40 protein-coding genes, 1 pseudogene and 1 riboswitch (1 of these 42 only partly in view) are annotated in these 43,337 nt (G+C 73.3%); of the genes and pseudogenes, 16 read left to right on the top strand and 25 right to left on the bottom strand.

Annotated elements, in window-relative coordinates; genetic code table 11:
- The 5 genes and pseudogenes from ACIP5W_RS30885 to ACIP5W_RS30905 all read left to right on the top strand — a co-directional run.
- On the top strand, positions 1 to 858 hold the 3' portion of the coding sequence (locus ACIP5W_RS30885) for a pectinesterase family protein (protein WP_401480528.1). 270 nt of this gene lie to the left of the window's left edge; 858 of the gene's 1,128 nt are visible here — the last part of the coding sequence; its start codon lies off the left edge, out of view; the stop codon is at positions 856 to 858.
- A 1-nt stretch (position 859) separates the two neighbouring features.
- Positions 860 to 1,057 (top strand): hypothetical protein, encoded by a 198-nt coding sequence (locus ACIP5W_RS30890; RefSeq protein WP_401480530.1) that lies wholly within the window; start codon positions 860 to 862, stop codon positions 1,055 to 1,057.
- Positions 1,044 to 2,201: a dienelactone hydrolase family protein gene (locus tag ACIP5W_RS30895; protein WP_401480532.1), complete on the top strand. Its 1,158-nt coding sequence runs from the start codon at positions 1,044 to 1,046 to the stop codon at positions 2,199 to 2,201. Before ACIP5W_RS30890 ends, ACIP5W_RS30895 begins: the two co-directional genes overlap by 14 nt.
- Before the next feature lie 13 nt (positions 2,202 to 2,214).
- Positions 2,215 to 2,571, top strand: a pseudogene (locus ACIP5W_RS30900) (pectate lyase); the annotation flags it as partial.
- Positions 2,572 to 2,711: 140 nt separating this feature from the next.
- Positions 2,712 to 3,866 carry a right-handed parallel beta-helix repeat-containing protein gene (locus tag ACIP5W_RS30905; RefSeq protein ID WP_401480534.1) on the top strand — a complete coding sequence of 385 codons (1,155 nt, stop codon included), beginning with the start codon at positions 2,712 to 2,714 and terminating at the stop codon, positions 3,864 to 3,866.
- Positions 3,867 to 3,956: 90 nt separating this feature from the next.
- Here the strand turns inward: ACIP5W_RS30905 and ACIP5W_RS30910 are convergent, their stop codons facing one another.
- The 3 genes from ACIP5W_RS30910 to ACIP5W_RS30920 all read right to left on the bottom strand — a co-directional run bounded on the left by ACIP5W_RS30910 (position 3,957) and on the right by ACIP5W_RS30920 (position 6,330).
- Positions 3,957 to 4,787: a pectate lyase gene (locus ACIP5W_RS30910; RefSeq protein ID WP_401480536.1), complete on the bottom strand. Its 831-nt coding sequence runs from the start codon at positions 4,785 to 4,787 to the stop codon at positions 3,957 to 3,959.
- A gap of 107 nt (positions 4,788 to 4,894) precedes the next feature.
- A complete protein-coding gene (locus ACIP5W_RS30915) occupies positions 4,895 to 5,764 on the bottom strand; it encodes a hypothetical protein (RefSeq protein ID WP_401480538.1) in 870 nt (289 codons plus the stop codon).
- Entirely contained in the window at positions 5,761 to 6,330 is a 570-nt protein-coding gene (locus tag ACIP5W_RS30920; RefSeq protein WP_401480540.1) for a SigE family RNA polymerase sigma factor, read from the bottom strand. Before ACIP5W_RS30920 ends, ACIP5W_RS30915 begins: the two co-directional genes overlap by 4 nt.
- Before the next feature lie 273 nt (positions 6,331 to 6,603).
- Here ACIP5W_RS30920 and ACIP5W_RS30925 point away from each other — a divergent pair, with 273 nt between their 5' ends.
- Entirely contained in the window at positions 6,604 to 8,055 is a 1,452-nt protein-coding gene (locus ACIP5W_RS30925; protein WP_401480542.1) for an NCS2 family permease, read from the top strand.
- 88 nt (positions 8,056 to 8,143) lie between these two features.
- Here the strand turns inward: ACIP5W_RS30925 and ACIP5W_RS30930 are convergent, their stop codons facing one another.
- Both ACIP5W_RS30930 and ACIP5W_RS30935 read right to left on the bottom strand, forming a co-directional pair.
- Complete coding sequence (locus ACIP5W_RS30930) at positions 8,144 to 8,614, bottom strand: GNAT family N-acetyltransferase (protein ID WP_401480544.1); 471 nt, start codon at positions 8,612 to 8,614, stop codon at positions 8,144 to 8,146.
- Positions 8,615 to 8,617: 3 nt separating this feature from the next.
- Complete coding sequence (locus ACIP5W_RS30935) at positions 8,618 to 9,391, bottom strand: IclR family transcriptional regulator (RefSeq protein ID WP_094103353.1); 774 nt, start codon at positions 9,389 to 9,391, stop codon at positions 8,618 to 8,620.
- A 144-nt stretch (positions 9,392 to 9,535) separates the two neighbouring features.
- On the opposite strand from ACIP5W_RS30935, the gene ACIP5W_RS30940 reads away from it, so the two are divergent.
- The 4 genes from ACIP5W_RS30940 to ACIP5W_RS30955 all read left to right on the top strand — a co-directional run bounded on the left by ACIP5W_RS30940 (position 9,536) and on the right by ACIP5W_RS30955 (position 13,808).
- Positions 9,536 to 11,065, top strand: a complete 1,530-nt coding sequence (locus ACIP5W_RS30940) for an aldehyde dehydrogenase (NADP(+)) (protein ID WP_401480547.1) — start codon at positions 9,536 to 9,538, stop codon at positions 11,063 to 11,065.
- 51 nt (positions 11,066 to 11,116) lie between these two features.
- Complete coding sequence (locus ACIP5W_RS30945) at positions 11,117 to 11,725, top strand: DUF1349 domain-containing protein (protein WP_401480549.1); 609 nt, start codon at positions 11,117 to 11,119, stop codon at positions 11,723 to 11,725.
- A gap of 186 nt (positions 11,726 to 11,911) precedes the next feature.
- A complete protein-coding gene (locus ACIP5W_RS30950; protein ID WP_401480551.1) occupies positions 11,912 to 12,628 on the top strand; it encodes a DsbA family oxidoreductase in 717 nt (238 codons plus the stop codon).
- A gap of 127 nt (positions 12,629 to 12,755) precedes the next feature.
- The gene (locus ACIP5W_RS30955) at positions 12,756 to 13,808 is read left to right on the top strand and encodes an aminotransferase class V-fold PLP-dependent enzyme (protein ID WP_401480605.1); all 1,053 of its coding nucleotides are present in this window, start codon (positions 12,756 to 12,758) and stop codon (positions 13,806 to 13,808) included.
- 71 nt (positions 13,809 to 13,879) lie between these two features.
- On the opposite strand, the gene thpD is transcribed toward ACIP5W_RS30955, so the two are convergent.
- The 6 genes from thpD to ACIP5W_RS30985 form a co-directional block, all read right to left on the bottom strand.
- Entirely contained in the window at positions 13,880 to 14,782 is a 903-nt protein-coding gene (thpD, locus tag ACIP5W_RS30960) for an ectoine hydroxylase (RefSeq protein ID WP_401480553.1), read from the bottom strand.
- 7 nt (positions 14,783 to 14,789) lie between these two features.
- Positions 14,790 to 15,194: an ectoine synthase gene (locus tag ACIP5W_RS30965; RefSeq protein WP_401480555.1), complete on the bottom strand. Its 405-nt coding sequence runs from the start codon at positions 15,192 to 15,194 to the stop codon at positions 14,790 to 14,792.
- Between the two features lie 42 nt (positions 15,195 to 15,236).
- Complete coding sequence (gene ectB / locus ACIP5W_RS30970; protein WP_401480557.1) at positions 15,237 to 16,508, bottom strand: diaminobutyrate--2-oxoglutarate transaminase; 1,272 nt, start codon at positions 16,506 to 16,508, stop codon at positions 15,237 to 15,239.
- A gap of 110 nt (positions 16,509 to 16,618) precedes the next feature.
- On the bottom strand, positions 16,619 to 17,128 hold the full coding sequence (gene ectA / locus ACIP5W_RS30975; RefSeq protein ID WP_401480559.1) for a diaminobutyrate acetyltransferase: 510 nt from the start codon (positions 17,126 to 17,128) through the stop codon (positions 16,619 to 16,621).
- Between the two features lie 281 nt (positions 17,129 to 17,409).
- Positions 17,410 to 17,922: a DinB family protein gene (locus ACIP5W_RS30980; RefSeq protein WP_401480561.1), complete on the bottom strand. Its 513-nt coding sequence runs from the start codon at positions 17,920 to 17,922 to the stop codon at positions 17,410 to 17,412.
- A gap of 112 nt (positions 17,923 to 18,034) precedes the next feature.
- Positions 18,035 to 19,135 (bottom strand): pyridoxal-phosphate-dependent aminotransferase family protein, encoded by a 1,101-nt coding sequence (locus ACIP5W_RS30985; RefSeq protein WP_401480607.1) that lies wholly within the window; start codon positions 19,133 to 19,135, stop codon positions 18,035 to 18,037.
- A 174-nt stretch (positions 19,136 to 19,309) separates the two neighbouring features.
- Here ACIP5W_RS30985 and ACIP5W_RS30990 point away from each other — a divergent pair, with 174 nt between their 5' ends.
- The 5 genes from ACIP5W_RS30990 (at position 19,310) to ACIP5W_RS31010 (ending at position 23,992) form a co-directional block, all read left to right on the top strand.
- Positions 19,310 to 20,161: a transporter substrate-binding domain-containing protein gene (locus tag ACIP5W_RS30990; RefSeq protein WP_401480563.1), complete on the top strand. Its 852-nt coding sequence runs from the start codon at positions 19,310 to 19,312 to the stop codon at positions 20,159 to 20,161.
- The gene (locus tag ACIP5W_RS30995) at positions 20,158 to 20,994 is read left to right on the top strand and encodes an amino acid ABC transporter permease (protein WP_401480565.1); all 837 of its coding nucleotides are present in this window, start codon (positions 20,158 to 20,160) and stop codon (positions 20,992 to 20,994) included. Before ACIP5W_RS30990 ends, ACIP5W_RS30995 begins: the two co-directional genes overlap by 4 nt.
- Positions 20,991 to 21,782 carry an amino acid ABC transporter ATP-binding protein gene (locus tag ACIP5W_RS31000; RefSeq protein WP_401480567.1) on the top strand — a complete coding sequence of 264 codons (792 nt, stop codon included), beginning with the start codon at positions 20,991 to 20,993 and terminating at the stop codon, positions 21,780 to 21,782. The genes ACIP5W_RS30995 and ACIP5W_RS31000 overlap by 4 nt, the downstream gene beginning before the upstream one ends.
- Positions 21,783 to 21,797: 15 nt before the next feature.
- Complete coding sequence (locus ACIP5W_RS31005; RefSeq protein WP_401480569.1) at positions 21,798 to 22,895, top strand: amidohydrolase family protein; 1,098 nt, start codon at positions 21,798 to 21,800, stop codon at positions 22,893 to 22,895.
- A 122-nt stretch (positions 22,896 to 23,017) separates the two neighbouring features.
- Entirely contained in the window at positions 23,018 to 23,992 is a 975-nt protein-coding gene (locus ACIP5W_RS31010; RefSeq protein WP_401480571.1) for an SCO1860 family LAETG-anchored protein, read from the top strand.
- A gap of 269 nt (positions 23,993 to 24,261) precedes the next feature.
- On the opposite strand, the gene cobC is transcribed toward ACIP5W_RS31010, so the two are convergent.
- The 6 genes from cobC to cobM are packed head-to-tail and all read right to left on the bottom strand — an operon-like array spanning position 24,262 to position 30,615.
- A complete protein-coding gene (gene cobC / locus ACIP5W_RS31015; protein WP_401480573.1) occupies positions 24,262 to 25,317 on the bottom strand; it encodes an Rv2231c family pyridoxal phosphate-dependent protein CobC in 1,056 nt (351 codons plus the stop codon).
- The gene (locus tag ACIP5W_RS31020; RefSeq protein WP_401480575.1) at positions 25,307 to 26,251 is read right to left on the bottom strand and encodes a sirohydrochlorin chelatase; all 945 of its coding nucleotides are present in this window, start codon (positions 26,249 to 26,251) and stop codon (positions 25,307 to 25,309) included. Before ACIP5W_RS31020 ends, cobC begins: the two co-directional genes overlap by 11 nt.
- Positions 26,248 to 26,838 (bottom strand): precorrin-8X methylmutase, encoded by a 591-nt coding sequence (locus ACIP5W_RS31025; RefSeq protein ID WP_401480577.1) that lies wholly within the window; start codon positions 26,836 to 26,838, stop codon positions 26,248 to 26,250. The genes ACIP5W_RS31020 and ACIP5W_RS31025 overlap by 4 nt, the downstream gene beginning before the upstream one ends.
- Positions 26,835 to 28,517, bottom strand: a complete 1,683-nt coding sequence (gene cobJ, locus ACIP5W_RS31030) for a precorrin-3B C(17)-methyltransferase (protein WP_401480579.1) — start codon at positions 28,515 to 28,517, stop codon at positions 26,835 to 26,837. The genes ACIP5W_RS31025 and cobJ overlap by 4 nt, the downstream gene beginning before the upstream one ends.
- Positions 28,514 to 29,800 (bottom strand): precorrin-6y C5,15-methyltransferase (decarboxylating) subunit CbiE, encoded by a 1,287-nt coding sequence (gene cbiE / locus ACIP5W_RS31035; RefSeq protein ID WP_401480581.1) that lies wholly within the window; start codon positions 29,798 to 29,800, stop codon positions 28,514 to 28,516. Before cbiE ends, cobJ begins: the two co-directional genes overlap by 4 nt.
- Positions 29,797 to 30,615, bottom strand: a complete 819-nt coding sequence (gene cobM / locus ACIP5W_RS31040) for a precorrin-4 C(11)-methyltransferase (RefSeq protein ID WP_401480583.1) — start codon at positions 30,613 to 30,615, stop codon at positions 29,797 to 29,799. The genes cbiE and cobM overlap by 4 nt, the downstream gene beginning before the upstream one ends.
- 95 nt (positions 30,616 to 30,710) lie before the next feature.
- Here cobM and ACIP5W_RS31045 point away from each other — a divergent pair, with 95 nt between their 5' ends.
- Positions 30,711 to 31,439 carry a ZIP family metal transporter gene (locus ACIP5W_RS31045; protein WP_401480585.1) on the top strand — a complete coding sequence of 243 codons (729 nt, stop codon included), beginning with the start codon at positions 30,711 to 30,713 and terminating at the stop codon, positions 31,437 to 31,439.
- An 89-nt stretch (positions 31,440 to 31,528) separates the two neighbouring features.
- Here ACIP5W_RS31045 and cobI read toward each other — a convergent pair whose 3' ends face one another.
- From cobI to ACIP5W_RS31085, 8 genes are all read right to left on the bottom strand, one after another.
- Positions 31,529 to 32,278 carry a precorrin-2 C(20)-methyltransferase gene (cobI, locus tag ACIP5W_RS31050; protein WP_401480587.1) on the bottom strand — a complete coding sequence of 250 codons (750 nt, stop codon included), beginning with the start codon at positions 32,276 to 32,278 and terminating at the stop codon, positions 31,529 to 31,531.
- Positions 32,275 to 33,732 carry a cobyrinate a,c-diamide synthase gene (locus ACIP5W_RS31055; RefSeq protein WP_401480609.1) on the bottom strand — a complete coding sequence of 486 codons (1,458 nt, stop codon included), beginning with the start codon at positions 33,730 to 33,732 and terminating at the stop codon, positions 32,275 to 32,277. Before ACIP5W_RS31055 ends, cobI begins: the two co-directional genes overlap by 4 nt.
- Positions 33,729 to 34,328, bottom strand: a complete 600-nt coding sequence (cobO, locus tag ACIP5W_RS31060) for a cob(I)yrinic acid a,c-diamide adenosyltransferase (RefSeq protein WP_401480589.1) — start codon at positions 34,326 to 34,328, stop codon at positions 33,729 to 33,731. The genes ACIP5W_RS31055 and cobO overlap by 4 nt, the downstream gene beginning before the upstream one ends.
- Positions 34,328 to 36,346, bottom strand: coding sequence for a putative cobaltochelatase (locus tag ACIP5W_RS31065; RefSeq protein ID WP_401480591.1), 2,019 nt, complete (start codon positions 36,344 to 36,346; stop codon positions 34,328 to 34,330). The genes cobO and ACIP5W_RS31065 overlap by 1 nt, the downstream gene beginning before the upstream one ends.
- The gene (gene cobN, locus ACIP5W_RS31070; RefSeq protein WP_401480593.1) at positions 36,343 to 39,999 is read right to left on the bottom strand and encodes a cobaltochelatase subunit CobN; all 3,657 of its coding nucleotides are present in this window, start codon (positions 39,997 to 39,999) and stop codon (positions 36,343 to 36,345) included. Before cobN ends, ACIP5W_RS31065 begins: the two co-directional genes overlap by 4 nt.
- Positions 39,996 to 41,576: a cobyric acid synthase gene (locus ACIP5W_RS31075; protein WP_401480595.1), complete on the bottom strand. Its 1,581-nt coding sequence runs from the start codon at positions 41,574 to 41,576 to the stop codon at positions 39,996 to 39,998. Before ACIP5W_RS31075 ends, cobN begins: the two co-directional genes overlap by 4 nt.
- Positions 41,573 to 42,541 (bottom strand): cobalamin biosynthesis protein, encoded by a 969-nt coding sequence (locus ACIP5W_RS31080; RefSeq protein ID WP_401480597.1) that lies wholly within the window; start codon positions 42,539 to 42,541, stop codon positions 41,573 to 41,575. Before ACIP5W_RS31080 ends, ACIP5W_RS31075 begins: the two co-directional genes overlap by 4 nt.
- A 99-nt stretch (positions 42,542 to 42,640) precedes the next feature.
- Positions 42,641 to 42,761: riboswitch (cobalamin riboswitch) on the bottom strand.
- A 159-nt stretch (positions 42,762 to 42,920) separates the two neighbouring features.
- On the bottom strand, positions 42,921 to 43,142 hold the full coding sequence (locus tag ACIP5W_RS31085) for a hypothetical protein (protein WP_366060508.1): 222 nt from the start codon (positions 43,140 to 43,142) through the stop codon (positions 42,921 to 42,923).
- Between the last annotated feature and the right edge of the window lie 195 nt (positions 43,143 to 43,337).

The following is a 43,337-nucleotide window of genomic DNA, read 5'->3' on the forward strand; positions in this document are numbered from 1 at the left end:
CGGGAGACCCTCGCGGTCGACGTCACCCGCACCGAGGCGACCTGGATCGGCGCCTCGGAGAACCCCCGCGACGTCGTGATCGTGTACGACAACGCGGCCGGCACCCCGAAGCCCGGCGGCGGCACCCACGGCACCACCGGCTCGGCCACCACGACCGTGCAGGCCGACGGCTTCACCGCCCGCTGGATCACCTTCGCCAACGACTGGCTGCGCGCCGACCACCCCGGCGTCACCGGCACCCAGGCCGTCGCGATCAAGGTCCAGGGCGACCGCTCCGCCTTCCACCACTGCCGCTTCCTCGGCCACCAGGACACCCTCTACGCCGACTCGACCGCCCTGGGCACCTTCGCCCGGCAGTACTTCTCCCACTGCTACGCCGAGGGGGACGTCGACTTCGTCTTCGGCCGGGCCACCGCCGTCTTCGAGCACTGCCACTTCCGCACCCTGAACCGCACGGACCTCGCCGCCGCCCCCTACGGCTTCGTCTTCGCGCCCTCCACGGCCGGCGCCAACCCGCGCGGCTACCTGGTGACCGGCAGCCGGGTCACGAGCGAGGCCCCGGACGCCTTCTACAAGCTGGCCCGCCCCTGGGTGCCCAGCTCCGACACCACCGCCCGCCCCATGCTCACCGTCCGCGACACCCACCTCGGCCCCGGCATCGACGCGGTCGCGCCCTACACGAACATGTCGGCCTCCTTCCCCTGGCAGGATCAGCGGTTCGCCGAGTACCGCAACTCCGGACCCGGCGCGGTCGTCACCGTCCCCGAGAACCGGCCCCAGCTCACCCCGGAACAGGCCGCGTCGGCGACCCGGTCGGCCCACCTCGGGGACTGGACGCCCTGGAAGGAGACCTGCTGACATGCGCAGGCGCACCCTGCCGGCCGGCCTCACCGCCGGTCTGGCCGCCACCGCCACCCCCGCCCTCGCGGCCGGCACGGGCGCAGGGGGCCGCCGGGTCCTGCACGTCCGCCCCGGCGACTCCGTCCAGGCCGCGGTGGACGCCGTCCACACCCGGCGCACCTGTCTCGGGGACCGGCGGCCGTATGCGCGGCCCTGAACCGGTGGGCCGGCGGGCGTTCGTGGTCGGGACGGGGGCGGCCCTGCTGGCCGGGGGAACCGCCGGCGGGGCGCGGGCGGCGGTCGTCGACGGTCCGCTGCCCGACTTCCATCCCGCCCTCAAGGAGGCCCTCACCTTCCCGCTGGCCTGGGGGAACTCGCCGATCCGCGACTTCTGCGCCTGGCGCCGGGCCGCCCGCGCCAAGGTCGAGGAGACGCTGCTCGTCGACCGCGAGGACGGCACGCCGTACGCCCCCGAATTCCACCGGCGGGCCGAACAGGACGGCTACACGGCTGAGTTGGTGACGCTCTCCCTCACCCGCCACGAACGCGTCCGGGCCGCCCTGCTCACCCCGCACGGGCCCGGCCCCTTCCCGGCCGTGCTCCTGCTGCACGACCACGGGGCGAAATTCGACATCGGCAAGGAGAAGCTGGTCCGGCCCTGGTACGACGCCGGCCGGCTCGCCTCCGCGCAGGCCTGGACCCAGAAGTACTTCAGCGGCCGCTTCGTCGGCGACGAACTGGCCCGGCGCGGATACGTCGTGCTGGCCGCCGACGCGCTCGGCTGGGGCGACCGCGGCCCCCTCGCCTACGACCAGCAGCAGGCCCTGGCGAGCACCTTCTACCACCTGGGGTCCTCCCTGGCCGGGCTCATGGCCCGCGAGGACGCCCGCGCCGCCGGCTTCCTCGCCCGGCTGGAGCGCGTGGACCGGCGGCGGATCGCGGCCGTCGGCTTCTCCATGGGCGCCTTCCGCGCCTGGCAGGCCGCGGCGCTCACCGACGACCTCGCCGCCGCGGCCGCCGTCTGCTGGATGACCGGACTCAAGGAGATGATGGTCCCCGGCAACAACACCCTGCGCGGGCAGTCCTCCTACTGCATGCTCCACCCCGGACTGCCCCGCCACCTCGACTTCCCCGACGTGGCGAGCATCGCCGCACCCAGGCCGATGCTCTTCTTCGACGGCGGCCTCGACCCGCTGTTCCCCGCCGACGGCGTCCGCACGGCCCACGAGAAGCTGCGCGCCGTCTGGCGGTCCCGCCACGCCGAGGAGCGGTTGCACCTGCGGACCTGGCCCGACCTCGGCCACGTCTTCGTCGACCGCATGCAGGACGAGGTCTTCACCTGGCTGGACCGCGTCCTCTGATCCCCACCCCCGCGCCGGCAGCGGCTTCACCGAGAACTCCGACACCGGTGCCGTCGTCGTCAACCGCACCACCGCCCGCACCACCTCCCACGCCGACGCCGACGCCCAAGCCGACGCCGAGCGGGGCCACCGCTTCGCGACCGGTTCCGCGAAGCCCGGCAAGAACCTCGCGGTGGGCAACGGCGGCGGCCAGGCCGGCAGGAGTTCCGAGGTCACCTCGGCCGGCGACGACTGGGACTCCGGCATCGCCACCCCCGCCTTCCGCTCCACGGACGCGTCCAGCACGTACGACGCCCGTCGGTCCGGCGGCGCGCTGCTTGTGACCACCTTCCTGACCACGGGCAGCACCACCATCGGGGCGACCGTGGACCGACCGCGGCGAAGGTTCCGGCATCTTTCGCACGGTCCGGCAACCCTTTCCGGCCACGGTGGCGACTGGTGTGGGGAAACGGGCCGGGGCGGCCCCTCCGGCCCGTTTCCTCTCCCTCCCCCTCAGGAAAGGAACGCCCCGTGCGTTTGAGCACCGGACGCCACCGCAGGACGCGCACCCTCTCGATCGCCGCCGCGGTGGCCGTCGCCTCGGGGGCGGGCGGCGTCTGCCTCGGCCTGACGAACGACGGCGCCCGGGCCGCGACGACCACGGTCACCGTGTCGACCACCGCGCAACTGGAGTCGGCCGTGAAGAACGCCGCCGCCGGCGCCGTCATCCAGGTCCGCGGCGGCACCTACCACCCGACGGCCACCCTGAGGTCCACGGCGAGCGGCACCCCGTCGAACCGGATCACCCTCCAGGCGTACGGTGGCGAGAAGGTGAGGATCGACGGCTCGAAGCTCCCGGCCGGCTCCTGGCTCGCCGGGATCCACGGCAGCTACTGGACCGTGCAGAACCTGACCTTCCGGAAATCCCCGGCGCAGGGCTTCGTCGTGACCTCCTCCACCGGAGGCGTCTTCAGGAACCTGGTCACCGCCGGCAACGGCGACACCGGCTTCACCCTGCGCGGCGACGACACCGTCGACAACCTCGTGCAGAACCTCGACAGCCACGGCAACTACGACCCCGCCGGACACGGCCGGAACGCGGACGGCATCGCCGTGAAGTTCGGCTCCGGCAGCGGCAACCGGATCACCGGGGCCCGTCTCCACAACAACTCCGACGACGGCCTCGACCTCTGGCAGTTCTCCACGCCGGTCACCGTCGAGCACTCCTGGGCCTTCGGCAACGGCAGGAACCGGTGGGGCGACGCCGCCTTCGAGGGCAACGGCAACGGGTTCAAGCTGGGCGGCGGAGGCGTCGTCGTGGCGCACGTCGTGAACGACAACGCGGCCTGGGACAACACGCTGAACGGGTTCACCGAGAACTCCAACCCCGGCGCGATCGTCCTGAACCGCAACACCGCGTACGCCAACGCGCAGACCGGCTTCTGCTTCGCGACCGGCAGGGCCCGGCTGGCCCGCAACCTCGCCGTGGGCGACAAGGGCGGCCCGGCCGAGCTGGGCTCCGCCACGGTGACCGCCGCGAACAACTGGGACGGCGGCGTCGGCACCCCGGCGTTCAGGTCGACGGACGCGACGACGGCGTACGGCGCCCGCACGGCGGACGGGTCGCTGCCGGCGACGACGTTCCTGACCACCGGGTCCACCACGATCGGCGCCACCATGGACTGAACCGGACAGCCGAACGCCCCCGCCGGTGACCGCCGGCGGGGGCGTTCCCGCGCCGGCCCGAGAGGGGCTCGGGCCGGCGGGGCCGCACGCCTACTCGTAGGTGATGTCGGACGACGAGAACTTGCAGGTCTTGCCGTCGGCGCCGGTGCCCAGCTCGGTGGGCTCCTTGCCGGTGCTGTTGCCCGTGAAGCGGACGCAGGTCTTCGTCTTCTTCTTGGTGTCGCCCTGGATGCGGATCTTCGACAGGGTCGCGGTGTCGCCGTAGTTGGCGTTGACGCCGACGATGGCCTTCAGGGGCGCCACGACGTCGATGTCGCTCAGCACGATCGTGCGCTTGTACTGCGTCTTGCAGTTGCCGCACGAGCGCACCAGCTTGCCGGAGTTCTCCACCCGGAAGCCGGACACGGTCAGCGTGCCGGCACCGTTGAACTGGAGGACCTTGTCGGCGCCGTTCTTCGCGCCGCCGCCGATGACCTTGTACGCCGACGAGGCGGACTTGCCCTTGAAGCTGGCGGCGTCCTCGCCGACGTCCAGCCACCACACGTTCTGGAGCGTGCAGGAGCCCTTGCAGTGGACACCGTCGGCGGCCGGGGTGCCGATGATCACGTTCTTCAGGACGGCGCCGTCGGCGAGCTCGAAGATCGGGTCCTGGCCCTCGTCCTGGCCGCTGCCTCCCAGATCGCCGGAGCCGACGAACTTCGTCAGCTTGCCGTCGTAGGTCCCCGACACCTTGATCGTCGACGAGACGGACTTGCTGCCGGTGGCGGTCGGCCAGGCCGTCGCCGCGCCCGCGGACGAGAGCATCGTCGTGGTGACGATCGCCGCGCCCGAGATCGCGAAGGCGGCGGAGCCGGCGATCAGCGCCCGCCGCTTGGTGACCTTGCGGCGGTGCCGGACGCGCGGTTGTGCTGGTGCAGTCATGTACCGGTTCCTCAGGTGGGTGGTGACTCTTGCGCCTTGTGGTCGTCACCGGTGAGGAAAGGGTTGCCGCTTCGCCGAAAGTTTTTTCTCCGGGATCCCCGCGTCCGCTACGAGTCGCCCTCGTCGGCGTCGTGGGCGGCGAAGTCCCCGCCCACGGAGGCCTTCCCGCCGTCGGCCGTGCCGACCACCACGTAGCTGTCGTCCTTGGCGTCCCGGCCGCCGCGGTCGTGGTCGTACTGCCCGGCGAACACCCACTCGCCCTTGGGGACCGTACGCCCCTCCTTGAGCACCCAGGTGTAGACGAGGAAGCCGTCCCTCTCCTCGGCCGTGAACGTGAAGTCGCCCTCGGGCAGCGAGCGCCAGGCACCCGCGGAGGACACCCCGCCGGTCTGCGCGACCTTCAGCTGCACGGTCAGCGCGGTGAGCTGCTCGGAGGTCTTGAACGTCACGTTGCTCTGCGCCCAGAAGTCGTTGCTGTGCGGGTCCACCGAGCCGTCCGACCACAGCGGGCCGTCCTCGGTGTCGTCGACGGCCGGCAGCAGGTCCGCAGCGGACGCGGACGGCGTCGCCTGCGGCGACTCCGTCGGTGAGGCGCTCGGCTCGGCCTCGCCCTGCCCGCCGCCGCCCTGACCGGGCGTCGGCTCCGGCGGGGCCGGCGGGCGGCTCGTCGCGTCCGGGGACTCCACCGGCGGCGGCGAGACGGCGACCGTCTGCCGCTGCGGCGGGTCGTCCTTCACCGCCGACGCCACCGCGTAGCCGCCGACCGCGAGCATGCCCGCGACCGCGGCCGTGGCGCTGACGATCCGTGCCCAGCCCCACAGGGCCGGCCGGGTCGCCCGGTGACCGCCGGGCCGTGCCTGCTCCACCATGCCGCGCTCGATCCGGGCGAGGATCCGCTCGCGGTTCGGCTCGTACGCCCCGGCCGCCTCGTGCAGCCGGGCGCGCAGCTCGCCGTGCCCGTCCCGCTGCATCGTCATCGGTTTCTTCCTCCGGCCTCACCCGTGCGCGCCGCCATCACGGCGTGCACCTTCCGCGGATCCGCTGTGGCGCCGAGCAGCTTCTGCAACTCGGCCATTCCCTTCGAGGTCTGGCTCTTCACCGTACCCACCGAGACGCCCAGGGCGAGCGCGGTGTCCTTCTCCGAGAGGTCGAAGGCGTGCCGGAGCACCACGCAGGCCCGTTTGCGGAACGGGAGTCTACGCAGCGCCGACTGGACGTCCACCACGCCCGCGACGTCCGGATTCTCCGTCTTCTCCTCGCGCTGCGACCAGAACAGGGCGATCCGGCGGCGTTCGCGGACCGCGCTGCGGATCCGGGTGCGGGCCAGATTGGCCACGACACCACGCGCGTACGCCACCGGGTGGTCGGCCGCGCGGACCCGGTCCCAGCGGTGCCAGAGCGCGAGCAGCGCGTCCGCCGCCAGATCGTCGGCCGCGTCCGCCTCGCCGGTCAGCAGATGGGCGAGCCGGGCCAGTTCGGCATGGTGGCGTTCGAAGAAGGCATGGAACTCCACGGAGGCGGCGTCGTCGACGACTGTGCCCACGAGTGACCTCTTCTCGGTGCGGAATCTGCACCCCGGCGGGGGTGGCTGTTGTGCGTGTCATGTGAATGACATGGGGATGCCCCGAGGAGGTGGCCGGGGCGAGATCCGGAAGCGTAGCAGTGGCCAACCGCCTGGTAGGTACAGGGGTTCGAACGCCGTGTGGCCGACCGAACCCCGATTCCGTAACACGTCGAAAACCTGAACGGGGTTCAACGAGGGAACAATCCAGCCAGCATCCGCACGCAGATCGCCAGGTCACGAGGAGTGCCCGTCATGTCCGAAACGCAGCAGGCGGCCGACCGGCCGACGCTCCCGCCCCCGGCGGTGAACGGGGTCGACCGGTTCTTCAAGATCTCCGAACGGGGGTCGACCCTCGGCCGGGAGATACGCGGCGGCTTCGCCACGTTCTTCACGATGGCCTACATCCTCGTCCTGAACCCCCTCATCCTGGGCAGCGCCGAGGACAAGTTCGGGCACCGGCTCGACACCGTCCAACTCACCACCGCCACCGCCCTGGTGGCCGCCGTCATGACCGTCGTCATGGGCATCGGCGGCAACCTCCCGCTCGCCCTCGCCGCCGGCCTCGGCCTCAACGCCGTCGTCGCCTTCCAGATCGCCCCGCTGATGAGCTGGGACGACGCGATGGGCCTGATCGTCCTCGAGGGCCTGCTGATCTGCGTGCTGGTGGTCACCGGCCTGCGCGAGGCCGTCATGCACGCCATCCCGCAACCGCTGAAACAGGCGATCAGCGTCGGCATCGGCCTGTTCATCGCCTTCATCGGCTTCGTCGACGCCGGTTTCGTCAGCCGCATCCCCGACGCCGGGGGCACCACCGTGCCGGTTCAGCTCGGCGCCACCGGCACCCTCGGCGGGTGGCCGGTCCTCGTCTTCTGCCTCGGCGTGCTGCTGACCGTCGGACTGCTCGCCCGCAAGGTCAAGGGCGCCATCCTCATCAGCATCGTGACGATGACCCTCGTCGCGATCGTCATCGACTCCCTCGCCGACATCAAGTCCTGGGGCCTGACCACACCGGCGTGGCCCGACAAGCTCGTCGACACCCCCGACTTCGGACTCCTCGGGCACTTCAGCCTGTTCGGCGCGTTCGGCGAGACCACCGCCGTCACGGTCGTCCTGCTCGTCTTCACCCTGGTCCTGTCCGACTTCTTCGACACCATGGGCACGGTCGTCGGCATCAGCGCCGAGGCGAACCTCCTCGACGACGAGGGCAAGGTGCCGCACCTCGGCCGCGTGCTGCTCATCGACGGCGCGGCGGCGGTCGCGGGCGGCGCGGCCTCCTCGTCCTCCGCCACCTCCTACATCGAATCGGCGGCCGGCGTCGGCGAGGGCTCGCGCACCGGCTTCTCCAACCTGGTCACCGGCGGCCTGTTCGCCCTCGCCCTGTTCCTCACCCCGCTGCTCACCATCGTCCCGCTCCAGGCGGCGGCACCGGCGCTGGTCGCGGTCGGCTTCCTGATGATGACCCAGGTCAAGTCCATCGACTGGGACAGGTACGAGATCGCCGTCCCCGCCTTCCTGACCATCGCCGTGATGCCGTTCACCTACTCGATCACCAACGGCATCGGCGCCGGATTCATCGCGTTCGTCCTGATCAAGACGGTGCTGGGCAAGGCGCGGGAGGTGCACTGGCTCATGTGGGGGGCCTCGGCCCTGTTCGTCGTGTACTTCGCGATCGACCCCGTCGAGCAGGCGCTGGGCGTCGGGTGACGTGAGGCGCGCGGGCGCCCCCGCGGGGGGCGCCCGCCCCGGCCCGACGACGCCCGCCCCTCGTGGGCCGGGCCGTCGTCCGCGGAGGTCAGCCCTCCAGCACCAGGACGACCTCGTCGATCTCCGCACCGCGCGCGTGGGCGTACCCCGTGGCCCGCGCGGTCACCCGGAAGCCGCACTTCTCCAGGACGCGCCGGGAGCCGGCGTTGTCGTCGGCCGCGCGCGCGTACAGCGGGCGTTCGGGGACCTCGGCCAGGAGTGCCCGCAGTGCGGCCGTGGCGATGCCGCGCCCCCAGTGGGAGCGGTCCACCCAGTACGTGACCTCGCGCTCGCCCGGTTCGCCGTAGACCGCCACGCTGCCCACCACGTCGCCGTCGGCCAGGATCGCGCGCACCACGTCGCCGGAGGCGCGGATCCGTCTCCAGCGGGCGTCGAAGGCGTCCCGGTCGGCCGGGTCCTCGGGAGTGAACGCGGCCATCCGCAGGGACTCGGGGTCGTTCGTCTGCCGGTAGAACACCGGCAGATCGCTGTCGTGGACCGGGCGCAGGGCGATCTGCATGCCTCAGAGCCTACGGGTCGCCAGTGTCAGCCGGTCGCGCGCGTCGAACAGCGCGTCCTTCACCATCTGCTCGTGCGCGGGCGTCAGCCGGGCCACCGGCACCGAGCAGCTGATCGCGTCGCGCGCCGGGGTGCGGTACGGGATCGCGACGCCGAAGCAGCGCAGCCCCAGCGTGTTCTCCTCCCGGTCCACGGCGAAGCCCTGCTCACGGACCTGGTGCAGCTCCTCGATGAGCTTCTCGCGGTCGGTGATGGTGTGCTCGGTCAGCGCGGGCAGGGTCTCCGGGAGCAGCTTGCGCACCTGCTCGTCGCTGTAGGTGCTCAGCAGCGCCTTGCCGAGGGAGGTGGAGTGGGCGGGCAGCCGGCGCCCGACCCGGGTGAAGGGGCGCAGGTAGTGCTGCGACTGGCGGGTGGCGAGGTACACCACGTTGGTGCCGTCCAGCCGTGCCAGGTGGATCGTCTCGGTGGTGTCGTCCGAGAGCCGGTCCAGCGTGGGGCGGGCGGCCGCGACCACCTCGTCGCCGTCGATGTAGGAGGTGCCGACCAGCAGCGCCCGTACGCCGATGCCGTACCGGGTGCCCGTCGCGTCCGTCTCCACCCAGCCCAGCTCCACCAGCGTGCGGAGCAGCATGTAGAGGCTGGACTTGGGATAGCCGACGGCCTCCTGGACCGATGCGAGGGAGTGCATTCCGGGGCGGCCGGCGAAGTACTCGAGCAGTTCAACCGTCCGCACCGCGGACTTGACCTGCGCCCCGCCCCCCGTCTCGCCAGCCGACATCGCCCTTGACCCCTTCGTTCGACGGGAAATAGTCTCCGACAGCATATTCATCATCAGAGACAGCGTTCAGTATATCGAACATCCCTGGTGGTGAGGTAAGGACAGCGGCATTGCGATGCGGCGACGAACGTGGAGGGACCCGCGGTGGCAGCAGCACCAGTCTGGAGTGTCGACCCCCGAACCGGGAAGCAGCGTGAACAGGTTGCGGTGGAGGCCACGGCCCAGGAGGTGGACTCCACCGTCCGCGCCGCGCACGGCACGCGCGCGGCCCTCGCCGACCGCACCGTCCGCACGGCCTTCCTGCGCACCGCCGCGGACCGGCTCGAGGCGGCCAGGGACCAGCTCGTCGAGGTGGCCGACGCCGAGACCGCCCTCGGCCCGGTCCGGCTGACCGGCGAACTCGCCCGCACCTGCTACCAGCTGCGCGCCTTCGCCGACATCGTCGAGGAGGGCGCCTTCCTCGACGTCGTCATCAACCACCCCGACGACACCGCGACCCCGCCCGTGCCCGACCTGCGCCGCTACAAGGTGCCGCTGGGCGTCGTCGCCGTGTACTCGGCGTCCAACTTCCCCTTCGCGTTCTCCGTCGCCGGCGGCGACACCGCGAGCGCGCTGGCCGCGGGCAACCCGGTCGTCGTCAAGTCCCACCCCGACCACCCGGGCCTTTCCGAGCTGGTCGCCAAGGTGGTCCGCCGGGCCGCCGCCGAGCACGGCATCCCCGGCGACGTGCTCGGCCTCGTGCACGGCTTCGAGGCGGGCATCGAGCTGATCAAGCACCCGCTGATCGCCGCCGCCGGCTTCACCGGGTCGATCCGGGGCGGCCGCGCGCTGTTCGACGCGGCGGCCGCACGGCCCGTCCCGATCCCCTTCCACGGCGAGCTGGGCTCGCTCAACCCGGTCGTCGTGACCGAGGCCGCCGCCGCCGAGCGCGCGGAGGCCATCGGGACCGGCCTCGCCGGTTCCATGACGCTGGGCGTCGGACAGTTCTGCGTGAAGCCGGGCCTGGTCCTCGTGCCGTCCGGCGCGGCCGGTGACGGCCTCGTCAAGTCGCTGACCGACGCGGTCAGCGACACCGACGCGGGCGTCCTGCTCGACCACCGCATGCGCGACAACTTCCTCGCCGGCGTCACCGAGCGGGCGCAGCTGCCCGCGGTCGAGACGCCGGTCACCCCCGGAGCGGGCGGCGAGCACACCGTGAGCGCGGGCTTCCTGACGGTCCCGGCCGGGAAGCTCACCGAGGAGGGGGCGTACGACCTGCTCCTGGAGGAGTGCTTCGGCCCGGTGACCGTGGTGGCGCGCTACGACGACGACGACCAGGCGCGGTCCGTCCTCTCGCGCCTCCCCGGCAACCTCACCGCCACCGTGCACCTGTCGACGCAGGAGGCCGCCGGCGAGGGCCGCGGCGCCGAGATCCTCGCCGAACTCACCCCGCTCGCGGGCCGCGTGCTCGTGAACGGCTGGCCGACCGGTGTCGCCGTGGCCCCCGCGCAGCACCACGGCGGCCCCTACCCGGCGACCACCTCCACCTCCACCTCCGTGGGCGGCACGGCCATCGAGCGCTGGCTGCGCCCGGTCGCCTACCAGAACACCCCCGAGGCCCTGCTGCCGCCCGAGCTGCGCGACGACAACCCGCTCGGACTGCCGCGGCGCTTCAACAACCACCTCGAACGCTGACCGCCACCGGGTGAGAGCCCGGTCGACAGAAGGATCTGGGAAACTCCCCGCATGGACCTCGAACTCCCCGAACTGCCCTTCCCCCTGCGCACCTACGGGCCCGACGGGCACTGGAGCCACGAGGACGGGGTCCTCACCGCATGGGCCGGTCCCCGCCAGGACCGGTTCGTGCCGCCCACCGCGGAGGCGCTGGACCCGGCTGGCGACGCACCCCGGCTGCTGGGGGCGCCCGAGGGCGACTTCCAGCTCATCGCCCGGGTGACCGTCGGCTTCAACGGCGCCTTCGACGCCGGGGTGCTGTACGTCCACGTCGGTGAACGGGCCTGGGCCAAGCTCTGCCTGGAGTACTCCCCGGACGTGCCCACCGTCTGCACGGTGGTCACCCGCGGCCACTCCGACGACGCCAACTCCTTCACCGTGGACGGCAGCTCGGTCTGGCTCCGGGTGAGCAGGACCGGCCGGGCCTTCGCCTTCCACGCCTCCCGCGACGGCAAGCAATGGATCTTCGTCCGGCTGTTCACGCTGGGCGACGAGACGGAGACGGGCGCGGCCCTCGTCGGCTTCATGGCGCAGGCGCCGATGGGGGAGGGGTGCGTCGTCACCTACGACCACCTGGAGTTCCGGCCGAAGTGGCCGGACGACCTCCGCGACGGCAGCTGACCGGGGCCGTCGCGGCAGCGCCGGGCGGGGCGGGACGGGTGAGGCAGGGCGGGACGGGCGAGGCAGGGCGGGACGGGCGAGGCAGGGCGGGACGGGGCGGGACGGGGAATGAGCCGGACCGATTGAACGTTCACACAGTCGCCGGAGGGAGTCTCCGTACCCGCACGACCTGGAGAGAGCCGAGACATGCGCGTCGAGATCTGGAGCGACATCGCCTGCCCGTGGTGCTACGTGGGCAAGGCCCGCTTCGAGAAGGCGCTCGACGCCTTCCCGCACCGTGACCAGGTCGAGGTCGTGCACCGCTCCTTCGAGCTGGACCCCGGCCGCGCGAAGGGCGACATCCAGCCCGTGCCGGCCATGCTCGCCAAGAAGTACGGCATGAGCGAGGCCCAGGCCCAGGCCGGCGAGGACAACCTCGGCGCCCAGGCCGCCGCCGAGGGCCTCGACTACCGCACCCGCGGGCGCGACCACGGCAACACCTTCGACATGCACCGGCTGCTGCACCTCGCCAAGGAGCGGGGCCGCCAGGACGAGCTGATCCAGCTCCTGTACCGGGCCAACTTCGCCGAGGAGCGGTCCCTGTTCGCCGAGGGCGACGAACGGCTCGTGGAACTGGCCGTCGAGGCCGGCCTCGACGCCGGCGAGGCGCGCGCGGTCCTCGCCGACCCGGCCGCCTACGCCGACGAGGTCCGCGCCGACGAACGCGAGGCCGCCCAGCTCGGCGCGAACGGCGTGCCCTTCTTCGTCCTCGACCGCAAGTACGGCGTCTCCGGCGCCCAGCCCGCCGAGGTCTTCACCCAGGCCCTCACCCGGGCCTGGGGCGAGCGCCCCCCGCTCCGGTTCGTCGACCAGGGCGAAGCCGAGGCCTGCGGCCCGGACGGATGCGCGGTGCCGCAGCACTGAGACGGGCGGTGTCCGGGCGCGGCCGGGACCGGAAGCGCGGCTGACGGCCGGCGTATAAGCGTTCCTTGGGGAAACCGTGCAGAAATTCGCAATGGACTTCGACTTCGCGGCACCGCAGAGTGGAGTCATGGAGACCTTCGAGACCCTCGTCCGCACCGAGTTCGCCCCGAAGAACACCTACCTCAACACCGCGAGCAACGGCCTGCTGCCCGCCCGTACCGTCACCGCCCTGCACGAGGCGGCGCTGCTGCGGGCCGAGGGCAGGCCGCTGACCCCGCTCCACGAGGACGTGGAGGCCAGCCGCGCGGCATACGCCCGGCTGGCCGGCGTCCCCGTGGGCCGGGTCGCGACCGGGGCCTCGGTGGCCGCGCACACCGGCGTGATCGCCGCCTCACTGCCGGCCGGCGCCGAGGTCCTCACCGCGGAGGACGACTTCACCTCGGTGCTGAACCCGTTCCACGTCCGCGGCGACCTCAAGGTCCGCACGGTGCCGCTGGAGCGGCTCGCCGAGGCCGTCCGCCCCGGCACCGCGCTCGTCGCGGTCAGCGCCGCCCAGTCCGCCGACGGACGGATCGCGGACCTGCCCGCCCTGCGCGAGGCGGCCCGCACCCACGGGGCGCGCACCTACGTCGACTTCTCCCAGTCCGCCGGCTGGCTGCCGATGGACGCCGGCGCGTACGACTACTCCGTCTCCGTCTCCTTCAAGTGGCTGCTCGGCCCGCACGGGGCCGCCTTCCTCGTGGTCCCGGAGGACTTCGGCGGACTCACACCGATGCTGGCCGGCTGGGTCGCCGCCGAGGCGCCGTGGGACAGCTGCTACGGCCCGGTCGCCGAACTCGCCCACTCGGCAAGGCGGTTCGACCTCAGCCACGCCCTGTTCACCTACGCGGGGCTGCGCCGGTCCCTCGAGCTGATCGAGGAACTCGGCGTCGCCGCCGTACAGGCCCACGACCTGGCCCTCGCCGACCGGTTCCGGGCCGGGCTCGCGGCACTCGGCCACGAGCCCGTGCCCGCGCCCGGCTCGGCGATCGTCTCGGTGCCCGGCCTCGGCGTCCGGCAGCCGGAGCTGAGCCGCGCGGGCATCGAGGTCTCCGACCGGGCGGGCAACCTGCGCGCGGCCTTCCACCTGTTCAACACGGTGGCGGACGTGGACCGGCTGCTGGACGTGCTGTCGGGCTGAGCCCGCCCGGACGCCCCGGCGGACGCGGGCGGACGCGTTCGGCGCGCGGTGTGTTCGGCGCACCGGCATGGTCAGCGCACCGGCGTGAAGTCGCGGGCGCCGATGAACTCGGGCCGCCGCACCGGCGCCGCGAACGGCTCCACGGCGGTGTTCTCCACGCTGTTGAACACGATGAAGACGTTGCTGCGCGGGAACGGCGTGATGTTGTCGCCGGACCCGTGCATGCAGTTGCAGTCGAACCAGGTCGCCGAACCGGCGCGCCCCGTGAACAGCTTGATGCCGTACGCGGACGCCATCTCGGTCAGTGCCTCGTCGGAGGGCGTGCCCGCGTCCTGCATCCGGAGCGACTGCTTGTAGTTGTCCTTCGGCGTGGCACCGGCGCAGCCCAGGAACGTCTTGTGCGAACCCGGCATGATCATCAGGCCGCCGTTGGTGTCGTGGTTCTCGGTCAGCGCGATCGAGACGGACACCGTCCGCATCCGGGGCAGGCCGTCCTCGGCGTGCCAGGTCTCGAAGTCGGAGTGCCAGTAGAAGCCGGAGGCGCCGAAGCCGGGCTTGACGTTGATGCGCGACTGGTGGACGTACACGTCCGAGCCGAGGAGCTGGCGGGCCCGCCCGACGACCCGCTCGTCGCGCACCAGGCGGGCGAAGACCTCGCTGATCCGGTGCACCTCGAAGACGGACCGGATCTCCTTGGACTTCGGCTCCACGATCGACCGGTCGTCGGCCCGGACCGCCGGGTCGGTCACCAGCCGGTCCAGCTCCTGCCTGTAGACGGTGACCTCGTCGTCGGTGAGGAGCTGGTCGACTGTGGTGAAGCCGTCCCGCTCGAACGACTGGAGGTCGAGCGGCTCGAACGGGCCGGGCGCGTCCGGGGCGCCCCAGACGACCGGGTCCTGGCGGGGGACGGTCACCTCGGTGGCGCCGCGGCTGGGGTAGAGATCGGTGACGGTGGTGCCGGTGACTGTGGTCATGGGCACGTCACACCTCCTCGGGCTCGGTGAGCAGCGGGTAGACACCGTTCTCGTCGTGGTCCTCCCGTCCCGTGACGGGCGGGTTGAACACGCAGATGCAGCGGAAGTCCTCCTTGACGCGGAGCGTGTGCCGCTCGTGGCCGTCGAGGAGGTACATGGTCCCGGGCGTGATGGTGTGCGTCAGCCCGCTCTCGTGGTCGGTGAGTTCGGCCTCGCCCTCCACGCAGACGACGGCCTCGACGTGGTTCGCGTACCACATCGACGTCTCCGTGCCGGCGTACAGGACCGTCTCGTGCAGGGAGAAGCCGACTCTCTCCCTGGCGAGGACGATGCGCTTGCTCTCCCAGGTGCCGGACGCCGACCTCACGTGCCGGTCGGTGCCTTCGATGTCCTTGAACGAACGGACTATCACGGTGTTGCGATGCCTCCTGGATAGGGGTCGGTGACGGGTCTGTCAGGCGGTTTCGCGGACGGCGCGGGCGAGGACGCTCATGCCCTCGTCCAGCTCCTCGGGCGTGACGGTGAGCGCCGGCAGCAGCTTGACGACCTCGCTCTCGGGCCCGGACGTCTCGATCAGCAGCCCGAGCTCGAAGGCGCGCCGCGCCACCCGTCCGGCGCGGGACCTGTCGTGGAACTCCAGGCCCCACACCAGGCCGCGGCCCCGGTACTCCTTGACGTCGGCGAGGTTCTCCTCGGTGATCGAGATCAGCTCCTGCTCGACCTGCTCGCCGCGCCGACGGGTCTGCTTCTCCATCGCCGCCCCGTCGGCCCAGTAGGTCTCCAGGGCGGCGGTGGCGGTGACGAAGGCGGGGTTGTTGCCGCGGAAGGTGCCGTTGTGCTCGCCCGGTTCCCACACGTCCAGTTCGGGCTTGAACAGGCACAGCGACATGGGCAGGCCGTAGCCGCTGATCGACTTGGACACGGTGACGATGTCGGGGGTGATGCCCGCCTCCTCGAAGGAGAAGAAGGCACCGGTGCGCCCGCACCCCATCTGGATGTCGTCGACGATCAGCAGCATGTCCTGCCGTTCGCACAGACCGGCCAGCGCCCGCAGCCACTGCGCACGCGCCACGTTGATGCCGCCCTCGCCCTGGACCGTCTCGACGATCACGGCGGCCGGCTTGTCGAGCCCGGAGCCCTGGTCCTCCAGGAGCCGCTCGAACCACAGGAAGTCGGGGACCTGTCCGTCGAAGTAGTTGTCGAAGGGCATCGGGGTGCCGTGCACCAGCGGGACGCCCGCGCCGGCCCGCTTGAAGGCGTTGCCGGTGACGGCGAGCGAGCCCAGCGACATGCCGTGGAAGGCGTTGGTGAACGACACGACCGCCTCGCGTCCCTTCACCTTCCGCGCCAGCTTCAGCGCGGACTCCACCGCGTTGGTGCCGGTGGGGCCGGGGAACATGACCTTGTAGGGCAGGTCGCGCGGGCGCAGCACCAGGTCCTGGAAGGTCTGCAGGAAGGTCCGCTTGGCGACGGTGGACATGTCGAGGCCGTGGGTGACGCCGTCGCGCATCAGGTAGTCGACCAGCGCCCGTTTCAGCACCGGGTTGTTGTGCCCGTAGTTGAGCGACCCGGCACCGGCGAAGAAGTCGAGGTAGGAGTGTCCGTCCTCGTCGAACATCCGGCTGCCCCGCGCCCGGTCGAAGACGACCGGCCAGCCGCGGCAGTAACTGCGCACCTCCGACTCCAGGGTCTCGAACACGCTCAGGTCGGGCTGGGTGATGGTCACGGCGAAACGCTCCTCGATGCGGTGGGGGAGTCGTGCGGAGGGGAAGTCGTGGGAGGCCGGCGACGCGGGTTCTCGTGCGGCCGGGGTCGCGTGCTGCCGGGGGAGGTGACTCAGGCGGAGGTCAACGGGCCGATGCGGTACAGCACTTCGGGGTCGTGGGGGCCGTCCGGGAAGAGGTCGGTGCCGAACAGGACCTCTCGGGTGACGTCCGCGCCGTGCCGGGCGGCGTAGGAGGTGAACAGCCGCTCCGAGGCGGTGTTGCCCGGGGTGATCGTGGTCTCGACGCCGTCGAGGGGGCGCTCGGCGGCCACCCGGGCGGTCAGTCCGTCGAGCAGTGCGGCGGCCAGGCCGCGGCCGCGGTACGCGTCGGCGACCGCCACCTGCCAGACGAGCAGCGTCCGCGGCGCCTCGGGACGGACGTATCCGGTGACGAATCCGACCGGCTCGCCGCCCTCGACGCGCGCCACCACGGAGGTGCCGGCGAAGTCCCGGCACCACAGCAGATAGCTGTAGGAGGAGTTCACATCGAGGGTCCCGGATTCCTTCGCAATACGCCAGAGAGCGGCCCCGTCCGCCACCGAAGGGCGGTCGATCCGCAGGTCTGCTTGTGTGGCAGTCATACGGCTTGAACTTACCGAGGGGGATTAAAAAATGCATGGAGAGGTGGTGATGGTTCAGTGGCGCCTCCGTGGCAGCCTCCCGTTCTGTCCCGTTATGCACCGCGTATAACGGGACAGAATGCCTCTCGTGTGTCATGCGTCACGCGCCCGTGATGCGCTCGAAAAATTCCCGCGTTTAAGCCCTGGGAATCCGGGCAGAAGAATACCGGAAATGCATTCGGAAAAGGCGGCAGGAATTGCGGGGTGGGGACTCCGGGGGAAGGGTGCGAAATTCCCCGGATTCAGGCCCCGGTGACTCCGTCGATCCGCTCCCGCAGAATGTCCGCGTGGCCGTTGTGCCGCGCGTACTCCTCGATGAGGTGGATCAGCACCCAGCGCAGACTGACCTTTGCGCCCGCCACCGGCCCGTCGGTGATCCGCCCGGTGTCGTCCAGTGAGCGCCCGGCGGTCAGCTCGCGCCCCCGCGCGATCTCCCGCCGCCACACCGTCAGCGCCTCGCCGAGTCCCCGCTCCGGGCTGAGGGCGTAACCCGTCTCCTCCTCGAACACGGGCGGTGCGTCGATTCCCGCGAACACCCGCTGGAACCAGTTCCGTTCGACCTCGGCGAGATGCTGCACCAGGCCGAGCAGGGTGAGGGAGGAGGGCTCGGCGGAGGCCTGCCGGACCTGGGCGTCGTCCAGGCCCGCGCACTTGAGTTCCAGGGTCGCGCGGTGGAAGTCGAGCCAGCTGTCGAGCATGGCCCGCTCGTCACCGGTCATCAGGGGGACGGGGCGGCCGTCGGGAAGGGTGGTCATGCCGCGAGCATGGCAGGCGCCACCGACACCCGGTCACGAACGCGACCCGGCCGCCCCCTCCCGGTCACCCCGCCCCGACGGCACCCTCGGCGCCGCTCCCGCCGCGCGGACCTCACCGCCAGGCCTGCTCCGCCGCGCGCAGCGCGCCCGTCAGGTCCACGTCCAGGCCCCTCTCCGCGAGCGCCGCGCCCAGGGCCGTGAGGCTGCCGCGGACCGCGCCCGGCGTCGCGTCCGCCCCGTAGTGGTTGACCCGGACCATCTCCTTCGCCAGCGCACCCCCGCCCGCCGCCAGCGGCACCGCGGGGTCGCCCGCCAGTGCCCGCGTCACCAGTTCCGAGGCCACGACGCCCGACGGCGCCCTGAGCGTCGTGGCGACGGGCGCCGCCTCGCGCGCCTCGTGCACGTACGGCTCCAGGCCGCCCCCCAGCGCCAGCGCCCCCGCGCGGGTCGCCGCCGCGGCGGACGCGTGCCGGGCCATCACGGCTTCCAGGCCCTCCGCCTCGATCCGCTGCACGCACGCCTCGAGCGCCAGCATCTCCAGCTGCGCCGGCGCGTGCAGCAGGGCCTTGCGGCCGCCGTCGATCCACCGCTCCTTCCAGTCCAGCAGCGACAGGTAGGAACGGCGCGGCGCCCGCGGGTTGGCCGCCATCCGGGCCCACGCCCGCTCGCTCACCGACACCGCCGACACGCCCGCCGGCCCGCCCATCGCCTTCTGCGCGCCGATCACGCACAGGTCCACGCCCCAGGCGTCCGGCAGCACCGGTTCGGCGCCCACGGAGGCCACGGCGTCCAGGTAGAACAGCGCGCCGTGCTCCTTCACCGCCTCGCCGACCTCCGCGACCGGGTTGGTGTTGCCGGTGGCGGCCTCGGCGTGCACCAGCGACACGAAGTCGATCCCGGGGTGCTCGGCGAAGGCCGCGCGGACCTGCTCGGCGGTGACCGCCGTGTGGAAGGGCACCGCGAGATCGATCACGGTGGCGCCGCAGTCGCGCAGCCAGTCCCCGAAGGTCTGCCCGTACGGGCCGGTGATCACGTTCAGCGCGGTCGTGCCCGGCCCGGCCGTCGCGCGGATCGCGCCCTCCAGCGGCAGCAGCGCCTCGCCCTGGGTGATCACGACGTCCTGACGGGTGTCCAGCAGCCGGGCCACCCGGTCCTCGACGGAGGCGAACCGGGCGGCGGTCAGCGGAGCGAGATCCAGGAAGGGGTGCGTCACGGCGGTGCTCTCTTCACTCACGGGGTCGTGGTGACGAGAGTAACCGGCGTGACCTCCACCCCCCGGACCGGCGACTTCGTAGGCCGAGGAACCCGGATGCCAAGGGTTTGATTTGAGGGACTCAAACTCCTCCTTATAATCGGAACCTCCAGTTCCCCCACAGGAAGGCCCGCCGTGAACACGCTCCTCGGGCGTCGCACCCGTGTCCTGGCCGCCACCACCGCTACGGCCGGGCTCATGCTCGTGGCCGCCTGTACCTCCAGCGACGGCGGCGGCAGCGGCTCCAAGACCGCCGCGGGCGGTGTGGAGCTGGTCAAGGCGGGGCAGCTCACCACCTGCACCCACCTGCCCTACCCGCCGTTCCAGTCGGAGATCGACGGCAAGGTGCAGGGCTTCGACGTCTCCCTGATCGACCTGGTGGCGAAGGACCTGGGCGTCAAGCAGGAGATCCTCGACACGCCGTTCGAGAACTTCAAGACCGGCGCCTTCCTGAACTCGGGCGAGTGCGACCTGGCCGCGGCCGGCATGACCATCACCGAGGAGCGCAAGAAGAACGTCGACTTCTCCGACCCCTACTTCGACGCCACGCAGGCCGTCCTGGTCGACAAGAACGCCGGGGTGAACTCCCTCGCCGAGATCAAGTCCAAGAACGTCAAGCTCGGTGCGCAGGCGCAGACCACCGGCGAGGACTACGTGACGAAGCAGGGCTTCGACCCGGTCTCCTTCGAGTCCTCCGACGCCGTCCTCAACGGCCTGCGCACCGGCCAGGTCAAGGCCGTCGTCATCGACTACCCGGTCGTCCAGGGCTGGCTGAAGGACAAGGCCAACGCGGACGCCTTCGAGGTGGTCGACAACCTCAACACCGGCGAGCAGTACGGCTTCACGGTGAAGAAGGGCAACACGAAGCTGGTGGCGGCCATCGACAAGGCGATCGCCGACGCCAAGGCCGACGGCACGTACAAGAAGCTCTACGAGCAGTGGATCGGCCCGTACGACGCCGCCGCGGCCTCCCCGTCCGCCTCATGAGCGACGCCACGAAGCTCGAGGTCCCGCCCCGCCGCAAGGGGCTGACCCGCAGCCAGAAGCGCAGGCTGTCGCGCGGTGTCCAGTACGTCGTCTTCGTCGCGGCCCTGGTCGCGTTCGCGCTCTCGGCGGACTGGGGCCGGCTGAAGAACCAGTTCGCGCAGGCCGACATCGCCGAGCAGATGTTCCCGGACGTCATCACGCTGGCGCTGAAGAACACCGTGCTCTACACGCTGTCCGGCTTCCTCGTCGGGCTGGCCCTCGGCATGGTCATCGCGCTGATGCGGCTGTCGTCGGTCGGCCCCTACCGCTGGCTCGCCGGCATCTACATCGAGATCTTCCGCGGTCTGCCCGCCCTGCTGATCTTCATTTTCATCGGCGTGGCCGTGCCCCTGGCCTTCCCCGGCACGGAGATCGTCGGCGGCACGTACGGCAAGGTCGCCCTGGCCCTCGGCCTGGTGGCGGCGGCGTACATGGCCGAGACCATCCGCGCGGGCATCCAGGCGGTGCCCAAGGGGCAGATGGAGGCGGCCCGTTCGCTGGGCTTCTCGCCCGCCCGCGCGATGGTCTCGATCATCGTCCCGCAGGCCTTCCGTATCATCCTCCCGCCGCTCACCAACGAGCTGGTCCTGCTGTTCAAGGACTCCTCGCTGGTGCTGTTCCTCGGCGTCACCCTGGAGGAACGCGAACTGTCCAAGTACGGCCGCGACCTGGCCAGTACCACCGCCAACTCCACACCCATCCTCGTCGCCGGCCTGTGCTACCTGCTGGTGACGATCCCGCTCGGCTTCGTCGTGCGCCGTATGGAGGCCAAGGCCCAGGAGGCCGTGAAATGAGCCGACCGGAGATCGAAGTCCGCGGGTTGCACAAGTCGTTCGGCGACAACGAGGTGCTGCGCGGCATCGACCTGGAGATCGGCCGGGGCGAGGTCGTGTGCGTCATCGGCCCGTCCGGCTCGGGCAAGTCGACCCTGCTGCGCTGCGTGAACCTCCTGGAGGAGCCGACCAGGGGCCAGGTGGTCGTCGGCGGCGTCGAACTGACCGACCCCGACGTCGACATCGACGCCGCCCGCCGCCGCATCGGCATGGTCTTCCAGCAGTTCAACCTCTTCCCGCACCTGACGGTGACCGAGAACCTGACGCTGCCGCAGCGCCGGGTCCTCGGGCGCGGCAAGGCGCAGGCGGCCGCGGTCGCCGCCGAGAACCTGGAGCGGGTCGGCCTGTCGGAGAAGGCGACCGCCTACCCGTCGTCCCTCTCCGGCGGCCAGCAGCAGCGCGTGGCCATCGCCCGCGCGCTGGCGATGGGCCCCCGGGTGATGCTGTTCGACGAGCCCACGTCCGCACTCGACCCCGAACTGGTCGGCGACGTCCTCGCGGTCATGCGCATGCTCGCCAACGAGGGCATGACCATGATGGTCGTCACCCACGAGATGACCTTCGCCCGCGAGGTCGCCGACCGGGTCGTCTTCATGGACGGCGGCGTGATCGTCGAGGACGGCGCCCCCGCGCAGGTCATCGGCGCCCCCCGCCACGAACGCACCCGCCACTTCCTCTCCCGCCTCCTCGACCCGGCGATGGCCGACGTGGAGGAGGAGACCTCGGACCGGGTGGGCGGCGACGCCTGACTTAAGGTGCCGTGCATGAGCGACGACACGGTGCTGCACGTGAAGGGCAGGGTCCTCGCCGGACCGGACGAGGACCAGGTCCGCGACGAACTGTGGGTGATCGACGGGAGGGTCTCCTACGACCGTCCCGCCGGCGCCCGTGACATCCGCACGGTGGCCGGCTGGGCCCTGCCCGGCCTGGTCGACGCCCACTGCCACGTCGGCCTCGGCGCCCACGGGCCGGTCGACTCCGACGTCGCCGAGAAGCAGGCGCTCACCGACCGCGACGCAGGGACCCTGCTGATCCGCGACGCCGGCTCACCCTCCGACACCCGCTGGGTCGACGACCGCGACGACCTCCCCCGGATCATCAGGGCGGGCCGGCACATCGCCCGGACCCGCCGCTACATCCGCGGCTACGCCCACGAGATCGAACCGGCCGACCTCGTCGCGTACGTCGGCCGGGAGGCCCGGCGCGGCGACGGCTGGGTGAAACTGGTCGGCGACTGGATCGACCGCGAGACGGGCGACCTGGCGGCGTGCTGGCCCCGGGACGCCGTGGCGGCGGCGATCGGCGAGGCGCACCGCCTGGGCGCCCGGGTGACGGCCCACTGCTTCGCCGAGTCGTCCCTGCGCGACCTGGTCGAATCGGGCATCGACTGCATCGAACACGCCACGGGCCTCACCGACGACCTCGTCCCCCTGTTCGCCTCCCGCGGCGTCGCCATCGTCCCGACCCTGGTGAACATCGCGACGTTCCCGCAGCTCGCGGCCGGCGGCGAGACCAAGTACCCCACCTGGTCCGCCCACATGCGCCGCCTCCACGCCCGCCGCTACGACACCGTCCGCAACGCCTACGACGCCGGCATCCCGGTCTTCGTCGGCACCGACGCGGGCGGCTCCCTGCCGCACGGCCTGGTCGCCGCCGAGGTGGCGGAACTGGTGAAGGCGGGCATCCCCCCGGTGGCGGCCCTGGCCTCGGCGACCTGGTCCGCCCGCGACTGGCTCGGCCGCCCCGCGCTGACCGAGGGCGCCCCGGCCGACCTGGTCGTCTACGAACAGGACCCGCGCACGGACGTACGTGTGCTCGGGACGCCGGCACGGGTGGTGCTGAACGGGCGGATCGTGGGCTGAACCGGTCGAAGGCGTGTACGGGTGTGCCACGTTGGGGTGAACCCGTGCCGGGGCGCTGTCGAACGGGCGGCGGTGCGACATCCTTTCGAGGTCCCAAGCTTTCTCTCTGGGGGTCCCACACCTTGAACGGCTACAACTTCCGCATGCCCGCACGCCGTTGCGCCACCGTGCTGGCCGCCACCGCCCTCGCCGCCGGTCCCGCGGCACTGGCCGGCGCACCCACCGCCCACGCGAGTGAGGAGGGGAGCGCGAGCGCCGTGGTGCTGCGCACCGGCCTCGACGTGGCCCTGCTCGACAAGACCGTCGACGTACCCCTCGCCGTCACCCTCAACGAGGTACGGGCACCGCAGAGCGCCGAGAAGACCGCGCTGACGGCGGAACTCGACGGCGTCGACCGCGGCCGTCCCTTCAGCGTGCTGCGCGCGGACGTGGCCGAGGCCGAGGCGACGGTCGAAAAGGGCAGGGCCGAGGCCTCCACCCGGCTCGCCCACGCCAAGCTGCACGTTCCCGGGCTGCCGCTGCTCTCCCTCGTCGAGATCGAGGCCGTCTCCTCCCGGGCCGTCTGCGAGGCGGGGAGGACGCCGGTCGCCACCTCCCGCCCGGTCGGTGCGGTGACCGTCCTCGGCAAGCGGGTGACGGTGTCGGCGGGCGGCCCCACCGACGTGAAGGTGCCGGGGGTGGGAGAGGTCCGGCTGGACCTCGCGCAGCACGAGACGACGTCGCGCACGGCCGCCGCGACGGCGCTGCGGCTCACCGTCTCCGTCAACCCGTTGAACCTCAACGTCGCCGAGGTCACCGGCACGGTGACGCTGGCCGAGGCCACCTGCGAGACGCCCGCGGCGTCGCGCGAGGAGGCTCCGCCGAGCGCCGAACCGGCCGAATCCAACGCATCCGACGGATCCAACGCATCTGACGAATCAGCCGAACCGGCCGAATCCGCCGAGCCCGTCGGGGACGTCAAGGCACAGGGCGCTCCCGCGCAGGCCGGCCTCGCCGAGACGGGCGGCAGCTCGATGACGCCGTACCTCGCGGGCGGCGCGGTCGCCCTGCTGGCGGCGGGCGCAGGAGCGGTGGCCCTGGCGCGGCGCCGCCGCTGAGGACCGGATACCGCCCCGCCGCCCCTTCCCGACCCGAACCCGGGGGCTGCGCCCCCGGACCCCGGCCTGTGCCCACCCACCAACCGACTCGGTGGATCGAACGGCGACGGTCGGGCATCTCAGCCCGTCCGCCGCTTGAGGACGGGCGCTTGAGGACGAGGCGCTTGAGGACGAGGCGCGAAGCGCCGACAGGGGGTCCGCAGGCGCAGCCCCCGGGGACGGGAAGGGAAGGGGCGGCGGGGCGGAACACCCCCGGCGTCAGCCAGGCGTCACCCCGCCCCCACCACCGCCCCCACCGCCCGCAGGAACCCGTCCACCGTTCCGCGGTCCCGCACCGCGACCCGCAGCCACTCCTCACCCAGCCCGGGAAACGTGTCCCCGCGCCGCACCGCGTACCCGAGCGCACGCAGCTCCCGCCGCACCGCCACCGCCGCGGGCACCCGCACCAGCACGAACGGCCCCTCCGCGGGACCGGCCACCCGCACCCCGGCCCCCGCGAACCCCGCCAGCCCGGCCACGAGGTGCGCCCGGTCGGCGGCCACACGGTGCGCCGCGTCCGCCGCCTCGGCCAGTGCCCGCGGCGACACGCAGGCCTCGGCCGCCGCCAGCGCGGGTGTGGAAACCGGCCACAGCGGCTGGGCCCGCTCCAGTTCGCCGACGGTGTCCGGCGCGGCGAGGACGTACCCGATGCGCAGCCCCGCCAGCCCCCACGTCTTCGTCAGGCTGCGCAGCACCACCAGACCGGGCACGTCCGTCCGCCCGGCCAGGGCCTCGCGCTCGCCCGGCACCGCGTCCATGAACGCCTCGTCGACGACCAGCGTCCGTCCGGGCCGGGCGAGCCCGGCGACCACGGCGGCGGGGTGCAGCACCGACGTCGGGTTCGTCGGGTTGCCGACCACCACCAGATCGGCGTCCTCGGGGACGGCCGCCGCATCGAGCCGGAAGCCGTCCTCCTCCCGCAGCAGCACCCGGTCGACGCTGTGCCCCGCGTCCCGCAGCGCGGCCTCCGGCTCCGTGAACTGGGGGTGCACCACGACCGGCCGACGGACCTTCAGGGCACGGGCCAGCAGCACGAACGCCTCCGCCGCCCCCGCCGTCAGCAGCACCCGCTCGACCGGCAGCCCGTGCCGCGCCGCCACCGCCGCCCGCGCGGCCCGCCCGTCGGGGTAGGCCGCGAGCCCGGTCAGGGACGCGGCGACGTGCTCGCGCAGCCACGCCGGGGGCGTGTCCGCGCGGACGTTGACGGCGAGGTCGACCAGCGCCGAGCCGTCGTCGCGCACCTCCGCGTCCCCGTGGTGCCGCAGGTCGTGCCCGTCAGTGTGCATGGGAGTGCGCGTGCCCTCCGTGATGGTGGTGGCCGTGACCATGACCGTGGCCGTGGTCGTGGCCCTCGTCGTCGGGGTGGAAGTGCGGCTGCTGCGGCTGCCCCACCTTGTCCTCGAAGCCGGGCAGCGCGATCCGGTACACGCACGAGTCGCAGTTCATCCGCAGATCGCCCTTGACGGCCTCCGCGTACCGTTCCATCACCAGGTCCAGCAGCTCCGGCTCGGGCCCGATGACGTCCGCCGACCGCACCTCGGCCTCCGGGTGCGCGGCCGCCCACTCCTCGGTCTGGTCCCGCACCCGGTCCGGCAGGATCCCGGTGAAAAGGAAGTAGGGCAGGACGACGATGCGCCGCGCGCCGAGCCTGAGGCACCGGTCGAGCCCGCTCGGCACGTCCGGCGCCGCCAGCGACACGAACGCGGTCTCCACACCGGCGTACCCGCGCCCCTCCCACAGCAGCCGGGCCGCCTTGTGCACCTCGGCGTTGGCGTCCGGGTCGGTCGAGCCGCGCCCGACGAGCAGGACGGTCACGTCGGCCAGGTCCTCGGGCGTGCGCGCGCCGCCCAGCGCCTCGTCCAGCCGCCGCTCCAGCACGTTCAGCAGCGCCGGGTGCGGGCCCAGCGGACGGCCGTACGTGTAGGAGATCCCCGGGTGCCGCTCCTTCTCCCGGGCCAGCGCCGCCGGGATGTCCCCCTTGGCGTGACCGGCGGACACCAGCATCAGCGGGACGGCCGCGAACCGCCGTACGCCGCGCTCCACCAGGTCCGTCACCGCCTCGCCCAGCGGCGGCGGGGACAGCTCGATGAAGCCGCCCGCGACGGGCAGTTCGGGGTGGCGGCGGCCCAGCTCCCGGACGAAGTCACGGAACGCCTCGGCTCCGGCCTCGTCCCGGGTGCCGTGGCCGGCGATGAGCAGGGCGGGCGGCGGGGTGGTCACTGTTTCTCCTCGGAGTGCGAAAGGGGGGTGTACAGCAGGGCGTTGAGCGCGGCGGCGGCGACCGCCGAACCGCCCTTCTCGGACACGTTGCTCACGGCGGGCAGGCCGCTCTCGCGCAACGCGGCCTTGGACTCGGCCGCGCCGACGAAACCGACGGGCAGGCCGATGACGAGCGCGGGGGAGGCGTCGAGGGTGAGCAGCTCCTCCAGGGCGGTCGGCGCGCAGCCGATCACCCACAGGGCGCCGGGCCCGACCTGCTCGTACGCCAGCCGGACCGCGTGCGCCGAACGCGTCAGTCCGGGACCGGCGACCGCGTCCCGGAGCCGGCAGACGGTCTCCCGCCGCGTGATGCCGGCGGCCACCATCTCCACGTCCACGACCACCGGCGCCCCGGCGTGCAGCGCGGCGTGCGCCTTCTCCAGGGCGCCCTCGTCCATGACGAGATCGCCCGCGTACTCCAGGTCGGCGGCGGAGTGGATCACCCGCTCCACCACCGCCCGGGTCAGCGGCGGGAAGTGCGAGGTGTCCAGGCGGGCGCGCAGCCGCCGGAAGGACTCCTGCTCGATCGGATGAATCACGCGGTTCACTCGGACTCCTCCTGCCAGCGGTAGCCGCGCGGCGTCACCATGCGGCCGGCGATGTCCCGGGTCGCCGTGTTGCCCACCGTCACGACCGTCATCATGTCCACCGTCGCCGGGTCGAGCAGCGCGAGCGTCGTCACCCGCGCGGTGCCGTCCGGGCGGGAGGCGTTGCGCACGACGCCCACCGGGGTCGTCGGCTCCCGGTGCCCGGCGAGGATCGCCAGCGCCTTCGGCAACTGCCAGTCCCGGCCCCGGCTGCGCGGGTTGTAGAACGTCACCACGAGGTCCGCCTCGGCCGCCGCCCGCACCCGCCGCTCGATGACCTCCCACGGCGTGTGCAGGTCGGACAGGCTGATCGACACGTGGTCGTGGCCCAGCGGCGCGCCCAGGAGCGCGGCGGCGGCCAGCGCGGCGGTCACCCCCGGCACACCGACCACGTCGATGTCGTCGGACGCCTCCGCGAGCGCGGGCGAGGCCATGGCGTACACCCCGGCGTCCCCGCTGCCGATCAGCGCGACGGCGTGCCCGCGCCGGGCCTCGGCGACGGCCGTGCGGGCCCGCTCCTCCTCCGCGCCGAGCCCGGACTCCAGGACCCGGGTGCCGGGCCGCAGCAGGTCACGGATCTGGTCGACGTACTGGTCGAGGCCGACGAGCACCGAGGCGCGCCGCAGCTCCGCCTTCGCACGCGGGGTGAGCAGGTCGCGGGCGCCGGGCCCGAGCCCGACCACCGCGAGCCGGCCGCGTCCGGGCCGCCGTACGACGGCACAGGTCGCCGTCGCGGGGACACCGGCCGACTTGCGCTTGGGCACGAGGAGTTCGCCGCCGCCGGCCAGGGCGGCGGCCTCGGCGACGGACGGGGTGCCCACGGCGGCGAGGGGCGCGTCGGAGGGGTTCGGCACCGGCACCGCCGCCAGTTCCCCGGCCGGGTACGTCACCACCGGCACACCCAGCCGCTCGGCCGCCCCCACGATGCCCGGCTCCTCGCGCTTGGCGTCCACGGTGGCCAGCTCGGCGACGCTGCGCGCGGACAGACCCGCGTCCCGCAGGGCCGACTCGATCACGTCGAGCACTTCACCCACCGGAGCGCCCTTGGACGCACCGACCCCCACCACCAGCGACGGCGGACGCAGCAGCACCTCCCGCTCGGCGGGCGGGGCGGCCCGGTCGGTGAGGCGCACGGTCCAGGCGCCCCGCTCGGCGAACGGCACCGGCGGCAGCGGCCACGCCACCTCCGCGCGCAGCGCGACCGGCTCCCCGTCCAGCAGGGCCCGCGTCACGCCCGCGACATCGCCCTCCACGGGCATGCCGAGGGTGTCGAGACCGGGGATGCCGACGGCGTCCGTCGCCGTGGTCACCACGGGCACCGCACCCAGCGACTCGCCCACCTCGCGGGCCAGGTCGTTGGCGCCGCCCGCGTGCCCGCCGACCAGCGGCACCGCGAACCGGACCGCCTCGTCGACGCACACCACACCCGGGTCGGACGCCTTGTCGGACAGCAGGGGCGCGAGGAGCCGTACCACCGCGCCCGTCGCCAGGAAGCACACGAGCTGCTCGCACTCCGCGAACGCCCGCCGGACGGCGTCCCCGACGGGCCCGTCGTACACGCGCGTGCGGTCCGGCCACGCCGCGGCCAGCCGGTCGCGCGCCGCCGCCCCCGCCGCGGTGGCGGAAATGAGGCCGATCACTGGGCAACTCCTTCTTCGGGGACTTCTGCAGAGTCTTCTGCAGGTACTTCTTCAGGGACGGGGGTTCTCGACCCCCACAGCAGGAAGACGGGATTGGTCGCCGCCAGCCGGGTCACGTCCCCCGGCAGCGGGGCCAGCCGCGAGGACTGCAGCAGGACGCCGTCGACGTCGAACCCGGCCTCCGTGAGCGCGGCCCGCGCCGCGGGCACCCGGTCCAGCGCGGCCATCGCGACGACCACGGTCCGCCGGGCCCGGCGCGCGCACGCCCCGACGATGCCGGGCAGCTCCCGCCCGCCGCCGCCGACGAACACCGCGTCCGGATCGTCGAGTCCGTCCAGCGCCTGCGGCGCGCTGCCGTGCACCACGTGCACGTCGACGCCGTGCGCGGCCGCGTTGGCGCGGATCCGTCCGACGCCGTCCCCGGACTTCTCCACGGCGCTGACCGCGGCGCCCAGCCGCGCGCACTCCACGGCCACCGACCCCGAACCGGAACCCACGTCCCAGACCAGGTCGCCGGGGCGCGGCCCGAGCCGGGCCAGGGCCAGCGCCCGCACCTCGAACTTGGTGATCATCGAGTCGCGGTGCGCGAAGTCGCCCTCGTCCAGCGCCCACCCGGCGGGCCCGCGCACCGGCCCCGCCAGCGTCCGCACCGGACCGCAGGCCCGCGCCTCGTCCAGGCACAGCACGACACTCACCGCCGTCCCCCAGTCGCGGGCCGCCGCCTGCGCGGGCGTGACCCGCTCCACGCGCTCGCGCGCCGGGTCGCCCAGCGCCGAGGCGACGACGAGGACCCGGCCGGGAGCGGTCCGGGTCAGCGCGGCGCCCAGCTCGGCGGGACCGGCACCGGGCCCGGTCAGCACGGCCACCTTCGGATGTGCCCGGCACACCTGGACCGCCGTCCGCGGATCCCGCCCGTGCGCGCTGACGACGACGGCGTCCTCCCAGGTCAGCCCGAGCCGCGCGAACGCGGTGGCGACCGAGGAGACTCCCGGCACGACCTCCAGCCGGTCCGCGCCGAACCGCTCGGCGAGCGCCCGCACGATCCCGAAGAACCCTGGGTCCCCGGACGCCAGCACCACCACCCGCCGCTCCTCGGCGACGTACCTCTCGACGACGTCGAGAGCGGGCGCCAGCGGCCCCAGCACGATCCGCTCGGCGCCCTCCGGCAGCTCCACGGCGTCCAGGTGGCGCCGTCCGCCGACGACGAGGTCCGCGCCCGCCGTCACCGCCGCGGGGACGGGCGCCCCGGTCCCCGTGCCGACGACGGTGATCGGACGGCTCACGTACGGGCACCCCGTTCGCGCAGGGCCCTGCGGGCCTCGGGGTCGGCCTTGCGGTGGCCGTGGAAGTGACCGGGGTGGTAGAGGTGCGAGCGGGTGCCGTGCGCGGCGAGCGCCGGGCCGATCAGGAACAGCGTGTGCTTCCACAGCTTGTGCTCCTTGACCGTCTCCTCCAGCGTGCCGATCGTGCACCGCACGACCAGCTCCTCCGGCCAGGTCGCCTGGTGGGCGACGACCACCGGGGTGGCCGTCGGGTAGCCGCCCTCCAGCAGCTCCCGCACCAGCTGTCCGCTGCGCGCGGCCGACAGGAAGACCGCCATGGTCGTGCCGTGCCGGGCGAACTCCCGCACCTCCTCGCCGGGCGGCATGGGCGTCTTGCCGCCGCCGAGCCGGGTGAGGATCACCGACTGCGCCACCTCGGGGATCGTCAGCTCGCGCCGGGCCAGCGCGGCGACGGCGGAGAAGGAGGACACCCCGGGCACGATCTCGGTGGCGATGCCGATCTCGTCGCAGCGGTCGACCTGCTCCTGCGTGCCGCCCCACAGGGCGGGGTCGCCGGAGTGGATCCTGGCGACCTTGACGCCGTCCCGGTGCGCCCGTTCGTAGACGGCGACGACGTCCTCCAGGGACATGGTCGCCGAGTCGAGGATCTCCGCGTCCTCGCGCGCGTGCTCGAGGACCTCCGCCTGGACCAGGCTCGCGGCCCAGATCACGACATCGGCCTCGGCGATGGCGCGGGCGGCACGGAAGGTCAGCAGGTCGGCGGCGCCGGGACCGGCGCCGACGAAGGTCACCTTGCCGGTGGGGGCGTCGGCCATGGGTTCGGGTCCTCTCATGACGGGGTGGAGTGCGGGGCGGGATACGGGTGGTGGCGAAGGTGCGTGGCCGGGGCCCGATCGGATACGAAGGGCACATGGCGGTGTTCGTCGCGCTCGGCGCGTTCCTGATGACGTTGGCCGGCGGCTGGACCGCACAGCGCGTGACCGACCGCCGCCACCTGGTGCTGGGCCTGGCCGGGGGCCTGATGCTCGGCGTGGTCGGTCTGGATCTGCTGCCGGAGGCCCTGAAGGCGGTCGGCGCGGAGGTCTTCGGCGTGCCCGCCGCGCTGCTGCTGTTCGTGGCGGGCTTTCTGCTGGCCCATCTGGTGGAACGTCTGCTGGCCCACCGGCAGGCCTCGCACGGCGCCGTCGAGCACGACGGCCGCAGCCCCCAGGTGGGCCTCACGGCGGCCGCGGCGATGGTCGGTCACAGCGCCATGGACGGCGTCGCGATCGGTGCGGCCTTCCAGGTCGGCGACGGCATGGGCACGGCCGTCGCCCTGGCCGTCATCGCCCACGACTTCGCGGACGGCTTCAACACGTACACCATCACCAGCCTGTACGGGAACGACCGCCGCAGAGCCCTCACCATGCTGGTCGCGGACGCCGCCGCACCGGTCGTCGGCGCCGCCTGCACCACGTTCGTCACCATCCCCGAGCCACTGCTCGGCGGCTACCTCGGCTTCTTCGCCGGCGGACTGCTCTACCTGGCGGCGGCCGAGATCCTCCCCGAGGCCCACCACGAACACCCCGCCCGCTCGACGGTGCTGTGCACGATCGCGGGCGCGGCCTTCATCTGGCTGGTGGTCGGCCTGGCGCAGTGAACCGGCCGCCGCCCGGCAGCGGGCGCCGACGACGGGGCCGGTGGCCGGGCGGCGGGGGGTCCCGGCGGCCGCCTCCGGGGCGGGGCGTCTCACAGTTTGCCGCCCCGTCCGCCGTCGCGTCGCGCGGGCGCGATGAGCGTCGAGAGGTAGGGAAGGGGCTCCCCGGCCAGCTCGGCGGCGGGCCGGATCGACTCCTCGGGCAGCCCGAGCGCCGATCCCCACACCGCGTCCTCGAGCCGCCCGGTCTCGCGCAGCGCCTCCGCGACCTCGGCGGCCTGCCGGCCGAACTTGTAGGCGACGACGGTGCCGGGTCCGGCCAGGGCGTCCTTCAGCACGGCCGACCCCGCCGTCACGGGCACCAGCGTCAACGGCTCGGTTCCCTCGGTCAGTACGGCCCCCGACCGCGCCGCGAGGTCCTGCATGGCGGTGATCCCGGGCACCGTCTCCACGACCGTGCCCGGCACCAGCTCCCCGACGGTGTGGGCGAGATACGTGAACGTCGAGTACACGTTCGGGTCGCCGATGGTGGCGAAGGCGACGGTGCCGACCTGCGTGAGCAGCTGCGCCACCCGCTCCCCGGCGACGTCCCAGGCGGTCTCCCGCCGGCCCCGGTCGGTCCGCTCGTTCAGCGCGAACGCCACCCGGACGACCTTCTCCGCGGGCACGTAGTGGAGCACGGTGGCCTCGGCACGCCCCCGTTCCCCGCCCGCCGTTCCGTCGGGCGTGGCCATCACGGGGACGACGACCACGTCGGCGGCCCGCAGAGCGTTGACGCCCTTCACGGTCACCAGCTCCGGATCCCCGGGACCGACCCCGACTCCGATCAGCCTGCTGCTCATGACGTCCGGCACCTCTCCACGAACCGACGGGCCGCACCGGGCGACGACGCCCAGTGCGTGTGCAGATAACTCGCGTGCACACCGCGCTCCACGAAACCCTCGACCCGCTTCACGGGAGCGAGGACCCCCCACGCGGGAGCCGCCCCGGCGCCCGGCTCGACGACGGTGCGGTGGAACTCGTGCCCCCGCATCCGCGTCCCCGCCGCGGCGAGCACGCTGTCGCCCACGGCGACGGCGTCCCGGTAGCCGAGGGTGAGCCGCCCGGTCATCCGGGCCGTGGCGTCGAGCACCCCGCACATGGGCCGCCCGTCCAGCTCCCGGCACAGATACAGCAGTCCGGCGCACTCGGCGGCGACCGGCGCCCCGCTCTCCGCGAGCGCGCCGACCTCCTTGCGGAGCCCCTCGTTCGCGGACAACTCGGCGGCGTACACCTCGGGGAACCCGCCCCCCACCACCAACCCGCTGGTTCCGGGCGGCAGTTGCTCGTCCCGCAGCGGATCGAAGGTCACGACGTCGGCTCCGGCGGCGGTGAGCAGCTCGGTGTGCTCGGCGTAGGAGAAGGTGAACGCGGCCCCACCGGCGACGGCGATCGTGGGTGCCGGCCCCTCGGCCGACCGGGCCGGGCGGTCATCGCCGGGCCGGGCTGTGATCCCGGTCCCGGGCACGGCCCCGGCCTCGATCCCAGCCACGGCCCCGGCCCCGGTTGCGGCCCCGGCCACGGCGCCGGTCGCGTCCCAGGCCGCACCCGGCAGTGCCCCCGCACCACGCGCCAGCGCGGCCAGCGCCTCCAGATCACACCCGGCCAGGACCTGCGCCGCCATGGCGGCCACCGCCTCCACCGCCGACGCCCCGCGCTCGGCCACCGGCACCAGCCCCAGGTGCCGCGACGGCGTCTCCACCGCCGCGGCCCGCCGCAGCACGCCCAGCACCGGCACCCCCACCGACTCGAGCGCCTCCCGCAGCAACGCCTCGTGCCGGTCGGAGGCGACCTTGTTCAGGATCACGCCCCCGATCCGCACCTGCGGGTCCCACGACACGAACCCGTGCACCAGCGCCGCCACCGACCGCGACTGCGACGACGCGTCCACGACCAGCACCACCGGCGCCCGCAGCAGCTTCGCCACCTGCGCCGTGGAGGCCAGCTCACCCTGCCCCGCGGCCCCGTCGTACAGCCCCATCACGCCCTCGACGACGGCGATGTCGCACCCGCGCGCCCCGTGCAGGAACAGCGGAGCCACCAGCTCCGGCCCGCACAGGTACGCGTCGAGGTTGCGCCCCACCCGCCCGGTGGCGAGCGCGTGGTACCCGGGATCGATGTAGTCCGGTCCCACCTTGTGCGGGGACACGGCGAGCCCCCGCGCGGCGAACGCGGCCATCAGCCCCGTGGCGACGGTGGTCTTGCCGCTGCCCGACGAGGGCGCGGCGACGACCAGCCGCGGGACGCAGGACGTCACCACTCGATGCCCCTCTGCCCCTTCTGCCCCGCGTCCATGGGGTGCTTGACCTTGGACATGTCGGTGACGAGGTCGGCGAAGTCGACGAGCTTCTCCGGCGCGTTCCGCCCGGTGATCACGACGTGCTGGGTACCGGGCCGGTCGCGCAGCACCTCCACGACCTCGTCGGTGTCGATCCACCCCCAGTGCATCGGGTACGCGAACTCGTCCAGCACGTACAGCCGGTACGTCTCGGCGGCCAGGTCGCGCTTGACCTGCTCCCAGCCCTCGCGGGCCTTCTCCTCGTTGTCCGTCTGCGCGTCCCGCTGGACCCAGGACCAGCCCTCGCCCATCTTGTGCCAGGCGACGGTCCCGCCCTCCCCGGAGTCCCCGAGCACCCGCAGCGCCCGCTCCTCGCCGACCTTCCACTTCGCCGACTTGACGAACTGGAACACCCCGATGGGCCACCCCTGGTTCCAGGCCCGCAGCGCGAGCCCGAACGCGGCCGTCGACTTGCCCTTGCCGACCCCGGTGTGCACGACGACCAGCGCCCGGTTGCGTCGCTGACGGGTCGTCAGCCCGTCGTCCGGTACGGCACTCGGCTGTCCCTGCGGCATTACGCGGCCCTCCTCGAAGTCCCCTGCACGTCCCTGACCAGCCCGGCGATCGCGTCCGCCCGCAACTCGTCGAGCGTGACGGCGCTGCCGCCCAGCTCGGCCGCGAGCCGCCCGGCGAGCCCCAGCCGTACCGGCCCCGACTCGCAGTCCACGACCACGGACGCGACCCCGTCGGCCGCGAACAGCCGGGCCGCCCGCCCGGCGAGGGCGACGGGCTCGGGCCCGCCGGTCGCCCGCCCGTCCGTCACCACGACCACCAGCGGCCGCCGGGCGGAGTCCCGCAGCCGCTCCACCCGCAGCACGTCGTGCGCCCTGAGCAGCCCTGCCGCCAGCGGCGTACGCCCCCCGGTCGGCAACGACTCCAGCCGCACCGCCGCCGCGTCCACGGACGAGGTCGGCGGCAGCGCCACCTCGGCGGCCGACCCCCGGAACGTCACCAGCCCCACCTTGTCCCGCCGCTGGTAGGCGTCGAGCAGCAGCGACAGCACCGCGCCCTTGACGGAGCTCATCCGCTGCCGCGCCGCCATCGAACCGGAGGCGTCGACCACGAACAGCACGAGATTGGATTCGTGCCCTTCTCGCACCGCCTGCCGCAGATCGTCACGGCGCACGACGAGACCGCGCCCGGAGCGCCCGCGCGCCCGCTGGTGCGGCGCCGCCGCCTGCACGGTCGCCGCCAGGTGCAGCTTGGACAGCGTCCCCCGGGGCCGCCGGGACCCGGTGGTCCGCCCCTGCTCGGTCCGCGCCCGCGACCGCCGCCCGGCGGCGCCCTCCCCGACACCGGGCACGCTCAGCGCCTTGGTCCGGAAGGGCTCGGCGGCACGCGCCGGCTGCTGCTCACCGGCGCCGCCCCCCGAGGTCTGCGGCTCACCGCTCTCCCCGGCCTCCTCCCCGGCCTCGGGCCGCGCCCCGGTGTCACCGCCCTCGGGCCCCTCCGACGGCGGCTGCCCGCCGCCCCCGCCGGGCCCGTCCGGACCGGGGTCCGGGTCGGGGTCCTCGTCGTCGGACCCGCCGAACTCCTCCAGTGTCTCGTCGAGCTTGTCCTCGTCGAGCCCTGGCGCGTCGAACGGGTTGCGGCGGCGCCGGTGCGGCAGCGCGAGCAGCGCGGCCTGCCGCACGTCCTCCGCGAGCACCTCGGTCCGCCCGGCCCACGCCGCCAGCGCGGTGGCCGTCCGCGCCATGACGATGTCGGCCCGCATGCCGTCCACCTCGAACGCCGCGCAGGTCGCCGCGATCTGCCGCAGCGCCCCGTCGCCCAGCCGCACCGACGGCAGCAGCTCCCGCGCGGCGACGATCCGCTGCCGCACGGCGGCCTCCTCGCCGGCCCAGCGCGCGGCGAAGCCGGCCGGGTCGTCGTCGTACGCCAGCCTCCGCCGCACGACCTCCACCCGCTGGTCGGGCTCCCGGGAGGCGGCGACCTCGACCGTGAGACCGAAGCGGTCCAACAGCTGGGGACGCAGTTCGCCCTCTTCTGGATTCATGGTCCCGACGAGCAGGAACCGTGCGGCGTGCCGCACGGAGACGCCCTCACGCTCGACGTACGAGGCGCCCATCGCTGCCGCATCCAGCAGCAGATCCACCAAATGGTCATGCAACAGGTTGACTTCGTCGACGTACAGGATCCCGCGGTGCGCGTCGGCGAGCAGGCCGGGCTCGAAGGCCTTCACGCCCTCCGCCAGCGCCCGCTCGATGTCGAGGGCGCCGACCAGCCGGTCCTCGGAGGCGCCGACGGGCAACTCGACCATGCGCGCCGGGCGTTCGGCCCCGGGCCCCGGCTCGTGCGGCCCGTCCGGGCAGGCGGGGTCCGGCGCCACGGGGTCGCAGGAGAACCGGCAGCCGGGGACCACGGAGACCTCGGGCAGCAGCGCCGAGAGGGCGCGCACGGCGGTGCTCTTCGCGGTCCCCTTCTCGCCGCGCACGAGCACCCCGCCCACCGCCGGCGACACGGCGTTCAGCAACAGCGCGAGCCGCAGGTCGTCCTGGCCGACGACGGCCGTGAACGGGAACGGGGTACTCACTGGTCGTCACCCTCCAAGTCGCCCTCCAGCTCCAGGTATGTCGCCCGGAGCCGTTCGATCGTGTCCGCGTCCGGCTCCGCCCACAGCCCGCGGTCGGCCGCCTCCAGCAGCCGCTCGGTGATGCCGCGCAGCGCCCACGGGTTGGACTTCCTCATGAAGTCCCGGTTCTCCGGGTCGAAGACGTACTCGGCGCTGAGCTTCTCGTACATCCAGTCGTCGACCACGCCCGCCGTGGCGTCGTAGCCGAAGAGGTAGTCGACGGTCGCCGCCATCTCGAAGGCACCCTTGTACCCGTGGCGCCTCATGGCGCTCATCCACCGAGGGTTGATGACACGTGCGCGGAAGACCCGGTGCGTCTCCTCACCCAGCGTCCTGGTCTTCACCTGGTCCGGGACGGCGGAATCCCCGACATACGCCTCCGGGCTCGCGCCCGTCAGGTGCCGCACCATGGCGACCATGCCGCCGTGGTACTGGAAGTAGTCGTCCGCATCCGCGATGTCGTGTTCGCGGGTGTCCACGTTCTTCGCGGCGACGGCGATCCGCCGGAACGCCGTCTCCATGTCCCCGCGCGCCGCCCGCCCGTCGAGCCCGCGCCCGTAGGCGTAGCCGCCCCACACCGCGTACACCTCGGCGAGGTCGGCGTCCGAGCGCCAGTTGCGGGCGTCGATCAGCGGCAGCAGCCCGGCGCCGTACGCGCCCGGCTTGGAGCCGAAGACGCGGGCCGTCGCGCGGCGCCGGTCGCCGTGCTCGGCGGTGTCCTCGTCGGCGTGCGCCTTGACGTAGTTGACGTCGGCCGGCTCGTCCAGCTCGGCCACCGCCCGTACCGCGTCGTCGATCAGCCCCACGACGTGCGGGAACGCGTCGCGGAAGAACCCGGAGATGCGGACCGTGACGTCGATGCGGGGCCGGCCCAGTTCCGCCGCCGGCACGATCTCGAAGCCGGTCACCCGGCGCGAGGCGTCGTCCCACACCGGGCGGCAGCCCAGCAGCGCGAGGATCTCGGCGATGTCGTCGCCCTGGGTGCGCATGGCCGAGGTGCCCCACACCGTGAGGCCGACCGACTTCGGGTACGCGCCGGTGTCCGTCAGGTACCGCTGCACCAGCGAGTCGGCGAGGGACTGGCCGACCTCCCAACTCAAGCGGGAGGGGATGGCCTTGGGGTCGACCGAGTAGAAGTTGCGGCCGGTCGGCAGGACGTTGACCAGCCCGCGCGTCGGCGAGCCGGACGGGCCGGCCGGGACGTAACCGCCGTTCAGCGCACGGAGGATGTGCGCGATCTCGTCGGTGGTGCGCTCCAGCCGGGGCACGACCTCCGTGCAGGCGAACTCCACCACCGCGACGGCGTCCGGGAGTTCGGTGCCCAGCACCTCCCGGACGAGCGCGCGGCTCTCACCGGCCGCCCAGCCCCGCGCCTCCATGCCCTCCGCGATCCGCCGGCACAGCTGCTCCAGCAGGTCGATCGCGTCGGCGGCGCTGCGCGAGGGGCCCGGCACCAGGTCCGTCAGCTCCACCGGGACCTTCACCGGCGCCCCCGGCTCGGCGAGCAGTTCCTTCTCGGCCAGCCCGAAGTGCTCCGCCAGGCAGGCCCGCAGGCCGGGCAGCGCGTTCGCCCGCCCGCCCCACACCTGCGAGGCCCGCAGCACGGCCAGCACCAGGTTCACGCGCGGCTCGCCCACCGGCCCGCCGCCCAGGACGTGCAGGCCGTCGCGGATCTGCACGTCCTTGATCTCGCACAGGTAGCCGTCGATGTGCATGACGAACTCGTCGAACGCCTCGTCGTCCGGCTGGTCGTCGACGTGCAGGTCGTGGTGCAGTTCGGCCGCCTTCACCAGCGTCCAGATCTGCGCCCGCACGGCCGGCGCCTTCGCCGGGTCGAGGTCGGAGACGAGCGCGTACTCGTCGAGGAGCTGCTCCAGTTTGGCCAGGTCGCCGTAGGTGTCGGCGCGCGCCATCGGCGGCACCAGGTGGTCGACGACGGTGGCGTGCCCGCGCCGCTTGGCCTGGGTGCCCTCGCCGGGGTCGTTGACGATGAACGGGTAGACCAGCGGGAGTTCACCGAGTACGGCGTCGGGGGCGCAGCCGCCGCTGAGGCCCAGTCCCTTGCCCGGCAGCCACTCCATCGTGCCGTGCTTGCCCATGTGGACGACGGCGTCGGCGCCGAAAGCGTTCTCGAGCCACCGGTACGCCGCCATGTAGTGGTGCGACGGCGGCATGTCGGGGTCGTGGTAGATCGCGATCGGGTTCTCGCCGAAGCCGCGCGGCGGCTGGATCATCACGACGACGTTCCCGAAGCGGAGGGAGGCCAGCACGATGTCGTCGCCGTCGACGTACAGGCCGCCCGGCGGCTCGCCCCAGGCGTCGAGCATGCCCTGCCTGAGGTCCGGGTCGAGCCTGTCGAACCAGGCCCGGTAGTCGGCCAGCGGCACCCGCGCGGGCGCGGCGGCGAGCTGCTCCTCGGTGAGCCACTCGACGTCGTGGCCACCGGCCTCGATCAGCCGGTGGATCAACTCGTCGCCGTTGTCGGGGTATTCGGTGAGCGAGTAGCCGGCGTCCCGGAGGGCGTCGAGGACCCGGACGGCGGAGGCGGGCGTGTCGAGGCCGACCGCGTTGCCGACCCGCGAGTGCTTGGTGGGGTAGGCGGTGAAGACGAGGGCGAGCTTCTTGTCGGCGTTCGCCTTGTGCCTGAGCCGGGCGTGCCGTACGGCGATCCCGGCGACGCGCGCGGCCCGCTCGGGGTCGGCGACGTAGACCGGGACGTCGTCCGGGCCCTGTTCCTTGAAGGAGAAGGGGACGGTGATCAGCCGCCCGTCGAACTCGGGGATCGCGACCTGCATCGCCGCGTCCATGGGGGAGAGGGCGGCGTCGGAGGCGTCCCAGGCGGCCCTCGAGGAGGTGAGGCACAGGCCCTGCAGCACCGGCACGTCGAGATCCGCGAGGGCCCCGATGTCCCAGGCCTCCTCGTCACCGCCCGCCGACGCCTGTGAGGCGTGCGTGCCGCCCGCGGCCAGCACGGTCGCGACCAGGGTGTCCGCCGTGCCGAGGATCTCGTACAGGCCGGGGTCGGCGTCGCGCAGCGAACTGCAGTACACCGCAAGGGCGTTGGAGCCCGTCGCCTCGATCGCGTCGCACAGCGTGTCCACGAAGGCGGTGTTGCCGCTCAGTTCGTGCGCCCGGTAGAAGAGCACGCCGACGGTCGGCCGGCCCTCCTGGAGCACCCGGTTCCCGTGGACGCCGTACGCGGGCATCCGCCGCGGCTCCTCGAACCCCTCGCCCGTCAGCAGGACGGTGTCGGAGAGGAACCGCGCCAGTTCGGTGAGGTTGGCCGGCCCGCCCTCGACGAGATACCGCAGCGCCTCCGCCACCACGCCGGCCGGTACGGACGACTCGGCCATCAGCTCCGCGTCCGGCACGGCCTCCCCGCCCAGCAGGACGGTGGGGATGCCGGACGCCTTCAGCGCGGCGAGCCCGTCCTCCCAGGCCCGCTTCCCGCCGAGCAGCCGTACGACGGCGACGTCCGAGCCCTCGATCAGGCCCGGAAGCTCCTCCGCGACGTCCACGCGGGTCGGATTGCCGATCCGGTACGAGGCACCGCCGGCGGCCCGGGCCGCCAGCAGATCGGTGTCGGCGGTCGACAACAACAACACTGTGCTCATGCGGGCGCTCCCGGTGGAATGAAAGGCAGTCCTTGCGGCGCGCCCGACTCGATGAGCCGCCACAGCGCGTCCGTGTCCGCGTGCTGTTCGATCAGGTCGCCGAGCCGGTCGAGCTGCGCCTCGCGCAGCGCGGCGAAGGAGGTCTCGGCGGCCGGCACGAAACGGCGGCCCGCGGCGGCCGCCACCTCCCGCAGGAACGCCCGGCGGAAACCGTCCGACTCCAGTGAGCCGTGCCAGTGGGTGCCCCAGGTCTGGCCGACCCGGCAGCCGTCCAGGCTGTGCCCTTCGTCATCGTGGATGAACGTCCGGCCTCCGGTGACGTCGGCGACCCCGTGATGGATCTCGTACCCCTCGACCCGTTCGCCGAGGGCCTCGCCGACGGGCCGGGTGAGGGTCTTCTCGCGGGCGAACCGCACCCGGACGGGAAGGACGCCGAGCCCCGCGACCTCGCCGGCGCGCGACTCGACCTCGTCCTCGATGTGCTCGCCGAGGATCTGGAAGCCGCCGCAGACGCCCAGCACGGGCCGCTGCTCGGCGACCCTGCGCAGGATGGCGTCCGCCAGCCCGCGCTCCCGCAGCCACTCCAGCGCCCGGACCGTCCCCCGGGTCCCCGGGAGCACCACGAGGTCGGCGTCGGCCAGTTCCTCGGGCCGGTCCACGAACCGCACGACGACGCCCGGTTCGGCGGCCAGCGCGTCCACGTCGGTGAAGTTGGACATCAGCGGCACCGCGCAGACGGCGACCCGCAGCACGTCCTCACCGACGGGCGCGGAGACGGCCGACTCCCGGACGGCGCCCCGCAGGGAGACCGCCATCCCGTCCTCCTCGTCGATCCCGAGCCCGTGCCGGAACGGCAGCACCCCGTACGTCCGACGCCCGGTCAGCCCGCGCAGCATGTCCAGGCCCGGCTCCAGCAGCGAGACGTCACCGCGGAACTTGTTGACGAGGAACCCGGCGACCAGTTCCTGGTCCTGCGGCGAGAGCAGCGCGACGGTCCCGAAGAAGGAGGCGAAGACGCCGCCGCGGTCGATGTCGCCGACGACGAGCACGGGGAGCCGCGCGTTGCGGGCGATCCCCATGTTCACGATGTCGGTCCGCCGCAGGTTGATCTCGGCGGGACTGCCCGCTCCCTCACAGATCACCGCGTCATACGTGCCCCGCAACTCGGCGAGACAGTCGAGAACGTTCCCGAGGAGTTCCTCCTGCCGTCCGCCGCGCAGCCTGCTCCCGGGGGACGATCCCCCGGGTTCCCCGGTCTCCCCGAAGAACCCGCGCGCGCTCATCTCACCGACCGGCCTGCCGAGCAGCACGACCTGACTGCTGCGCTCGCCGCCCGGCTTGAGCAGCACCGGATTCATCAGCGCCGTCGGCTCGATGCGGCAGGCCTGCGCCTGCATGGCCTGCGCGCGCCCGATCTCGGCGCCCTCGCGGGTCACGAACGAGTTGAGGGACATGTTCTGCGCCTTGAAGGGCGCCACCTTGACCCCCTGCCGCACCAGCCACCGGCAGATGCCGGCCGTGACGACGCTCTTGCCGGCGTCCGAGGTGGTGCCGGCGACGAGGAGACCCCCGCTCATGACGTACGCCCCTTCGCTCTCGCCGCGAGAACGCCCGCGGAGACGACGCGCGCGGCGACGGTGACGCCGAGCGCGAGCAGGCCGACGCGGCGGGAGAGCCGCGCGGCACGTTCGATGTCGTGGGCCACGACGGGCCGCCCCCGCTCGCCGTTCAGCACGGGCCGGTGCTCGACCCGCCCGCCGTACGACAGCGTCCCGCCCAGCCGCACCCCGAGGGCACCGGCGAACGACGCCTCCACGGGACCGGCGTTGGGGCTGGGATGCCTGCGCGCGTCGGCCCGCCAGGCCCGCACCGCCCCGCGCGGATCGTCGCCGGCGACGGCGGCCAGGACGGCGGTCAGCCGTGCCCCCGGCCATCCGGCGACGTCGTCCAGCCGGGCCGACGCCCACCCGAAGCGGAGGTGGCGCGGCGAGCGGTGGCCGACCATGGCGTCCAGGGTGTTGACGGCCCGGAACCCGAGCAGTCCCGGCACGCCGCCGACGGCCCCCCACACCAGGGCGCCCACGACCGCGTCGGAGGTGTTCTCGGCGACGGACTCGACGACCGCGCGGGCGATCCCGTCGGCGTCCAGGGCCTGCGGGTCCCGTCCGCACAGGTGCGGCAGCCGCGCCCGCGCGCCCTCGACGTCCCCCGCTTCCAGGGCCCGCCCGATGGTCCGGGCCTCCCGCACCAGTGACGTCCCGCCGACGACGGCCCACGCGGCGGCGCCGGTCAGCGCGACGGAGGCGGCGGGGGAGCGGCGTACGGCACGTGAGGCGAGGACCCCGAGGGCCACGGTGCCGCCGGCGCACACGGCGGTGTGCAGGGCGCCCCACCCGCGGTGGTCACGCCACAGCACCCGCTCCACGCCGGCTGCGGCCCGCCCGAACACGGCGACCGGATGCCCCCGGCGCGGATCGCCGAGGAGCAGGTCCCCCAGGAGGCCGGCGGCGGCACCGTACGCGTATCGGCGATCGGTACCCATCGGTTCAGCCGGCCGACGGGCCGGTCGACGACCTGGTGCTGTACCTCGAACGGCAGCCGAGCATGGCGATATGTCCTCACTCAGGGTGTCCACGCCCTGGTTCGACGAGACCGGCGACGAGAGTTCCTGGCTCCCGGGGGGTGTCTACCCCGGTGACAGTGGCGGGACCGCGCCGGATTCACACCGGCTTCCTCTTCTGTCGCCGTACATGGCCCCGGAAGTCCACCACGGGCCCGGAACGGCCGTCAACTCGCTGTTGACCTGCGGCGGGACAGTGTGCAGAACCCCACACACCGCCGGTCACGGCCTGCGCGCACGCGTGGGGCGCGGGACGGCGATCCGTCCCGCGCCCCACGCGCGTGTGTGTGCGTGCCGTCCGTCAGGCGACGATCAGCGAGATCCCGTAGGCCACCGCCCCGGCGCACGCCGCGAAGCACGCGTACGCGCCGGTGACGGCCAGGGTGGCGGAGCCGCCCTGGGCCGCGGCCCGCTCACGGCGGGAGAGGCCCATGATGCCGAGGGTGAAGAGGGCCACGAGGGCCACGGTGACGACGAGACTGACGCCGAAGACGGAGCCGAGAGCCGCCCAGTCGATCTTCATGCTGCTTCTTCCTTCGTACCGGTGGGGGCGGGACTCAGACGGTGGTGACGGTGGGAGCGGCCGGGGGGGGCGGCGCCCCCCGGGGGGGGGCGGGGGGCGGGGGGGGGGCGGGGGCCGGGCCCCCCGGGGGGGGGGGGGCGGCGGCGGGCGCGGGGGGGGGCCCGCCCGCCCGGCGCACCGGCACCGCGTCGCCGG

The sequence above is a fragment of the Streptomyces sp. NPDC088766 genome, assembly GCF_044750845.1.
In the GTDB taxonomy this organism is placed as follows: domain Bacteria; phylum Actinomycetota; class Actinomycetes; order Streptomycetales; family Streptomycetaceae; genus Streptomyces.

Coding starts and splice junctions, on each gene's coding strand:
- ACIP5W_RS30945 (WP_401480549.1), top strand. CDS start 11,117: ATGGACCTCGAACTCCCCGAACTGCCCTTCCCCCTGCGCACCTACGGG.
- ACIP5W_RS31005 (WP_401480569.1), top strand. CDS start 21,798: ATGAGCGACGACACGGTGCTGCACGTGAAGGGCAGGGTCCTCGCCGGA.
- cobM (WP_401480583.1), bottom strand. CDS start 30,615: ATGGCCGACGCCCCCACCGGCAAGGTGACCTTCGTCGGCGCCGGTCCC.
- ACIP5W_RS30890 (WP_401480530.1), top strand. CDS start 860: ATGCGCAGGCGCACCCTGCCGGCCGGCCTCACCGCCGGTCTGGCCGCC.
- ACIP5W_RS30950 (WP_401480551.1), top strand. CDS start 11,912: ATGCGCGTCGAGATCTGGAGCGACATCGCCTGCCCGTGGTGCTACGTG.
- ACIP5W_RS30995 (WP_401480565.1), top strand. CDS start 20,158: ATGAGCGACGCCACGAAGCTCGAGGTCCCGCCCCGCCGCAAGGGGCTG.
- ACIP5W_RS30895 (WP_401480532.1), top strand. CDS start 1,044: ATGCGCGGCCCTGAACCGGTGGGCCGGCGGGCGTTCGTGGTCGGGACG.
- cobN (WP_401480593.1), bottom strand. CDS start 39,999: ATGAGCACAGTGTTGTTGTTGTCGACCGCCGACACCGATCTGCTGGCG.
- ACIP5W_RS31075 (WP_401480595.1), bottom strand. CDS start 41,576: ATGAGCGGGGGTCTCCTCGTCGCCGGCACCACCTCGGACGCCGGCAAG.
- ACIP5W_RS30980 (WP_401480561.1), bottom strand. CDS start 17,922: ATGACCACCCTTCCCGACGGCCGCCCCGTCCCCCTGATGACCGGTGAC.
- cobO (WP_401480589.1), bottom strand. CDS start 34,328: ATGCCGCAGGGACAGCCGAGTGCCGTACCGGACGACGGGCTGACGACC.
- ACIP5W_RS30915 (WP_401480538.1), bottom strand. CDS start 5,764: ATGACGATGCAGCGGGACGGGCACGGCGAGCTGCGCGCCCGGCTGCAC.
- ACIP5W_RS31085 (WP_366060508.1), bottom strand. CDS start 43,142: ATGAAGATCGACTGGGCGGCTCTCGGCTCCGTCTTCGGCGTCAGTCTC.
- cobI (WP_401480587.1), bottom strand. CDS start 32,278: ATGAGCAGCAGGCTGATCGGAGTCGGGGTCGGTCCCGGGGATCCGGAG.
- ACIP5W_RS31045 (WP_401480585.1), top strand. CDS start 30,711: ATGGCGGTGTTCGTCGCGCTCGGCGCGTTCCTGATGACGTTGGCCGGC.
- ectA (WP_401480559.1), bottom strand. CDS start 17,128: ATGACTGCCACACAAGCAGACCTGCGGATCGACCGCCCTTCGGTGGCG.
- ACIP5W_RS30925 (WP_401480542.1), top strand. CDS start 6,604: ATGTCCGAAACGCAGCAGGCGGCCGACCGGCCGACGCTCCCGCCCCCG.
- ACIP5W_RS31080 (WP_401480597.1), bottom strand. CDS start 42,541: ATGGGTACCGATCGCCGATACGCGTACGGTGCCGCCGCCGGCCTCCTG.
- ACIP5W_RS30935 (WP_094103353.1), bottom strand. CDS start 9,391: ATGTCGGCTGGCGAGACGGGGGGCGGGGCGCAGGTCAAGTCCGCGGTG.
- ACIP5W_RS30930 (WP_401480544.1), bottom strand. CDS start 8,614: ATGCAGATCGCCCTGCGCCCGGTCCACGACAGCGATCTGCCGGTGTTC.
- ACIP5W_RS30910 (WP_401480536.1), bottom strand. CDS start 4,787: ATGACTGCACCAGCACAACCGCGCGTCCGGCACCGCCGCAAGGTCACC.
- cobC (WP_401480573.1), bottom strand. CDS start 25,317: ATGCACACTGACGGGCACGACCTGCGGCACCACGGGGACGCGGAGGTG.
- ACIP5W_RS30955 (WP_401480605.1), top strand. CDS start 12,756: ATGGAGACCTTCGAGACCCTCGTCCGCACCGAGTTCGCCCCGAAGAAC.
- thpD (WP_401480553.1), bottom strand. CDS start 14,782: ATGACCACAGTCACCGGCACCACCGTCACCGATCTCTACCCCAGCCGC.
- ACIP5W_RS31000 (WP_401480567.1), top strand. CDS start 20,991: ATGAGCCGACCGGAGATCGAAGTCCGCGGGTTGCACAAGTCGTTCGGC.